This window comes from Brevibacillus sp. HB1.3 (assembly GCF_013186635.1).
GTDB classification, from domain to species: Bacteria; Bacillota; Bacilli; order Brevibacillales; family Brevibacillaceae; genus Brevibacillus; species Brevibacillus brevis_D.
In genome coordinates, this window is sequence record NZ_JABMIT010000003.1 from 517011 (window position 1) to 574681 (window position 57671).

Below are 57671 nucleotides of genomic sequence, written 5' to 3' on the forward strand. Positions count from 1 at the left end.
AAAGACAATGTCCATTTTCAGTTCGACGGAAGCCTTGGGGGTTTCACCGGAGCAAATCGGTACGAACATGGGAACATTGGGCATTCCAGAGTTCGGAACCAAATTCGTACGACAGATGCTGGAGGACACCAAACCGACTACGTTTGCCGAGCTCGTTCAGATTTCTGGACTCTCTCACGGTACGGACGTTTGGTTGAACAACGCGCAGGACTTGATCCGCAACGGTACTTGCAAGCTGCCAGACGTAATTGGGTGTCGTGACGATATCATGGTGTATTTGATCTATAAAGGGCTAGAGCCATCTCGTGCCTTTAAGATCATGGAGTCCGTGCGTAAAGGTAAAGGGGTTCCTGAGGACGATCAGGAAGAAATGCGCAATAACAATGTGCCGGAATGGTATATACAGTCGTGCCAGCGGATCAAGTACATGTTCCCGAAGGCGCATGCGACTGCCTACGTCATGATGGCTGTACGGATTGCCTATTTCAAGGTTCATCGACCACTGGAGTTTTACGCGACATACTTCACTGTGCGTGCAGATGACTTTGACATTCCGCTTATGGTCAAAGGCTCAGCGGCGATCAAGCAAAAGATTGAAGAGATCGAGGGCAAGGGACACGATGCACAGCCAAAAGAAAAGGCATTGCTGACTGTTTTGGAGATGGCGTTGGAAATGATAGAGCGGGGCTTCCGCTTTGTCAATGTTGATTTGTACAAATCGGACGCTACTCGCTTCTTGATCGAAGGTGATTCCCTCATCGCTCCATTCAACGCCCTGCCTGGTTTAGGGACGAACGCAGCGATTAGTATCGTGCAAGCGAGAGAGCAAGGGGAGTTTTTGTCCAAGGAGGACCTCCTATCCCGATCCCGCATCTCCAAGACTATTTTGGAGTTCTTGGACGAGCAAGGTGCGTTGCAAGGATTGCCAGAATCCAACCAGCTATCCTTGTTCTAAGGCGTGCAGTCAAGGCTCACAGTCATCCAAAGGTTGTCAGCGAAGGGCTGTTATGCTATAATTTTTTTGGAAATACTGGTTTTATACGCATGGCTGATCGAGAGTGGGGAAACCCACTCTTTCTTTCTGGCTACACCTCATGGTTCAAATGAGAAGGAGGTACTTGCTTGAGCAAGGTAACAGGCATCGTCACTGAACTCATCACGCCCATTGTTGAAGAAGTGGGCCTGGAGCTAGTTGACATCGAGTACAAAAAGGAAGGCAGCAACTGGTTTCTGCGCGTGTTTATCGACAATGAAACTGGCAACATCGACATTGATGACTGCCGCCTTGTCAGCGAGAAGCTGAGCGAAAAACTTGACGAAGTAGATCCCATCCCTACGGCATACTTTTTAGAAGTATCTTCGCCGGGTGCTGAGCGCCCATTACGCAAGGATAAGGATTTCACGAAAGCTGTCGGCAGAAATGTGCATATCACAACAAAAGAGCCAATAGAAGGTGCAACCACGTTCGAAGGCGAACTGGTATCCTATGAGGATGGCAAGCTGACAGTAAAAGAAGCAAAGAAAACGTATGTAATTTCCCAAGAGCAAATTGACACGGCTAGAATGGCAATTATTTTTTAGTTGTCGCGGTCCGTGTTAGCCCGTGGTTAGTAAAGGAGGAGGCAACGAAAGTCATGAACGGCGATTTTATCGAGGCTTTAGAAGCCATTGAGAGAGAGAAAGGCATCACCAAAGACGTACTGATTGAGGCCATCGAAGCGGCTCTTATCTCTGGATACAAACGTAACTTCAACTCGGCTCAAAATGTACGGGTGGATGTAAATCGTCATTCAGGTATGGTGCGTGTGTTTGCGCGGAAGAGCGTAGTCGAAGAGGTTTTAGATCCGCGCCTAGAGATCTCTCAAGAAGCAGCACAAGAAATCGATCCTAACTTCCGTCTGGAGGACATCGTCGAAATCGAGGTAACGCCTCGTGATTTCGGTCGTATTGCTGCTCAGACAGCGAAGCAAGTGGTTACACAGCGCATTCGCGAAGCGGAGCGCGGTTTGATCTACAGCGAGTTTATTGAGCGTGAAGACGATATCGTAACAGGCGTCGTTCAGCGTATGGACGCTCGCAATTATTACATTGATCTGGGTAAGGCGGAAGCCGTTATGCCGATCACCGAAAAAATGCCATCCGAAGATTTTAAATCACAAGATCGTGTGAAGGCATACATCATCAAAGTAGAGAAAACCACTAAAGGACCGCAAATCGTCGTTTCCCGTACTCACCCGGGGCTTTTGAAGCGTCTCTTCGAATTAGAAGTGCCAGAAATATATGACGGTGTGGTTGAAATCAAATCTGTTGCACGTGAAGCGGGTGATCGCTCGAAGATCGCTGTGCATTCCATCAACGCAGATGTTGATCCAGTAGGGGCTTGTGTCGGTCCAAAGGGCATGCGTGTCCAAACGATCGTTACAGAGCTGAAAGGCGAAAAGATCGACATTGTGCGTTGGTCTGAAGATCCGGCCGAGTATGTAGCCAATGCACTCAGTCCTGCAAAAGTGCTGCATGTAGAGGTTAACGTAGCGGAGAAGGTTACACGAGTGATCGTTCCTGATTATCAATTGTCTCTGGCGATTGGTAAGCGCGGTCAAAACGCACGCCTGGCAGCCAAGCTGACTGGCTGGAAGATCGATATCAAGAGCGAGTCCCAAGCCGACCAAGAAGGCATCGCTTATCCAAAAGAAGTAGAGAGCGATGAAGGGACGGACAACGAATAATCATGAAGCAAAAAAAGATCCCGTTGCGTAAGTGCATCGTTTGCCAAGGAATGTTTCCGAAAAAGGAATTAATCCGCGTTGTCCGGACGCCAGAAGAAGAGATCGTCATTGATCTTACTGGAAGGGCGGCGGGACGCGGTACCTATGTGTGTCGGCAGGAAAGCTGTCTGAAGCCGGATGCGTTCGCATCGGGAAAATGGAAAAAAGTGCTGGAACGTGCCCTCAATATGTCCATCTCCCAAGAAAAGTATGATGCTTTCCGTGAGAAATGGCTGGAGATGGTGGGAAAATGACCCCAAAAGCAGCACAATTACTCGGATTAGCGATGCGTGCGAGAAAGATCGTTACTGGGGAGGAGCTGGTCATTACAGCTGTTCGTAATGGGCAGGCTCGCCTGGTATTGCTCGCATCAGATGCATCAGACAATACCGCCAAGAAAGTAAAGGATAAATGTTCCTATTACGGTGTCTCATGTGTAACCACTGGCGACCGACATTCATTGGGACACGCAATCGGAAAAGATGGGCGCGTTACCGTGGCGGTAACCGATGGGAAATTGGCCGAAAGCATTCAGCGTCTGCTCACCTAACTTAGAAAGGGTGAAGTATATTTGAAGACACGTGTGTATGAGTATGCCAAACAGCACAACATGAGCAGTAAGGAAATCCTCAATTTGCTAAAACGATTGAATATAGAAGTAGCAAATCATATGAGTATCATGGAAGAAGGGACGATCAAAAGGATCGAGGATCACATGGCCAAATTGCGTTCTGGTGCCAAACCGGAAACGCGTAGTACACCTAGTGATGCAAGACCCAAACAAACGGACGATCAACGACGCCCCAACGACTCCAGAGGACAACAGATCAAGCCCCAGCAGCAATCGGGGCAAGTTCAACCGGTTAGAAATGAAAGACCAACCAGCGATCGCGGACCAAAAAACACAAGCACGAATCGTCCAGGAAATAGCAGTGCAAGTGGCAATCCCGATCAGCATAGTCCTCAGCATGGAAAAAATCAGGGGAAGAATCAGGAGAGAAAACCAAACAATATGAGAAGTCAACCTGCAAAGCCGTCTGACCGTAAGCCGCAGAATCAACAACGACCACAAAACCAACAAAACCAACAAAACCAACAGCGTCCTCAAAATCAGCAACGACCACAAAACCAGCAGCGTCCTGCACAGCAGAACCAAACGGAAGGTCGTACAGGGGAAGATTTTGAAGATAAAGTGAACCTACCATCCAACGTTGGTACGGAAAAACGTGAGAAAATCAAAAAAGCCCCTCAAACCCAAAAGACCTTCGAAGATAACAAGAAGAGTCAACCATTCCGCGGTGGAAACAACCGTAACAACCAAAACAACCGCCGTGGAGGAAATAACCACCGTGGTGGAGGACAAAAGCCGCAACGTCCGGTTCTTGAGCCACCTACAAAGATTACATTCACAGAGTCTTTGACGGTAAATGAGCTGGCAGTGAAACTGCGCAAGGAACCAGCTGAAGTCATCAAAAAGCTGTTCGGCTTGGGCATCATGGCGACGATCAACCAGTACCTCGACCGTGAAGCGATCGAACTCATTTGTGCAGACTACAACGTAGAAGTCGAAGAAAAAATCATCATCGATGAAACGAACTTCGAAACGCTGGAAGAAGTAGATGCACCAGAAAGCATGTTGGAGCGCCCGCCAGTTGTTACCATCATGGGTCACGTTGACCACGGGAAAACAACTTTGCTGGATGCGATTCGCTCTACAAACGTAGTAGCGGGAGAAGCAGGCGGAATTACACAGCATATCGGTGCATACCAAGTGGAGATCAAAGGAAAGAAAATTACTTTCCTCGATACACCTGGTCACGCGGCGTTCACAACGATGCGTGCACGCGGTGCGCAAATCACAGATATCACCATTCTGGTTGTTGCAGCAGATGATGGTGTCATGCCACAAACCGTTGAGGCGATCAGCCATGCGAAAGCGGCAAATGTACCAATCATCGTTGCTGTCAACAAGGTTGACAAACCAGAAGCAAATATTGACCGTATCAAGCAAGAGCTGACTGAGTATGAACTGGTTGCCGAAGAGTGGGGTGGCGATACGATCTTCTCCCCATTGTCCGCGAAACAGCGTACAGGTATCGAAGAACTGCTTGAGTACATCTTGCTCGTATCCGAAGTACAAGAACTGAAAGCAAACCCAGACAAGCGCGCTCGCGGTACTGTTGTAGAAGCTGAGCTTGACAAGGGACGTGGTCCAGTTGCAACCATTCTGGTTCAACAAGGTACCCTACGCGTTGGTGACCCAATTGTAGTAGGTTCCGCTTTCGGACGTGTACGTGCAATGGTGAACGACAAAGGACGCCGTCTGAAGGAAGCTGGTCCATCTACACCAGTTGAAATCACTGGTCTGAATGATGTACCACAAGCAGGTGACCAATTCCGTGTATTTGAAGACGAGAAAAAGGCTCGCGCAATCGGGGAAGCACGTGCATCCAAGCAGCGTGAATCCGAGCGTCGTGAGAGCTCCCGCGTTTCTTTGGATGACTTGTTCCAGCACATCCAAGAAGGCGATATTAAAGAGCTGAACCTGATCGTAAAAGGTGACGTACAAGGTTCTGTAGAAGCTCTGCGTGGTTCTTTGGAGAAAATCGATGTCAACGGTACACGTGTCAAAATTATTCATACAGGTGCTGGTGCGATTACGGAGTCCGATGTTACGCTGGCAAATGCATCGAATGCGATCATCATTGGTTTCAACGTACGTCCTGAACCGAATGCACGCAGCATGGCTGAACAAGAGAAGATCGACATTCGCCTGCACCGTGTCATCTATACTGTAATCGAAGAGATCGAGTCTGCTCTCAAAGGGATGCTTGATCCAGTCTTCAAAGAAAATATTATCGGTCAAGCTGAGATTCGTGAAGTGTTCAAAGTATCCAAAGTCGGAAACATTGCAGGTTGCTATGTGACTGAAGGTAAATTGAGCCGCGATGCTGGTGCACGTTTGATCCGTGAAGGCATTGTAATTTATGAAGGTAAGCTCGATACTCTCAAGCGCTTCAAAGATGATGCGAAAGACGTTGCAGCAGGTTATGAGTGCGGTCTGACTTTGGAACGCTTCAATGACCTCAAAATCGGCGACGTAATCGAAGCATTCGTCATGGTTGAAGTGAAACAATAATGATAGCAGGTGTGCAGATTGAACTGTTTCTGCCCGCTAGCCAAAACCTGAAAGAAAAACGAGCCATCGTCAAAAGTCTGATCGGCAAGCTGCGGAGCCGATTTCATGTCTCCGCGGCAGAGGTGGCTTATCTCGAGCAATGGCAGCGTACCGTGTTGGGTATCGCTGCCGTTGCTAATGAGATCTCTTTTTTACAACAAGAAATGCAGGCTGTTATTCGATTCGTGGAAAACCATCCAGAGGTAGAGTTGATTCGCGTGGATACGGAATACTACGACTAAAGAGCAGCTAGCGGAGGTGAAAATCGATGAATAAAACACGAATCAGCCGCGTAGGCGAAGAAATCAAAAAAGAATTGAGCCTCGTATTGCAGCGTGGACTCAAAGATCCTCGTGTCGGTTTCGTAACAGTAACAGATGTAGAGGTAAGTAGTGACCTGCAATTGGCAAAGGTTTTTGTCAGCATTTTTGGCAGTGAGGAAGAGCGTAAAGCTTCTCTTGCAGGTTTGACAAAAGCAAAAGGTTATTTGCGTACAGAAATCGGGAAACGCGTAAAGCTGCGTCACATTCCTGATTTTGTATTCAAGCTGGACGAGTCCATTGACTACGGCAGCAAAATTGAATCAATCCTGCGGGAAATCTCCACAGAGGGAGAGAAACAGGATGAATCCTAATCAAGTAGCAGTACAGGAAGCGGCGCGGTTTATGCAGGAGCACGACCGCTTCCTGGTTCTTTCTCATGTAAGTCCTGACGGAGATGCTACAGGATCTGCTTTGGGAGTCGTGCTCATGCTGGAGCAACTGGGAAAAGAGTATGTGGTTGTAAACGAAGGGGAAACACCGATCAAGTTTAACTTCTTGCCGCGGTTTGACCATCTTTATAACCTGCGCAAGCAACCACTGAACGAGACGTTCGGGGCCGTAATCGCTGTAGACTGCGCGGATGAGTCGCGGATGGGCGATGTACGGTCTTTATTTGCATCTGGAGCTGCTTTGCTGAATATCGATCACCACCCGACCAACGATTATTTTGGTACGGTCAATCTGATTCGTCCGGATGCAGCCGCAACAGCAGAAATTTTGTTTGATGTTGCAGAAGCAGCGGGAGTTTCTTTCAACGAAGAGCTTGCCCTGTGCATCTATACCGGTCTTCTTACGGATACAGGTGGTTTCCGCTATTCCAATACATCACCGCGCGTCATGGAAATCGCTGCTCAATTACTTGGTTACGGTGTGAAGCCAGGAGACGTAGCAGAGCGTTGTCTGGAGGAAATCACTTTTGCCCATGTGAAAGTACTGCGACGTGCTCTCCAAACCTTGCAACTGTCCCATAAAAATTTGGTTGCGTCTATCACTGTTTCAGCCGCAGATTTTGCCGAAGTGGGTGCAGAGCGGGAAGATGCTGGTGGATTGGTGAATTACTGCCGCAACATTGAAGGAGTCGAGGTCGGCGTTTCTTTTGTGGAAGCGGAACCAGGAGTGGTCAAGGTGAGCATGCGCGCTCGCGATCGGGTTGACGTAGCTGTCATTGCGAAGCAGCTCGGTGGCGGTGGACACGCAAAAGCAGCAGGATGCACGATCAAAGGACTACTTTCAGAAGTACAGAAAAAAGTATGGACTGTGCTGGACGATTCAGTAGGAGTGAAATTCGATGAGTAACGTGAACGGCGTGCTGGTTATCGACAAGCCAGCTGGAATGACTTCCCATGATTGTGTAGCACGTATTCGTCGATTGTATGGAACGAAAAAAGTGGGGCATACGGGTACACTTGATCCAGATGTGACAGGTGTACTCCCCATTTGTGTGGGACATGCAACGAGGCTGGTTGAATATTTGCAAGAACTACCTAAGCGCTATGATGTAGTTATGCGCCTAGGCTCTACGACCACAACGGAAGATGCTTCTGGAGAAGTGGTGGAGCAAGCTGGAGTAGATGCAGCATCGATAACGACGGAGCGTATTCAAGCGCTGTTCGAATCCTTTTTGGGAGAAATGGAGCAGGTACCTCCCATGTTCTCTGCGGTAAAGGTAAACGGCAAGCGGCTGTACGACCTGGCTCGCGAAGGCACAGTGATCGAGCGGCAGGCACGGAAAGTGACGCTCTATGAGCTGACACTTCATAAGATTAGCGTGGATGGGGACACTGTCGATGTGGCATTTACGTGCACGTGCTCCAAAGGCACATACATGCGCACCTTATGTGTTGACCTCGGACGCGCTCTGGGTTATCCTGCCCATATGAAGCTGTTGCGGCGAATTAAAAGTGGCCCGTTCCAGGAGCAAGAGGCAATCCCTCTTCAGCAAATCGAGGAACAGGCAGCAAGCGGGGAAGATATTTCCCGTCACTTGGTCTCCATCCCCCAGGCAATCTCATTCTTACCATCGTTTCAGGTCAAGCCAGAACGGATCAAAGCAGTACGTAATGGACTTGCGACTGCACTTCCAGGCGTCACTGCGGAGGAAGGAAGTTTGATTTGCTTGTTTGCGGGGGAAGATTTACTTGGCATTCATCGTGTATGCCGTGGAGACAAAGGACTTTTCGCCAAACCAGAAAAAGTCTTTCCAGCCGAGGTGTAATCTGTGAAAACGATCTACCTAACATACCCGTTTCCGTCTGACCTGCAAGCGAATCCTTGTGCGATTGCACTGGGGTACTTTGATGGTGTACATATTGGGCATCGCCGTGTAATCCAAAAGGCGATTGATACAGCGAAAGCAAACGGATGGCAAAGTACGGTAGTGACCTTTGATCCGCATCCACGAGAAGTATTGGGGCAAAGTGGTTATACCCGCTATTTGACACCACTTGCAGACAAGCTCGAGCAGTTCGAAAAGATGGGCGTAGACACTACATATGTGATGAAGTTCGACATTAGCTTTGCGGCTATTTATCCAGAAGATTTCATCACAGAGTGCCTTCTTCCATTGGAATGCCGCCATATTGTCGTTGGTTTCGACTACACCTTTGGTTATCGCGGGATGGGGACTGCCCATACCTTGCAAGAAATGAGCAAAGGTCGCTATGGGCTCGACATCGTGGGTCCGGTAAATCGCTTGGGTGAAAAAGTGAGCAGTACAATCATTCGTGAATACCTCCATCATGGGGATGTCGAGCAGGTTCGCCATTTGCTAGGCCGCTCCTACAAAGTGCGCGGAACAGTCGTGCATGGTGACAAACGCGGTCGAACCATTGGCTTTCCTACAGCGAACGTCCAAGTGAATCAGCCGTACTTGATCGGAAAGAATGGGGTCTACGGCGTTCGCTTTACCGTGGATGAACAAAGCTACTATGGCGTCATGAACGTTGGGATCAAGCCAACATTCGAACTGGAGAAAAAAGAAAAGTCACTAGAAGTGCACATTTTTGAGTTCTCTAGTGAAATCTATGACAAAGAAGTAGAAGTAGAATTCCTGTTCTACATCCGGGAAGAACAGAAATTTGCTGGAGTCGATGCGCTCATTGCGCAAATAGGACGAGATGTACAAACGGCGAAGCAAAAATTCGCAGAGGGAATCTCGTAAAGGATTCTCTTTGCTTTTCACAAAATGGTATGCTATAATTCAAAACGTTGTACAGATAACCGTAGCTTGGCTGTCCGATTCTCACCGACGGCAGACTCGGCGAACGGTATAAAAAATGAGGAGGTGAGTCATGATGGCATTGACTCAAGAACGTAAAACTCAACTGATTCAAGAGTTCCGTACTCATGAGAACGACACCGGTTCACCGGAAGTGCAAATCGCTATCTTGACCGAAAACATTAACAATCTGAACGGACACTTGCGTACGCACAAGAAAGATCACCACAGCCGTCGTGGTCTCTTGAAAATGGTTGGTCAACGTCGTAACCTGTTGACATACCTGCGTGAAGCAGATGTTCAACGCTATCGTTCGGTTGTAGACCGCCTGGGTCTGCGCCGCTAATCAGCGTCTTGTAAAAAGCGGGTTCTACCCGCTTTTTCTATCGTGTAGGAGGGCTTAGCGTAGCAATGCGCTAAGTCCATCCGAAACGAGTAAAAGGCTTGTGTCCTATCTGGTAGGTTCAATTAGCTTCAAAAGAAGCTTTTTTTATTATCTAGAAAGACTGCCAAAGGTAGCCATTTAATTTTTATCATGGCAGGAAATAATACATATAGGTAGAAAACAAAGTGTGTAAACGCACATTGTTGTGAAGGAGGACTGCTAGCATCATGGAGCAACAATACCGTACATATGACTTCGAACTGGCAGGCCGAAAACTGACCCTGGAATTTGGCAAAATGGCTAAACAGGCGCATGGTTCGGTCTTGGTTCGTTACGGCGATACAGCAATCCTGTCCGCAGTTACAGTCTCGAAGGAACCAAAACCACTTGATTTCTTTCCATTGACTGTCAACTATGAGGAGCGTCTCTACGCGGTTGGGAAAATTCCTGGCGGCTTTATTAAAAGAGAAGGACGTCCAAGCGAAAAGGCAATTTTGGCTAGCCGCTTGATTGACCGCCCAGTCCGCCCTCTTTTTGCAGAAGGATTCCGTAACGATGTACAAATCGTAAATACTGTTCTGTCTGTGGATCAAGACTGCTCACCTGAAATCGCTGCGATGATCGGTACTTCCGCAGCGCTATGCGTCTCGGAGATTCCTTTTGAAGGCCCGATTGCAGGAGTAATCGTAGGACGAATTGACGGCGAGTTCGTCATTAACCCTACAGTAGCTCAAGCAGAGAAAAGCGATATTCACCTGACTGTCGCAGGTACGCATAAAGCGATTAACATGGTGGAAGCAGCTGCGAACCAAGTACCGGAAGCAATCATGCTTGAAGCGATCATGGCTGGTCATGACGTGATTAAGCAATTGGTAGAATTCCAGAACATGATCGTGTCCGAAATTGGCAAGCAAAAGATGGAAGTCATCTTGCATGAGGTTGATCCTGAAATCGATCAAGCTGTACGTGCATATGCGGAAGCTCGCTTGAAAGAAGCTGTTCGCATTGAAGAAAAACAAGCACGCTACGATGCCATTGACGATATCAAGGCAGAAACCAAAGAGCATTTTGCAGCCAAGGATGCTGAGGCATATGCAGAGCAGGAAAAGATGATTAGCGAAGTACTTGGCAATATTGTCAAGGACGAGGTTCGCCGTCTGATTACTGACGAGAAAGTTCGCCCTGATGGACGAGCTCTGAACGAAATCCGTCCGCTGTCTAGTGAGACAACCATTCTTTCCCGTACACATGGCTCTGCTATGTTTACCCGTGGTCAGACGCAAGCACTGAGTGTTTGTACATTGGGCGCGCTGGGAGATGTTCAAATTCTGGATGGACTCGGTCTGGAAGAATCGAAGCGCTTTATGCACCACTACAACTTCCCGCCGTATAGCGTGGGTGAAGCACGTCCGTTGCGTCCTCCGGGTCGTCGTGAAATCGGACACGGTGCGTTGGGTGAGCGTGCAATCGAGCCGATCATTCCATCTGAGGTTGAGTTCCCATACACCATTCGTCTCGTATCAGAAGTAATTGAATCCAACGGTTCTACATCCCAAGCATCGATTTGCGCGAGCGTACTCGCCTTGATGGATGCAGGTGTACCGATCAAAGCGCCGGTAGCAGGTATTGCGATGGGCTTGATCATGAGCAAAGATGAGAAATCTTTCTCGATCCTGACTGATATTCAAGGTATGGAAGATCATTTGGGAGACATGGATTTCAAAGTAGCGGGTACAGAGGCTGGTGTAACAGCTATCCAAATGGACATCAAAATTTCCGGTATCAACCGTGAGATTTTAGAGATGGCCTTGGAACAAGCGCGTGTAGGTCGTTTGCACATTCTGAACCATATGATGAGCACGATTTCCGAACCGCGTAAAGAACTGTCGCCTTATGCACCAAAAATCATGACCATGACGATCAATCCGGAGAAAATTCGCGATGTAATCGGTCCACAAGGTCGTGTCATTAATAAGATTATCGAAGAAACCGGCGTAAAAATCGACATCGAACAAGATGGACGTGTCTTCATCGCATCCATCAACCACGAAGCAAATCTGCGCGCGAAACAAATCATTGAAGATCTGGTTCGTGAAGTAGCTGTTGGTCAGGTGTACCTGGGAACAGTAAAACGCGTAGAGAAGTATGGTGCATTCATCGAGTTGTTCGCAGGTAAAGAGGGCTTGTGCCACATCTCTCAACTGGCTGAAGAGCGTGTAGCCAAAACAGAAGATGTTGTCGCAGTTGGTGATAAAGTACAAGTGAAAGTGACCGAGATCGACGACCAAGGTCGTGTGAATCTCTCTCGCAAAGCAGTTTTGAAAGAACAAGCTGCTGCGGAACAAGCTACTGAAACACCAACAAAAGCAGAATAAAGAAAAACAAAAGGCTTCGTCACTCGAAGAAATTCGTGTACGGAAGCTTTTTTCTTTTCTATGCCAGAATGCTCTCGTTTCGTATGTCTAAGTCGTCCCATCCTCTCATACATTGGACAAGAGAGACTCGTACGATCGATAGAGGAGGGCGACGCCCTAATGACGAATAGGACCAGGAGACTTTTGTTCATATTTATATATGGAGCAGCGCTGATTGTTCTCTTGAATTATCAGCCTATTCATCATTACATTAGCACGATCAAAAATGTCCACGTAGTGACTGGAGATCGAAACGAAAATGAAAAAGCGCGTTTACGAGCGCAGATTGAAAAGTGGAGAGAGGGCAGAGAGGAAGAGCCGATCGATGCCGTTGTTGATCAGACGTGGAAGGCGATTCCCGGCTATAATGGACGTGTAGTCGATGTAGAAGAATCGCTCAATAAAATGCTGGCAGCGGGTGTATCCAGCCCGGATTTGCTCGTATACAAGGAAGTGCCCCCATCGGTTTCGCTTGAGCAATTGGGAGCGCAACCCATCTATCGAGGAAATCCAAATAAACCCGCGATTTCTTTCATGATCAACGTGGCTTGGGGAAATGAGTATCTCGACTCGATGCTCAATACACTCGATAAACATAAGGTAAAGACGACGTTCTTTCTGGATGGCTCTTGGGTAAAACGTTACCCCGAAGAAGCAAAAAAGATCATGGCACGTGGTCATGAGATTGGTAATCATGCGTATTCCCATCCCGATATGAACACACTGGGAACACAGAGGATTCATCAAGAGATCAGTCGTACGCAAGATGTTATTTTTAAAACGCTGGAAGTGAAGCCTACCCTGTTTGCTCCGCCATCTGGTGCTTTTAACCAACGCGTTGTACAAATCGCAGATTCGTCTTTTCAAATGAAGACGATTCTATGGACGGCAGATACAATTGACTGGCAGAAACCATCGCCTGCATATGTGATCAATAAAATAAGCCGGAAAATGGAGAATGGTGTCCTCGTGCTCATGCATCCTACGTCTACCTCCGAGGCTAGTTTAGATCAACTTCTGACCATCGCAAAAAAGAAGGGGCTACAGCCGACGACTGTTTCGGAGGTTATATCGAGTCGTAGACTCCCGTCACCGTAAATACATGTTCATTTATTGTGGAGACAAAGGAAGTTTGCTATAGTTAGACGTGTTTACAAGAAATTCCCCGAGGTTTCGGGTAGAGACAGATGAACAACCGAGGAGGATTTACGTGATACAACGTCATACGTGTGATAACGGTCTTCGAATTGTGACGGAACGGATTCCGTCCGTTCGCTCCGTTGCCTTAGGCATCTGGGTAGGGACTGGTTCGAAATATGAAAACGAGAAAAACAACGGGATTTCCCATTTTCTCGAGCATATGTTTTTTAAAGGCACAAAAACTCGTTCTGCAAAGGAAATTGCGGAAACCTTTGATGAGATTGGCGGGAATGTGAACGCCTTTACTTCGAAGGAATATACCTGCTATTACGCAAGGGTGCTCGACCAACATGCTCCGATCGCTCTCGATGTTCTTTCCGATATGTATTTCAACTCGGTATTTGATGCAGATGAGTTGGAAAAGGAAAAGAACGTCGTCATTGAAGAGATTAGTATGTATGAAGACACGCCAGATGATTTGGTGCATGATTTGATTGCACGCGCTTCGTACAGCACACACCCGCTAGGCTATTCGATTTTAGGTACGGAAGATGTCCTGCGCAGCTTGAAGCGTGACGATTTGCTCGCTTATATTGATCAGCACTATCTGCCAACGAATACGGTGATTACGGTAGCGGGTAATTTTGAAGACAGTTTGATTGAAGATATCCAAAAGCGCTTTCAATCTTTCTCGCGTCCAGGCATTATGCCGACCTTGTCTACCCCAGATTTTGCTGGAAATGTGATCGCACATCATAAGGCAACAGAGCAAGCGCATTTGTGCCTGTCTTTACCTGGGTTTAAGGTAGGACATCCTGAAGTATACTCCTTGATTTTGCTGAACAACGTGCTGGGTGGTAGCATGAGCTCGCGTCTCTTCCAAGAAATTCGAGAAGAACGCGGCTTGGCATACTCTGTTTATTCCTATCACTCGTCCTATAAAGAAGCGGGTACGTTCCACGTGTATACAGGAACGGCACCAGAGCAAGTAGGACAGGTATTTGACATCGTCTCGCGTGTCCTGCGCGATGTCGCTGATCATGGAATTACGGACAAAGAGCTGAACAAAGGTAAAGAGCAGCTGAAAGGCAGCCTGATGCTCAGCTTGGAAAGTACCAATAGCCGTATGAGTCGCCTTGGCAAAAATGAACTCTTGCTGGGCCGTCACCTTAGTCTAGATGAGATCATCGCCAAAATTGACCGTGTTTCCCATGAATCTGTTTTGGCTGTGGCGCAGCAGCTGTTCCGTTCCAAGATGTCTATGGCGATGGTGAGTCCACTCGATGGTTTCCCTGATAATGTGAAGAACGATATTCTGTTGTAGGGAAAAATCCGGCATAGCCCGGATTTTTTTGCGTATATCAACAGTAAATGAAAGGACAAAGGGGGCTTCTCCATGCGCTTAAGCGAGTTAGGTGGGAAGGAGATTATCGGACTGGACAACGGAGAGAAAATGGGGGTTATCAGTGATTCCGATTTAGTCATCCATCCCGAAAACGGTACGATTCAATCCATCATCTTGCCAGGAGGTAGTTTCTTTGGGTTCGGAAAGAAGCGAGAGGACCTTGTGATCCCATGGAGTTCCATCGTGAAAATTGGGCCAGATATGGTCATCATCCAGCTTAAAGCCCCTGAGGCACAAGCTTCTCAAAAGTAGGCGCTACTGTCACCGAAGTAGCAGGAGCGGAATAGGATGGGGGTAGACCGCATGGATTTCCGTCAACTTTTCCAAAAGGAAAACCTTTGCGTTCCGATCATTTAATGCAGTAAAATGTGTGGAAAGGGGAACGCAGCATGCTAACGGGCATACATGTTGCCTTCATCGGCGGAGACGCTCGCCAGTTGGAAGTCATTAAGCGATGCATACAACTGGATGCTAGCGTCACGTTAGTTGGCTTCGACAACCTGGAAAGTAATTTTACAGGGGCAACGAAGAAACCATTAACATGCGATGTGTTGAAAGACGTGGACGCCCTCATCCTACCCATCGTAGGGACCGATGATCAAGGATACGTGGAAAGTATTTTCTGCTCCAAACAACTGCAGTTGCTAGATGAACATGTGGCAAGTCTGCCGAGTCATTGCGTGGTTTACACGGGAATGGCAAAGCCTTATCTGAAAAAACTATTGGCTTCCACACGGCTTCCTCTCGTGGAGCTCTTGGATCGTGATGACGTAGCTATCTATAACTCTATCCCTACTGTAGAGGGAGCGTTAATGATGGCGATTCAGCATACGGATATTACGATTCATGGATCACAGTCAATTGTTTTGGGATTGGGCCGAACAGGTTTGTCCATGGCTCGAGCATTGCATGCGTTGGGGGCCCGCGTAAGAGTTGGGGCAAGACGTCAAGAACACTTGGCACGCATTTATGAGATGGGATTGACTCCCTTCCATATAAGCGAAGTAAGGCAACAGGTTACGAATGCTGATTTCATTTTTAATACCATCCCGCAATTATTACTCACGGCAGAAGTGATTGCTCAAATGCCTCAATCGGCGTTTATTCTTGATCTTGCCTCCAAGCCAGGAGGAACAGATTTTCGTTACGCTGAAAGACGAGGTATCAAAGCTCTTCTTGCTCCCGGATTGCCTGGAATCGTTGCACCTAAAACCGCTGGACAAATTTTGGCCCAAACATTGTCTCGTCTGATTGCGGATCAAAGGAAAGCGCCAGGAGGGGATGCAACATGAGTAAGCTTCAGGGAAAGACCATTGGATTTGGTTTGTCTGGATCGCATTGCACCTTTGAGGAAACGATGCCGCAAATTAAGCGATTTGTGGATGCTGGAGCAAGGGTGGTTCCGATTGTATCGAATACGATTATGACCACGGATACACGCTTCGGTACTTCGCAAAGCTGGCAGCAACAAATCAAGGAACTGACAGGGGAGGAACTTATTTCGACGATTCCTCAGGCTGAGCCGTTGGGACCTTCCAAGTTGTTGGATGTCATGCTGATTGCGCCTTGCACAGGCAGTACGACGAGTCGACTGGCGAATGCCATTACGGATAGTGCCGTACTGATGGCAGCTAAAGCGACGATGCGTAATTTGCGACCCATTGTGATTGCCATATCCACCAATGATGGTCTGGGATTAAATGCAGCCAATATTGCCAAGCTGTTGGCTGCGAAGAACATGTATTTCGTGCCATTCGGGCAGGATGCCCCGGATAAAAAACCGAATTCGCTTGTAGCTCGTATGGATCTCCTATTGGAAACATGCGAAGCAGCTTTGGAAGGTCGACAATTGCAACCCTTGCTCATCGAGAGATTTAACTACTAATAAGACTACAGAAAAACCAATAAACCTGCTTTTTCGCGATTAGGAGGAGAGTAAGAGATGGCAAACCAACTGACTTTCAATGTTGCTGTAGTCGGTGCTACTGGTGCAGTCGGACAGCAGATGATTCAACTATTAGAAAAGCGCAACTTCCCAATCAAACAGCTTAAGCTGCTTGCTTCTGGACGTTCTGCAGGAAAAACAGTCACCTTCAAGGGGCAAGAAATTGTACTGGAAGAGGCGACTCCAGACAGTTTTGCAGGGGTTGATTTTGCCCTGTTTAGTGCTGGTGGATCGGTCAGCAAGGAACTGGCTCATCACGCAGTGCGTCATGGTGCAGTTGTCATAGACAATACCAGCGCATTCCGGATGGACCCAGATGTTCCTCTCGTTGTGCCAGAAGTAAACATGGATGCTGCGCTCGCTCATAATGGAATCATTGCGAATCCGAATTGCTCTACGATTCAGATGGTTGCCGCTCTAAAACCCCTGTATGATCGTTTTGGTATAGACAGAATTATCGTTTCTACTTACCAGGCAGTATCTGGTGCAGGTCAATCTGCGATCAATGAATTGCTCGACCAGAGTCGAGACATTTTGGATGGTAAAGAACCGCAGTGTAACGTACTTCCCGTAGGCAAATTGCCTGTACATCATCAGATTGCGTACAACGCGATTCCGCAGATTGATGTGTTCACCGACAATGGTTTTACTTATGAAGAAATGAAAATGGTTAATGAAACCAAAAAAATCTTCGGTGATGACACTGTACTTGTTTCAGCTACTTGCGTACGTATTCCAGTGGTCTACGGCCACAGCGAGTCGGTATATGTAGAGCTGAAACAGGATTACGATCTGGCAGAAGTAAAGGCCCTGCTGAAAGATGCTCCGGGTATCGCGTTAGTAGATGCGCCGGAGGAACAGCAGTATCCACTCGCTACTGATGCAACAGGCAAACTGGAAGTATTCGTGGGCCGGGTGCGTCGTGATCTCCATCATCCTCGTGGACTGCATATGTGGATCGTTTCTGACAATCTTCTCAAGGGTGCAGCATGGAATACAGTACAAATCGCTGAAGAACTCATAAAAGCAAGAGTATAGGGGAGAGGTTAGTGAAGATTCTCGTCCAGAAGTTCGGTGGTTCTTCCTTGACGACGGAGGATTGCCGGATGCGGGCAATCTACCATATGGAAAAAGCAATTGATGAGGGTTATGCCCTCGTCGTTGTCGTATCGGCGATGGGTCGCAAGGGCGATCCATATGCGACCGATACACTTTTGCAGTTGGTTCGTGCGAATGGGAACCAACTGCCGAGTAGAGAAATGGATATGCTGATGCATACCGGAGAAATCATCTCTGCTACAGTCATGTGCAGCATGCTAAATGCACGGGGAATTAAAGCAACAATTTTGACAGGCGGTCAGGCAAATATAGTGACGAGCGACGACTTTACGAATGCACAAATTATGTCGATCGATCCAGCTCGCATTTTGCAGGACTTGCAGGAAAGTCAAGTTGTGATCGTCCCGGGATTTCAGGGACGTACAGCCGAATGGGAAATTACGACACTGGGACGGGGCGGAAGCGATACGACTGCAACCGCTCTCGGTGTCGCCTTGAAGGCTGAAACGGTGGATATTTTCACCGACGTGGAAGGCATCATGACCGCTGACCCGCGGATCGTTGAGGAAGCGCAGCGGCTCGGTATGGTGACCTACACGGAAATTTGCAACATGGCTCACCTGGGTGCAAAAGTTATTCATCCTAGAGCGGTGGAGATCGCGATGCACGCAAACGTACCGATTCGTGTTCGCTCTACGTTTTCGGACGACCCCGGTACACTTGTTACGACTATGCTGGAGATTGGGAAAATGGGCTACACGGTAAACGACAGAGTCGTTATGGGAATTGCTCATGTACCGAACATTACTCAAATTAAGGTCGCGAACAAAGAAGGGTCTTACGATACACAGCTACAAGTCTTCAAAACGATGGCAACCAATAACATCAGTGTAGATTTCATCAATGTGAATCCAATGGGTGTCGCTTACACGGTCCATGATGAAATGGGAGAAAAAGCTGCTCGTTTGTTAACGGAAATGGGATACGAGCCGCAGCTTTTGCCGCATTGCGCGAAAGTGTCCGTGATTGGTGCAGGGATGACGGGCGTGCCCGGCGTGATGGCGAGAATCGTGGAGGCACTTACACAAGAAGATATTCAAATTCTTCAATCGGCAGACTCTCATACAACCATCTGGGTACTTGTGCATGAAATGGATATGGTGAAGGCGGTTCGTGCACTTCATCAGCAGTTCAACCTGCATCTTCAACATAAGTAAGAGCATATCCTGACTTTAAATACCTACTGATCACGATAAGAGGAGTTGGAGTGGTAGTGGCACGTTTTGGTCGACTGGTTACCGCTATGGTAACGCCTTTTAATGAGCAGCTACAAGTCGATTACGATAAAACAGAGCGACTGATTGACCATTTGATTGCAAATGGAACAACTGGAATCGTATTGAGTGGTACCACTGGTGAATCACCGACTTTATCCCGTACGGAGAAACTCGATCTTTTCCGCCATGTGGTTTCCTACGCAAAAGGAAGATGCCACATCATTGCAGGAACAGGTAGCAATGATACAGCCTCAAGTATTGAGTTCACCCAAGCAGTACAATCGATTGGCGTAGACGCTGTCATGGTCGTTGCTCCTTATTACAGCAAGCCATCGCAGGAAGGGCTTTACGCACACTTCAAGGCATTATCGGAAGCGACTGAGTTGCCCGTGATGCTATATAATGTGCCAGGAAGATCCGTGGTCAATATGACTGCCGAAACGACACTTCGTTTGGCAGAACTGCCTAATGTGGTATGCATCAAGGAAGCCTCCGGGAATTTGTCGCAAATGGCGCAAATTATTGAGCATGCCCCGGAAGGCTTTGAGCTGTACAGTGGTGATGATGGCTTAACCTTGCCGATCTTGTCTATCGGCGGAGTGGGCATTGTCAGTGTGGCAAGTCACGTAGTTGGCCGCCCAATGACAGATATGATGGACGCCTATTTTGCTGGTAACTATACAGAGGCAGCAAGACTCCATCGCAAGCTTTTGCCGATTTTTGAAGGCCTCTTTGCGTACCCGAGCCCTGGACCGACCAAGGTCGCTTTAGAAAAGCTCGGTGTTCAAGTGGGAGGCGTTCGGCTGCCTTTAGTCGAGCTGAACGAACAGGAAAAAGATTTCGTGCATTCTCTGCTTGTTTAACTCCATAGAAGTTCAAGAGCCATTCCTTCCCGGGATGGCTCTTTTTCCTTGTGTTCATGATTTCACTTCGGGTATAATAAGAACAAGTGATTTGGGGCGGTTTTTTTGAGTGGACATGACAACTAAATATAGGAGGTTACACGTTTTGGCAAAGTCGAATCACTCTGTTCTCGTTTTCGCCCTGGGCGGAGTCGGCGAAATTGGGAAGAATATGTACGTGGTACAAAGCGGTGACGACATCGTGGTGATTGATGCCGGATTGAAGTTCCCAGAAGAGGAAATGCTGGGGATTGATATGGTTATTCCGGATATCACCTACTTGGAGGAACATCGCGACAAGGTTCGGGGTATTATTATTACGCATGGACATGAAGACCACATCGGCGGCCTCAGCTATGTGCTGAAGCATTTGAAAGTCCCGGTTTATGCGACAAAACTTACCCTTGGTTTAATTGATGCAAAGTTAAAAGAAGCGGGCATCCTAAACGAAACAAAACGCGTATTGATCAACAGCGACTCGGAAGTCGTTCTCGGAAAGATGAAGGCGACCTTTTTCCGTGTAAACCACAGCATCCCGGATTGTGTAGGGGTATGCTTGGATACGCCGGAAGGTTACATCGTTCATACAGGAGACTTCAAGTTCGATCAAACACCTGTTAACAATCAGGTGGCTGATCTGGCAAAAATGGCGATGATCGGTGATAGAGGCGTTTTGTGCTTGCTCTCTGACAGTACGAATGCAGAACGGCCTGGATTTACGGGATCGGAACGCTCAGTGGGAAAAGCACTCATGGATGTGTTCAGCAAAGCATCTGGACGTATTGTTGTTTCTACGTTTGCATCAAATGTTCACCGCATTCAACAAGTGGTGGACGCTGCAGCACAGTTCAACCGTAAATTGACGGTTGTCGGCCGGAGCATGCAAAATGTTATTAATATCAGCAGAGACTTAGGGTACTTATTGGTCCCAGAGGGCTTGATTGTTGAGATCGATGAAATCAACAAATTGCCTGCTGAACAAGTCGTTATTTTATCAACTGGAAGCCAAGGAGAGCCTATGTCCGCGCTCACTCGGATGGCCCGATCCGCCCATCGGAAAATTGACATCCTTCCAGGGGATACCGTTATTATTGCAGCCACTCCCATTCCAGGGAATGAAAAATACGTGGCTCGTACGATCGATCAATTATCGCGCATTGGTGCAGATGTCATCTATGGCGGCCATGGACCTAACGGAACCGTCCACGTCTCCGGTCATGGTAGCCAAGAGGAATTGCGCCTGATGCTTAACCTAATGAAGCCGAAGTACTTTATTCCCGTTCACGGTGAATATCGCATGCTGAAAACACATGCCTTACTTGCTGACCAGGTTGGCATTCCTGAAGAAAACACGTTCTTGCTGGATAACGGCGATACAGTTGAATTCTCAGGGGGCAAGGCCCGTTACGGTGGAAAAGTCCATGCTGGCAACGTTTTGATTGACGGCTTGGGTGTTGGTGATGTAGGAAACATCGTCCTTAGAGATCGCAAATTACTGTCACAAGATGGCATACTGGTAGTTGTCGTTACACTCAGCAAACAAAATGGCACGATCTTGTCAGGTCCAGACATCATTTCTCGCGGTTTCGTCTACGTGCGTGAATCCGAAGAGCTGCTGGATGAGGCAAATCGCATAGTGACCCAAACACTTGTCAAATGCATGGAAGAAAATGTGAATGAATGGTCTTCACTGAAAAATAACGTAAAAGAGTCATTAGGCCGTTATCTGTACGAGCAAACGCGCAGACGTCCGATGATCTTGCCGATTATCATGGAAGTGTAGGATCACGATAAAAAGCTGGAAATCCTTTGGAAAAAGGGTTTCTGGCTTTTTTTGCCTTTGTGGGCGCATGATTTTTCCTCCCCTTATCCATACTACAGAGGAAAGTGAGGGAGGATCATCCATGTCGAATCAACAATTTAGCGATTTTTTAAATAAGCCGCCGTTTGCAAGCACAGCGGTAACGAGTAAGGAATCCCAGCCACAATCACCAACTGATGATCAGGAGCCTGCAGCCTCGCCGCCATCAGAAGCACCTGGGCAAGAAGATCCGAAGAAAAAACTGCTCGATTCGATTACGCAACTGGGTCAGACAAACGTCCCACAACTCGAAAGCAATATTTATTGTATGACCATCATCGGACAAGTAGAAGGGCATATTCAGTTGCCCCCACAAAATAAGACAACCAAATACGAGCACCTTATTCCTCAATTGGTTGCGGCAGAACAAAACAATAAAATAGAGGGCGTTCTCGTTATTTTGAATACAGTTGGCGGGGACGTGGAAGCGGGCTTGGCAATTGCGGAGATGGTATCGTCCTTGTCCAAACCGGTAGTCACACTTGTACTCGGCGGTGGGCATAGCATTGGTGTGCCAATCGCTGTTTCTGGTTCGTACTCGTTTATTGCAGAAACAGCCACGATGACAATTCACCCGATTCGTTTGACTGGTCTTGTCATTGGTGTGCCCCAAACGTTTGAGTACTTGGACAAAATGCAGGATCGAGTAGTAAGCTTTATTGCCCGTCACTCCAAAGTTTCAGAAGAAAAGTTCCGGGAGCTTATGACACGAACCGGTGAATTGACACGAGACATTGGAACCAATGTGATTGGCGTAGATGCGGTGAAATATGGATTGATTGATGAAGTTGGCGGTCTTGGTAGCGCGCTGAAAAAACTGAACGAACTGATCAAAGCGCAAAAAGGCGAGGAGAGTGTACTCCAATGATCTTATACTCCATCATTCCGATGGAAACGGTTTTTGAGAACATGGAGCAAGTGGAGAAGCAAGAGCTGAAAGAGATAACGGTGGGTCATGCCACGATGCTCATCGAGCAAACCGGACCGTTTGAAGGAAAAATCGTCAGGCTGATTAGTCCAGATCCGCAAGACTACCTGAAGGAGCAATACGCCCCAGGACAAAAAATTCAGTTTCAACCTGAGTGGCTCGCCTAAGAAGTCCTGTATTTCTATGAATTTCCTGTGTTATACTAGAGAAGTACGAACAGCAGCCGAACACGCGACGGCTGCCTTTTTTCCATTAGGTACATAACGAGGAGGAGGCATGCCATTGAGTAGGAGAAAAAAAGAGCGTTCACAAGCGGCATTGGCCTCAGTTGTCAAAATAGAGCTGCTGGGACTTCTCATCATTGTGCTGTCCTTGATCGGGCTATTGGAGAGTGGATGGCTGGGCAAAAATGTACTGGCACTTCTATTTCGGTTTTTTGCGGGCTCATGGGATTTTATCATTCCTGTTCTGCTGATCGGTATGGCCATACATATGATGTTTACGAGAAAGTCACCGAAGCTTACTTACCGCGTCTTAGGGATAGCGCTCATTGGTGTGGCGATTTTGACCTGGGATCACATGATTTTGTACAAACAAATTACCGCAGATGGAAAATTTGCAGAGCAAAGCATTATTAAGGTTACATGGGACAGGATTTGGCTGGATCATGGTCAGAAAGTGTCCACCACCGGGGTAGGTGGAGGAATGATCGGTGCTCTGTTTTTTGCGGTGACAAATGGTCTTGTTGGAACAATTGGTACTGGTCTGGTGATTGTGTTTCTTTTCCTCGTGGGACTGATGTTTCTGTTCAATCTTTCTTATGTAAACATTTTGATGTTTGCCAAGGACAAGCTCGCTTTGTTTTACGGAAAGGCCAAGCATACAGTGAAGGACTCTGTACAGCTTTTGCAGGAAGAGAGCGAGAAGAGAAAGAAAGAAGCAAAGGAAGCCGAAGAGGCTCGCAAGCAAAAGCAATCGGCGGAAGAGAACGAGGCCATTGCTGTAACGGCGTTGAAAGACCAAAAACCTCATTCACAGCCTGCTAATCAGGAGGAAGCAGTCCAGCAACTGAATGCCCCATTAATTCGTGATTTTACGGATCGCATTGCGCTGGAAGAGGATGAAGAACCGAGTAATCCTGGTCATCAAGCGAGAGCTGCACAACCGAAACCAAATCAGGAGATTACGTTTGCACTTGAAGGAGAAGCAGAAATCTTCGGTACAATAGATACCGGAGAAGAAAAGAATACCATACCGTATGAGCTGCCAAGTCTACAAATGCTCGCAAGGCCCAAAGCGAGTGCAACAGGTAAAGACGTCGATCATACCTCAAATGCGGCAAAATTAGTGCAGACACTGAAGAGCTTTGGCGTCAATGCAACTGTTTCCGAGGTACATCGAGGACCGGCTGTTACACGCTACGAAGTTCAGCCTGCTACAGGGGTAAAAGTAAGCAGGATTGTCAGCTTGACGGATGATCTTGCATTGGCATTGGCAGCAAAAGATATCCGCATTGAAGCACCAATCCCAGGGAAATCAGCCATCGGTATCGAGGTTCCGAACTCGGAGGTGGCAGTCGTATCACTACGAGAGGTGTTGGAAGCTCCCGAGTATCAAGATGCAGCAGGGAAGCTTACCGTTGCTCTTGGGCGGGATATTTCCGGAGAGCCGATTGTAGCTGATTTGACCAAAATGCCCCATTTGCTCGTAGCGGGTGCGACTGGAAGCGGTAAATCAGTCTGTATTAACGGATTAATCATGAGTATTTTGTTCAAGGCCAAACCAGAAGAAGTCAAGCTGATGATGGTTGACCCGAAAATGGTGGAACTGAATGTGTACAACGGAATTCCGCATTTGTTGGCTCCAGTTGTCACTGACCCGAGAAGGGCTTCTGTTGCATTGAAAAAAGTCGTGGCAGAGATGGAACGCCGCTATAATTTGTTTGCCAAAACAGGTAGCCGCAATATTGAGATGTACAATGCACAAGTGGAAGGCACCCCACTTCCCTATATCGTCGTCATCGTCGATGAGCTTGCGGACTTGATGATGGTAGCTCCAGGAGAAGTGGAGGATGCGATTTGTCGACTCGCGCAAATGGCTCGTGCTTCCGGAATTCATCTCATTATCGCGACCCAACGTCCTTCCGTAGATGTCATTACGGGTGTGATCAAGGCAAATATCCCATCCCGCATTGCCTTTGGCGTATCTTCCATGGCTGATTCTAGAACGATTCTCGATATGGGAGGAGCAGAAAAGCTTCTCGGTAGAGGGGACATGCTATCACTGCCGATGGGGGCATCCAAGCCGACTCGTGTTCAAGGAGCTTTTGTATCTGACAAGGAAGTAGAAGAGGTCGTTCGTTTTGTAAAAGAACAGCAAGAGGTTCGCTACAATGAAGAGATGATCCCGGGTGACGTGCAGGAGGAGCAACAGCCAGTCGTGGATGATGAACTGTACGATCAAGCCGTCCAAATCGTTTCAGAAGCCCAAACGGCATCGGCATCCTTGTTGCAGCGTCGTCTCCGTGTCGGTTATACGCGGGCGGCACGATTGATTGATATGATGGAAGCCCAAGGAGTAGTCGGTCCTTATGAGGGAAGCAAGCCTCGTGAGGTTCGTCTTCCACGCCCGTCCATAGAAAGTAATATTTCATAAAGAGAGACCTTGCCAACATCTGTACTGGCAGGGTCTTTTTTCCTATTTTAGTAGAAAAATCCCTGTCGAAATTAATCATTTTGCATTATTATTCATAAATATTTGGCTTGCATGATACTCGCCCCTCATGTAAAATTTCTAAGAGATTGACGGAAATTGTTGTTATTAAGTCTCATACGAATCAGAGGTCTGACGTCCTACCTGTTGGGTGGCTTGCGGACAGCAGGAGTGAATGATGATGAGCATCAAAGGGAATGTTCGATCACTGTTTCTCTTGGTAATGGACAAGATCAAGAGTGATATCGAAACCGGACTTCTTCGTCCTGGTGAACGCCTCCCTTCTGAAGCCGAACTGTCCAAACAGCTTGGTGTAAGCAGGGCGACGCTTCGCGAGGCACTCCGACTTCTTGAGGAAGAGAAGATTGTCATACGTAGACACGGTGTAGGTACCTTTATTAATTCAAAGCCTGTTTTTTCAGGCGGGATTGGGGAACTCTTTAGTGTGACGGATGCAATCGAGCGTCAAGGATATACGGCAGGAACCTTGATCCTGAAAACATCCTTTGGCGAATCTGCTGAAGAAGAGAGGAAGCGGCTGGCCTTAAATCCGGGTGAAGGCGTTCTCATAGTAGAGCGAATTCGAACGGCTGACGGTGAGCCTGTGGTTTATTGTGTGGACCGCATTCCTGCACATCTGGTGCCCGGGGGCTATGCGGCAAGTGGAGAGTCTATCTTCAAATGGCTGGAGAGCGTAACAGGGGTAAGGATTGCATACGCAGTAGCTGATATTGAACCCGTGGGCTACAATGAAAAGGTTTCCAATCTGCTGCATTGCGATAAATCTGCTCCCATGCTCTTGCTCAAACAGATTCATTACGACGAAAGTGAAAAGCCAGTGCTATACTCCCATAATTACTTCAGAGCTGACAAAATTCACTTTCATGTCGTACGGAGACGGTTGTAACTGTGGGGGCAACCTCACTCAACAATTTCATCAACTAAAAACAGGGGGTAATCTCAGATGAAGAAAGTTCTATCCGTGCTTTCTGTGGCAACACTCAGCCTGTCGCTCGTTCTCGCTGGCTGCGGAAGCAAACCAGAAGCACAGCCTCAAGGCCAAACTGGTAGCAATGGAGGCGCTCCAGCCGCTAAAGCTATCAAAGTAGGTATGGTTACAGACGTTGGCGGTGTAAACGACAACTCCTTTAACCAGAGTGCTTGGGAAGGGCTGCAAAAACTCCAAACGGAAATGAATCTCCCGAAAGAAAACGTAAACTATCTGCAATCAAAATCAGATGCTGACTATGTACCAAACCTGACTCAATTCGTAAAAGACGGTTGGGACCTGACTTGGGGTATCGGCTTCCTGATGGGTGACCACCTGAAAAAAGTAGCAAATGAAAACAAAGATGCAAAATTGGCGATCATCGACGCTGAAGTGGATGCTCCTAACGTAGCATCTGTACTCTTTAAAGAGCATGAGGGCTCCTTCCTTGCTGGGGTAGTTGCAGCAAAGATGACCAAAACGAAAAAAGTTGGATTCGTGGGTGGCGTTGACATCCCAGTAATCAAACGTTTTGACCTTGGTTTCGAAGCGGGCGTAAAAGCTGTAGATCCAAGCATTCAAGTAGTGAAAGTTTACACGGGTGCTTTTGACAAACCAGACATGGGTAAATCTACTGCTTCTTCCATGTACGGTCAAGGTGTGGACATCATCTTCCACGCTTCCGGCGGTACAGGCGACGGTGTGTTCAACGAAGCAAAAGACCGTAAAGCTAAAGGCGAAAACGTATGGGTAATCGGTGTTGACAAAGACCAATCCCTGACTTTCGGCGATGATGTTACATTGACTTCCATGGTTAAACGTGTTGACGAAGCAGTTATTCGTGTATCGAAAGAGCTTTCTGAGGGTAAATTCAAAGGCGGAGTGCAATGGCTCGGACTGGCTGAAAACGGTGTAGGTCTGGCTGACACTTCTACGAAGAACGTTCCTGAAGACGTACTGAAGCTGGTTGAAGAATACAAGCAAAAAATCGTTAAAGGCGAAATCACAGTTCCTGATAAGTAAAAACTAAGGAAGCTGCAAATGGACAAGGCTGGTTTGAGCTACTGGCCTTGTCCTTTACCTTCACACTAGACCCGAAAAATGGGGTGAGCATGCATGAACTCGGTAAAAAAAGTGGTTGAAATGAGAGGGATCACAAAACGGTTCCCAGGCATTGTTGCGAATGACAGTATTTCACTGTCTGTAGGTAAAGGTGAAATTCATGCGCTGCTCGGAGAGAATGGCGCGGGCAAGTCCACACTCATGAATATCTTGTTTGGTCTATATCAGCCGGATGAAGGCGAAATTCTGATTAACGAGAAAGTTGTACAGATCACAAGTCCAAGGATTGCAAACGAACTTGGTATCGGAATGGTTCACCAACATTTTATGCTCGTAGAAACATTTACAGTCACGGAAAACATTGTGCTAGGAAATGAACCGAAAAACGGGTTGAAGATAGATATTCAAAGCGCTGAGAAAGCGGTAGAAAAACTGTCGAATCAATACGGGCTCAAAGTTGATCCGAGAGCAAAAATTCAGGATATCTCAGTTGGGATGCAGCAGCGTGTAGAGATTTTGAAAACGCTTTATCGCGGTGCCGACATCTTGATTTTTGATGAGCCTACGGCTGTATTGACGCCGCAGGAAATCCATGAACTTATCGAGATCATGCATAACTTGGTAAAAGAAGGTAAGACAATTATCCTGATCACACACAAGCTGAAAGAAATTATGGCTGTATGTGACGCGGTTACGATTATTCGTCGAGGAAAGGTCATTGATTCCGTATTGGTAAAAAATACGAATCCAGACGATTTGGCTGCGAAAATGGTTGGTCGTGAAGTGAACTTCCGCGTCGATAAAACGGAAGCAAAACCAAAAGAAACGATTCTTTCCGTAGAGAAAGTGACTGCAATGGGTAACCGTGGTGTGAATGCGCTGAACAATCTCAGCCTAGAGGTTCGCGCTGGAGAAATCCTCGGAATTGCTGGAGTCGACGGAAATGGCCAAAGTGAACTGATTGAAGTATTAACTGGCTTGCGTAAGGCAACAAGTGGGCGTGTCCTTCTTAATGGCAAAGAAATTACGAATCAAAATCCGCGCAACATCTCAGAATCAGGATTGTCGCACATTCCTGAAGACCGACATAAACGAGGATTGGTTCTTGATTTCACCATGAGTGAAAATATGGTATTGGAAACGTACTTCCATCCAACGTTTTGCAAAAACGGTTTTCTTGATTATGGCGCTATTGACAAGCATGCGGCTAAGCTTATCGAAGAATTCGACGTTCGGACTCCGAGTATTTACACGCCAGCACGAGCGCTTTCGGGAGGAAATCAACAGAAGGCGATTATTGCCCGCGAAGTGGACAAGAACCCGGATCTGCTGATTGCGGCTCAACCTACTCGTGGCTTGGACGTAGGGGCAATCGAATTTATTCATCGCAGGCTAATTGATCAACGCGATCAAGGAAAAGCGGTTCTCTTGCTTTCCTTGGAGCTGGATGAGGTTATCAATGTGTCCGACCGGATTGCGGTTATATATGAGGGAGCTATTGTGGGGATTGTCGATGCAAAATCAACAACGGAGCAAGAGCTCGGCTTGATGATGTCCGGCGGAAAAGTAATGCAAGGAGGGGGAAACGATGAATAAAGTTATTGCGGTCTTCACGAAAGAATCGTTTCTCGTTCCTGCCGTTGCGATCATTCTTGGTCTTTTGACCGGAGCAATCGCAATGCTGGCAGGTGGATTTGATCCAATCGCTGCCTATACGGCTTTGATTAAAAAAGTATTTGGAAACGCGTATAACTTTGGTGAAACGATTCGCCAAATTACCCCTTTGATCTTTACAGGTTTGGCTGTAGCTTTTGCTTTCCGTACCGGTCTTTTTAACATCGGGGCAGAAGGTCAATTTATCGCAGGGATGATTGCTTCTACTGTCGTAGGTGTTTCTTTTGACCTTCCAGCTATCATTCATGCTCCACTTGCTATCCTTGCAGGTGCTTTAGCAGGCGGTTTGTGGGGTGCCATTGCCGGTTATTTGAAAGCAGCACGTGGTGTCAATGAGGTTATTACAAGCATCATGTTGAACTGGGTAGCGCTGTACCTTGCAAACTGGATCATGAATGCTTTCTTTATTCCAGCAGGCAAGCAAACATCTGAAGAGGTAAAGGATTCTGCGATCATTACCATTGGATGGCTCGCTGAAATGTTTGACAATGCTCGTTTGCACTGGGGTACATTGATTGCTGTACTTGCAGCTATTTTCTTCTATATCATCCTTTGGAAAACAAAGTCTGGTTTTGAATTGCGTTCCGTTGGTTTGAACCCGCATGCTTCTGAGTATGCTGGTATGAACGTGAATCGTAATGTTGTAAAGGCCATGTTCATTGGTGGTATGTTTGCAGGAATTGGTGGAGCTACTGAGATTTTGGGCGTTTTCCACTATCAAGCAATTATGACGCAGCATACGGGCTATGGATTCGATGGAATCGCGGTAGCATTGATTGGCGGTAATACTCCGTTCGGGGTTATCCTTGCTGCCATCTTGTTTGGGGTTCTCACATTCGGTGCGAGCGGCATGCAGTTTAGTGCGGGTGTACCGTTTGAGTTAATTCGGGTCGTGATTGCTTCTGTTATTTTCTTCGTTGCTGCACATGGCATCGTGAAAATTTTCGTTAAGCCGATCTTGATGAAGAAAAAGGAAGGTGGAAACTGATGGATTGGGGATTAATTCTTAGCAACCTCGTTCATGATACCATCGTGTTTTCCACTGCCTTGATTTTTGCCGCATTGGGTGGATTGTACTCGGAACGTTCTGGTGTCGTGAACATTGCGCTAGAAGGTATGATGATTATCGGTGCTTTTACTGGTGCCGTAATGACCTATGCTTTCCAAGATTCATTTGGAGCTTGGGCTCCGTGGGTCGGATTTATTGCGGCTGGGATTGCCGGTGCTATTTTTGCCCTACCGCATGCCGTTGCTTCGATTACATTTAAAGCGGACCAGACCGTCAGTGGTGTGGCGCTGAACTTCTTGGCAGCGGGGCTTTCCATCTACCTGACCAAAATTATTTTCAACGGAGCAGGTCAAACAACAACATTGACCTCTGTATTTAACAAATTCAGTATTCCTGGATTGAGTGAAATTCCTTATATCGGACATGCCATTTTTGAGGCGTATCCGACGAGCTATTTGGCTTTCATTGCTGTATTCGTTACTTGGTATGTTATTTTTAAGACACCATTCGGATTGCGCTTGCGTTCCGTTGGTGAGCATCCGCGTGCAGCTGATACAGTCGGGATCAATGTGAAGAGAATGCGCTACACGGCTGTTATGATCAGTGGGATGTTGGCTGCATTGGGTGGAGCTACAATTTCCTTGACGACAACCAGTAACTTCTCCCATAACACGGTTTCTGGACAAGGTTTCATCGCGATTGCGGCCTTGATCTTCGGTAAATGGCATCCAATGGGTGCGATGGGAGCAGCATTGTTCTTTGGTGTCGCTCAAGCGATCAAGTCTTTGGTGCAAATCTTCGGATTGACCAATTACATTCCTACTGAATTTATCTTCATGCTTCCGTACGTATTGACGATTCTCGTGATGGCTGGTCTGGTAGGACGATCCAGTGCTCCAGCTGCTCTCGGCAAACCTTACGATACGGGATCGCGTTAATCATTCGTTGACAAAATTTAGCGTCTAGAACCTGTCACTTTCCCTGTGCGATAATTTTTGAGACTGCTTGCGGTCCGCAAAAACGGTCCTATCCGTTTTAGCAAATTGTCTGTGGGGAGGGAAAAAGATGAACCGCTGTCTGCGTGAGTACAGCAGTTATCTATGGAACAGGATTCTAGGCGCTTTTGTTTTTTGCCTGATGATAGCAGTACCCGGTGGGATGGTTTTTGCAAAAGAGCCAGGACCAGTCATTTCTGTTGTTGTCGATGGAATGGGTGTCCATTCTGATGTATCGCCTATCCATCGAAATGGGCGAATGCTCGTTCCGATCCGGGTAGTGGCCGAGGCAACAGGCTCAGAAGTAAGCTACGAGGCCGCCACTCAAAAAGTATTGCTCAACAAAAAAAGCAAGCATATATCCCTTGCGATTGGCAGCCAGACAACGTATGTAGATGGAAAACGCTTGAAGATGGATGTCTCTCCAGTCATTGTGAATAAGCGGACGCTTGTTCCGATCCGATTTATCTCCGAGGCATTTGGTTATCAAGTCCAATGGGATGAGAATACGGCCGTTGCATACATACAATCCAAACCAGTGGTAGACAAGACAATGAGTGTCAAATACTCCTTGAATCCCTATGTCGTCAAACAGGGGGATACCTTATCAAAAAATGCGGATGATCAATTGATTGGGAAACAATTTCGGTTTCCTTTCCACAAAAATAGTTGGTATGAGCCATATGGGGATAGCTTTGGATCCGATCGAGAGTGGACGGAGACGAATAGCGGCAGTGTCCGAAGTCACGAGGGCATCGACATTATGGCACCGAAAGGAACGCCGATTTACTCGGTATCCGATGGGACGATCAACAAAGTCGGCTGGAATACGTATGGTGGCTGGAGAGTAAACATTACGGATGAGAATGGCCATTATCGGATGTATTACGCTCATTTGCAGGCGTATACACCAGGATTGTACGTTGGGAAAACGATAAAAGCTGGACAGCTGATCGGTTTTGTTGGAGATACAGGCTACGGTGGAACGGGGACAGTGGGAATGTTTGAACCTCACCTACATTTTGGACTCTACCGTAACAGCACGGGGAAGGCCATCGATCCGTATGATTACTTGCGGGTTTGGGAGCAAAACAAAGTGGAAAGTCCCCTTTAAAATTGGGACAAACTACTACGGAGTACCTTCACGAATAAAAGGAGGCCTTTCGTATGTGGACTTGTCCGTACTGTGGGGGAAGCCACGGCTTACCCTTTCACGATGAGCAACTGGATGGCATGCTCTGTCTCTCGTCTGATTGCGGTAGATTTGTTGAAGAGCATAGCACATCGGATGATCCCGGGGACTGGGATGCAATGGATATGTAAGGAAAAGAGTGAACGCCCTTTATAAAAAAAGGCGCCGTTCACTCTTTTTTTATTCATTGGAAGCGCTGTGATTTACGTATTACGGGACTTGCGTGAGCGCATAGGATGAAGCACTGGGGATATATAATGGAAGATTCTGATGCTTGATGCCCTGACAATTGGTTACAATAGAGAAGAATATGAAGTAAGCTGATGGAGAAGGGAGATTGGACTATGACTGCTACTACAAACGAAATTGCATTTCAAAGCTCCCACATCAATGGGATGAACGTACATATCCTTCCAACCAAAAAGTTCAAGACCACGACGATCGTGACGATGATTGAACAGGCGCTATCGGAGGAGCACGTAACAAAAACAGCATTGCTTGCGATGGTCATGAAACGTGCCAGCGCTCGTTTTCCGGAAACGAAGCTATTGCGAGCACATTTGGATTTCCTGTACGGTGCCATTTTTGATGTCGATGTGATGAAAAAGGGCGAGCGACAAATCCTGCAAATTTACATGGAAGTACCGAATGAAAAATATTTGTCCAATGAAGCCTCGCTTTTGGAGCAGGCCATCGAATTCGTAGGAGATATGCTCGTCAGACCATATGTACAAAACAACGCTTTTTCTGAAAAGTACATGGCACAGGAAAAAGAGACGCTTCGTAAACGGATAGAGAGCTTGATCGACGACAAAATGAAGTATGCGAACCAACGCGTGACAGAAGAAATGAGTAAAGGGGAACCGTTCTCTCTTCTCGTCCAAGGTCGTGTGGCGGATTTGCCGAAGATCACTGGTCAGGAGCTGTATCAATATTTTAAAGAAATAACGACGACGAATCCAATCAATATGTTCGTGGTGGGCGATGTCGAGCAGCAGGAAGTGAGCGAGGCTATTTCCAAGCACATTCCCTTGGAACGCTCTCAAGTAGGAGAACTACAGATCGAATCGACCGCGAAGGACGTATCTGCTGAAAGCGAAGTGATCGATCGACTCGATGTCAACCAAGCGAAGCTCAATATCGGCTGCCGTACGCAGATCACTTATAAGGATGAGGACTACCCGACGCTGCTGCTATATAACGGGATTTTAGGCGGTTTTCCTCACTCTAAGTTGTTTGTCAATGTCCGTGAAAAAGAGAGTCTCGCTTACTATGCCGTTTCCAGGCTAGAGAGCCACAAAGGGATTCTCATGATTATGTCCGGGATTGATGTAAACAAATATCAGCGTGCGGTTGAGATTATTAAGCAGCAGCTTGATTTGATGCGACAAGGAACCATATCGGAAGAGGAAATGAGCCAGACGCGTGCGACTTTGTCTAACCAGTTCCGCGAGCTTTTGGACAGCGCCCGCGGCATGATTGAATTTACGTACAACGGTGTGATTAGCGGACGTCCTCGGAAAATCGAAGAGCTTTTGGCGGGGATCAACCAAGCGACCATTGAGGATATCAAGAAGGTAGCAAGCAAGGTGACGATCGATACGATTTATCTGCTACGGGACAAGAAGGGAGAGGCATAAGATGCAGACCACTGATTTTGAACAAGTAAATGAAACGGTATATCATGAAGCTCTCCAAAATGGATTGCAAGTCTATTTGGTTCCCAAACAGGGCTTCAGCAAAACATACGCTGTGTTCACAACGCGCTACGGCTCCATTGATAGCCATTTCCGCACCCGAAGCGGGGAAGAAATCAATGTTCCCGACGGCATTGCGCATTTTCTAGAGCACAAAATGTTTGAGAAAAAAGATCGGGATGTCATGCACGAATTCAGTAAAAATGGGGCGAGCTGCAATGCATTCACGAGCTTCAATCGTACGGCTTATTTGTTCTCATGCACAGATAAGTTAGATGACAATCTAAATCTGCTGCTTGATTATGTGCAGGACCCGTATTTCACAGATGCCAGTGTAGAAAAGGAAAAAGGAATCATTGGCCAGGAAATCACCATGTACGAGGACAATCCGGACTGGAAGGTGTACATGAACCTTCTAAAGGCCATGTACCAGAAGTATCCGATTAACATTGAAATTGCGGGTACGATCGAGACGATCTCTCATATTACAAAAGAAAATTTGTATCAGTGCTATGAAACGTTTTATCATCCTGCCAATATGCTTCTGTTGGTCGTGGGCTCCTTCGAGCCAGAAGCGATCATGAAGCTCATTCGTGAAAATCAGGGAGCAAAGGAGTTTCCTCCTGCGCCACAAATCACGCGCGTTTTTCCAGAAGAGCCATCTGCGCCAGCGGAAGCGAAAGTAGAAGCGTTTCTAACAGTGGGTTTGCCCAAATGCATGATTGGAATCAAGGAAAAGGAAAACGGACTAACCAAGGAGGCCTTGTTAAAACGCGAGTTGACTACTAAACTGGTATTGGACATCGCGTTCGGCACTAGCTCCGCTGTCTATGAGCGTTTGTATGACAGCGAGCTGATTACGGAAAGCTTTGATTTTGACTACAGCAGTGAGCAGGATTATGCGTATACGATCATCGGTGGAGATACACCTGATCCAGAGCGTTTGGTGGAAACGATCAAAGCAGAAATCGAACAGTTGAAGCAAACTGGTATAGCCCAGGAAGATTTTGAGCGTGCGAAGCGTAAAAAAATCGGAAACTTCCTGCGTTCTTTAAACTCCGTGGAGTTTATCGCTAACCAGTTTACCAGCTTCAAATTTAACGGGAACGATCTGTTTTCCGTAGTGCCGACCTTGGAGTCGATCACACGCGAAGATGTGGAAAAACGGTTGAAGGAGCATTTTTTAACCGAGCAGATGGCTGTTTCCATCGTTCGTTCCGCTTCGCCACAGGAGTAATGTATTCATGTTCAAGCAAGAGACGCCATGGGCGTTGATTACGGGAGCTTCCGGAGAGATCGGGCAGGCGATCGGTGCCTACCTGATTGATGCGGGGGTTCCCCTTTATCTGCATTACAATCGAAATAAAGAAAAATTAGAGCCGTTGGTGCAAAAATGCCAGGAGCGGGGCATTCCGTTTAGCATCCTCCAAGCTGATCTGCGGGACCCACAGCAAATTGCGGCGATGTTTGCTCAGATGCAGGCGGCACCACTATTGATCGTAAACAACGCCTCAGTGGACGATGTCGGATTATTTACGGATGTGACTGTCGAGAAATTCGATGAACTCCTTGCCCTCAATGTTCGATCCGTTTTTTTGGTCTGCCAAGCTGCTGTTCCGGCCATGCTACGTGCAAGGTATGGGCGCATCGTCAACATTTCTTCCATATGGGGGCTTACTGGCGGTTCGTGTGAAGTACTGTACTCCATGACCAAAGGAGCAATTAATACGTTCACCAAAGCCTTAGCAAAGGAAATGGCACCAAACGGAATCACGGTAAATGCAGTGGCTCCTGGAGCGATTGCTGGTGGAATGATGGAGCGCTTTGCTCCAGATGAAATGGAAATGATCGCGGAAGAAATACCTGCCAACCGTCTCGGACAACCATATGAGGTAGCCGCAGTCGTGCGTTTCTTGCTTTCGGCGGATTCCAGTTATGTGACAGGGCAAGTGATTAGTCCAAACGGTGGATGGTACACCTAGAAGAAAAGTATGCATGAATAAAATACGAGAAATGATGGAATTCTACCTTTTGTGTGGGCAGCAAATCTGTTCGCAACGTACAAAAGGAGGGAATTTCCCTATGTCGATTCTTGACAATTTCAGCGACTGGAAAGCGTTTCTCGGAGATCGGGTAGAACAAGCGAAACAAGCCGGGATGGAAAGCGAAACGCTTCAAAATGTAGCTTATCAAATCGGTAACTATCTATCTGAGCAAGTAGACCCGAAAAACGATCAGGAGCGTCTGTTGAAACAACTGTGGGACGCAGGTGATCAACAGCAGCAACAAGCTTTGGCAACACTTATGGTAAAGCTTGTTCAGAATCGCAATGACGCGAACGCTGGCAGCTAGCCATTCAAATCCCCTACTTTTGGGGATTTTTCTTTTCGCGATTGTCGAATGAAACGAACGTGATATACTACATAAGAAGAGAATTCTGGTTGGCGGAGAGGATTGCATATGGAAGCGAAGAAAGAATGGTACATGGAGTATGAGATTGCCCGTAACCGTCCCGGTCTCTTAGGGGACGTATCTTCTATTCTGGGGATGTTGAACATCAATATCGTGACGATCAATGGTGTGGATACCATGCGCCGAGGTATGCTGCTTTTGACCGATGATGATGAGAAAATGGAGGTTTTGCGCAACGTTGTGCAAAAAATGGACAACATAACCATAACGAGGTTACGTCCCCCGACAATGCTGGATCGCTTGGCTGTTCGCCACGGTCGCTATATTGAACGGGATAGCGAGGACAAAAAAACGTTTCGCTTTGTTCGTGAAGAGCTGGGCTTGCTGGTCGATTTCATGGCAGAAATCCTGAAGAAGGAAGGTCATCAGCTCATCGGGATTCGTGGAATGCCTCGTGTAGGGAAGACTGAATCAATGATTGCTGCCAGCGTATCCGCCAATAAACGTTGGACATTTATTTCCTCCACTTTGTTGCGCCAGACGGTGCGTAGTTCCTTAGCCATTGATGAAATGTCTACTGATCATGTATATTTGATAGATGGAATTGTCTCAACGCTGCGATCGACAGAAAAGCACTTCACCTTGCTTCGGGAGATTATGAACTTTCCTGCCGCAAAAATCATTGAGCATCCGGATATATTCGTAAGGGAATCAGAGTACCAACTTGATGATTTTCATTACATAATTGAGCTGCGTCATCATCCGGATGAAGAGATTACCTATGAGCTTATCAACAATCGCGGCTTTGATAATTTCGAAATGAATTAAGGAGGGGCAGCTGTGTCTGAGCTAGGTCAAGTCCTGCAAAGGGCCCGCGAAGAAAAAGGAATCACGCTCGACGACATCCAACGTATCACCAAGATACAGCGGCGATATTTGGAAGCCATTGAAAGGGGTCATTTTCACGTACTTCCTGGCCACTTTTACGCGCGTGCATTTATAAAGAGTTATGCGGAAGCTGTCGGTCTAGACCCGAACCACATCCTGACTCACTTTCAGTCCGATTTGCCGGCCCAGCCACCTACAGAGCAAGTAGAGAGACTGCGTCGCAGACGAGTTGCTTCAGCGAACAATCCATTACAAGCGGGGCGATGGGTGACCAAAACCTTGCTCGTATTGTTTATAGCCTTGATTATCGGGGTTATTTATTTCGCTGTCGTCAACAACAACGGAGGTCAGTTTACTCAACCAATGCCGGGGGGAACTGTTAACCCTGGAGCGGAAATTGTCACGCCTGGCAATGGTGGTGGAGCTGCAACATCCCCGATTGCTCAACAACCGAAGCCTCCTTCTATTACCACACCGAACCCTCAAACAGGAACAAACCCACCTGAGACCGTTACGGAAACTCCTCAGGCAACGATCACATTTGAATCGCAGCAAGGATCCATGTATAACTATTCCTTGCAGGGTGGAGAAAAAATTACGGTTTATCTGAAGGTGAAAGAAGAAACGAGCTGGTTTGGTGTATCGGAAGGAAAAGGAAAAAAGTATGTTGAGCAGGGCACGCTCAAGAAAGATCAGGAAAAAACGATTGAGCTTGGGAAATCCGCTTATATTCGTTTGGGCAAACCGACTGTATTGGAATTAAAGGTGAACGGAGTCTTGGTAGACACGTCTAAAATGAAGTCAATGCCGTCCAATATTACGATGAAAGTAAAAGAGGCGGTCACCCAGTAGGCAAGCATATGCTTGCCTTTTGTTCTTTTCTCTTTTTTGACACTTCCTTTAGGCTTATATTATACTGGTTAGGTGTAATATGGGTTGGTGTGACCAATTGGAGGAAAAAAGATGACAGAGAAGGTAGGCACGCGTGAAAAAGTAGCGATTGTTACGCTGGGCTGTGAAAAAAATCTCGTTGATTCGGACATGATGGCCCATCTGATAGATGAAAAAGGTTATGAACTGGTTGATAACCCGGAAGAAGCAACTGTGGTTATCGTCAATACCTGCGGTTTCATCGATGCAGCCAAGGAAGAATCCGTAAATAAGATTCTGGAAATGGGTGAATTGAAGGAATCCGGCAAACTGAAATCGCTTGTGGTGGCAGGCTGTCTCACACAACGTTACAAAGAGGATATCTTGAATGAGATTCCTGAGGTGGATGGCATTGTCGGAACAGGCGATTTTATGTCGATTACAGGTATTATCGAAGAATCTCTAGAGGGCAAGCGACCGATCTTTGTAGGAAATCCCATTTTTACGTACGAAGATGTAGTGAAGCGGAAAGTAAAGCAAGGCACGTACACTGCATATATTAAAATTGCCGAGGGCTGCGACAACGCCTGTACGTTTTGCTCGATTCCTTTGATGCGTGGAGGATTCCGCAGTCGTACAATCGAATCCATCGTGGAAGAAGCTCGTCATTTGGCGGCACAAGGGGTCGTAGAAGTAAGTCTGATCGCACAAGATTCTACGAACTACGGAACAGATATTTACGATGGAAAATTGATGCTTCCTGAACTTTTAAACCGTCTGGCAGAAGTCGAGGGCATCGAGTGGATTCGTCTTCACTATGCATACCCTGGATTTTTCACGGATGAACTGATCCAAACCTTTGCTACCAATCCAAAAGTATGCAAATACGTAGACATGCCTTTGCAGCATTCGGAAGACCATATTCTGAAAAGAATGCGTCGCCCAGGAAGACAGACGGACATTCGTGCGCTGGTAGCAAAAATTCGCGCACAGGTCCCAGATGTTGCACTGCGTACCTCTTTGATCGTAGGGTTCCCTGGGGAAACAGAGGAAGACTTCGAGCGTCTGAGCGAGTTTGTCAAGGATATCCGCTTTGATCGACTGGGTGTGTTTACTTACTCCAACGAGGATGACACTCCAGCATCCCGTCTGCCTGACCACGTAGACGAAGAGGTTAAGGAAAAACGTGCGAACATGCTGATGGAAATTCAGCGTGAAGTAGCAGGAGATCGCAATGGACGCTTTGTTGGTCAAGTTTTGGATGTTTTGATTGAACGTTACGAAGGACGTAACGATATTTATGTAGGTCGAACACAGTATGACGCTCCGGAAATCGATGGTGAAGTATTCGTCACTGGTTTTAAAGGCGAATTGGGCACCATTGTAAAAGTAAAAATAACACACTCCTATGAATACGATTTAGCCGGGGAGGTAGTCTAGGTGAATCTCGCCAACCGCATCACCCTCGCCAGGATTTTTCTGGTGCCGGTAGTTATGTTTTTTCTGCTGGTGCGTTACAACATCGGGACATTTTCGATTGGTAGCCTGACGATGACGTATAATGAGCTGATTGCGGCTTTGGTGTTTATCCTAGCAGCCAGTACGGACGGACTCGACGGTTATATTGCACGGAAGAAAAAAATCGTGACAAACTTGGGGAAGTTTCTGGATCCGCTTGCTGATAAGCTGCTGGTTTCTGCCGCACTCATTTCGCTGGTAGAGATGCAGCGTTTGGAAGCGTGGATTGCGATTGTCATTATCAGCCGGGAGTTTGCGGTAACGGGTTTACGACTAGTTGCTGCGGCAGAAGGACAGGTAATTGCTGCGAGTGCATTGGGCAAACTGAAAACATGGGTGCAGATCGTAGCGATTACGGCTGTCATGATTCGCAACTTCCCATTTGGGTTCTTCGGCATTCCGTTCGACGAATTAGCTACATGGGCGATGGTGATCATCACGATTTACTCCGGGTACGACTACTTTGCGAAAAATCGTAACGTGATCCAATACTCGTAATGCGGGTATTGGTCTCTTTTTTCACAAGACTCTTCTCTTGAGCGTTTGCAAGTGATAAACTGTTAGTTTAGAGGCTTTTCTACTCTCAAAGAGAATGGATGAGGAAGATGAGAGCGGAGATTATCGCGGTAGGTACCGAACTTTTGCTAGGCCAGATCGCTAATACCAACGCACAGTTTCTTTCTCAGAAGCTGGCGGAAATTGGCGTGGGAGTTTACTTTCATACGGTTGTGGGTGACAACACGGAGCGATTGCTACAAGTGATTCGATTGGCATCAGGACGATCTGATCTCGTCATTTTCACGGGTGGGCTAGGGCCGACTCAAGATGATTTGACGAAAGAAACCGTGGCGGGGCATGTAGGCATTGGATTGGAAACGAATTCAGAGGCCATGGAGAGAATTGAAAAATTCTTTTCGCAACGTGGGATTGTCATGACGGAGAACAATCGTAAGCAGGCGCTGGTGCTTTCTGGCAGCCATGTATTCTCCAACGATTTCGGGATGGCGCCGGGGATGGCGATCCGTCATGACAGTAGTACGTTCGTGCTGTTGCCTGGACCACCAAGTGAGATGTATCCAATGGTAGAGAATTACGTGATGCCTTACTTGACCGATTTGCTTCCCGATAAACAAGTGTTTCATTCTCATGTACTCAGGTTCTACGGAATAGGCGAATCCGCTTTGGAGGAAAAACTGCTTGATCTGATCGAAAAGCAGGACAATCCAACGATCGCTCCATACGCCAAAGAATTCGAAGTAACGCTGCGAATTACGGCAAGAGCTGCTACAGTCGAAGAAGGGGAAACCTTGATTTTGCCTGTAGAAAAAGAAATTCTCAGCCGTGTTGGTCAGTACATGTACGGGATGGGCGAGAACTCGTCACTGCATGATGTGCTGGTTTCTGAGTTAAAAAAGAGAAATGAGACAATTGCTTGTGCAGAAAGCTGTACAGGTGGAGCGATTGCCTCGTTGATTACCTCTGTGCCAGGAAGCTCACAAGTGTTTCGTGGTGGGGTAGTCTGCTACACCAATGAAGTGAAAAATCAGCTGCTCGAAGTACCTGACTCCATTTTGCAAACGGATGGGGCGGTCAGTGAGAAAACAGCTCAATTGCTGGCTGAACATGTACGAGAAAAGCTGGGAGCTACTTACGGGATTTCTGTTACGGGAGTGGCTGGACCCGATCCTTCCGAGGGCAAGCCTGTTGGCCTTGTTTACGTGGGGATCGCGGCAGAAGGAATACCCACAGTTGTAAAAGAGCTACGCCTCGCCGGAAGAAGGCATGCAATCGTTGGGCGTGCCGCTAAATACGCGTTGTTTTATGCGTTGCAAATGCAAAAAGAAAGGTGATTTTTTTTATGACGATTTTTTCCGATTTTCCTTTACATAAATCTATTCTGCAAGCGATTCACGATATGGGCTTCGAGGAGCCATCACCGATTCAGGCAGCTTGCATTCCAAAAGTACTGGATGGCGGAGACCTGATTGGTCAAGCACAAACAGGTACTGGTAAGACTGCTGCCTTCGGGATTCCACTTGTAGAAAAGATTACGCCTGCCAATCGTGTACAAGCGATCGTGCTGACCCCAACTCGTGAGTTGGCTATTCAGGTAGCAGGAGAGCTCTTGCGTATCTCCAAATACAACAAGGTTCGTACGCTGCCAATCTATGGCGGACAATCAATCGGACATCAAATTCGTGCACTCCGCCAAGGTGTACAAATCGTTGTAGGTACCCCTGGCCGTGTCATGGACCACTTGCGTCGCAAAACATTGAAGCTGGATCACGTACATACACTCGTTTTGGATGAAGCGGATGAAATGCTGGACATGGGCTTCATCGAAGATATCGAAACGATCATCACACATATGCCGGAAGAGCGTCAAACCTTGCTATTCTCTGCGACGATGCCGCCAGAAATCAAGCGCTTGGCTACCCGTTACATGAAACAGCCGCAAACGATCGCGGTGAGCCGTGAAGAAGTAACGGCGCCATTGATCGAACAGGTATACTACAAAGTGTTTGACCGTAACAAAGTAGAGAGCCTCTGCCGTATTCTGGACAGTGAGGATGTAGAGTTGGGAATCATTTTCTGCCGTACCAAGCGTGGTGTAGATGAGTTGTCCGAAGTGCTGCAATCCCGCGGATACCTTGCGGACGGCTTGCATGGCGACTTATCACAGGCACAACGCGACAAGGTCATGAATGCATTCCGTGAGGGCTCGATTGAATTCCTGATTGCGACAGACGTAGCAGCACGCGGTATCGACGTAGGAAACGTCTCTCACGTAATCAACTACGATATTCCACAAGACTCTGAGAGCTACGTACACCGTATTGGTCGTACTGGTCGCGCAGGTCGCAAAGGAATTGCGATGACGTTGGTTACGCCTCGTGAAGTAAGACAAATGATGTTTATCCAAAAGCAGACAAAAGCACAAGTGCTCTCTCGTAATGTTCCTTCCCTGGAGGAAGTGGCTGAGCGTAAACAAGAGCAGTTGCGTGAACAGTTGACTAGCCTTTTGGAAAGCGATGCTATCGCGGATATGTATCAAAAAGTAGCGGATGCTCTCGTAGGTCAATACCCGGCTGAAAAAGTAGCAGCTGCTGCCTTGCACCTGGCATTCCACACCGAAGCAGGACAAGGGCAGGAAGCAGAAGCGTACAACTTTGGTGAGACGGGTGCCGCAAAAGGCATGGTTCGTTTCTTCCTGAACGTAGGCCGCAATGCGAACATGAAGCCACAGGACCTGGTACGAGAGATCTCTGAATCTGTGGGTATCCCAGGAAAATCAGTAGGTCGCATCGACATTTTCGAGAACTTCACGTTTGTTGAGGTTCCAGAAGAGGTAGCGGCATTCGTTTATGAGTCACTGCGTCAAACGCGCATCAACGGAAAACGAATCAATCTGGAGCCTGCAAAGCCTCGCGGAGCGAAGCGTTCCTAATTTGCGAGTATTCCAAAGCAGCCATTTCACTGGGAATAACCAGGAAATGGCTGCTTTTTTGTGATGCGAATATTTGTTCGTAAAAAATACTTGGCAAACACTTCTGTCTCGAGGTATGATGAAGACAAGCAAAACAGAAGCGAAAAATTGAAAGGGTGTGTACCATTTGTCAGATCGTCGCGCAGCTTTGGAGAGTGCATTGCGTCAAATAGAAAAGCAATTCGGAAAAGGTTCCATTATGAAGTTGGGGGAAGTATCCAACGTTCAGATTTCTACTGTATCGAGCGGAGCGCTTGCTCTTGATATCGCACTTGGTGTGGGCGGATTCCCACGTGGACGGATTATTGAGATTTACGGACCAGAGTCTTCTGGTAAAACAACCGTAGCACTTCATGCAATCGCAGAAGTGCAAAGACAAGGCGGACAGGCTGCGTTTATCGATGCTGAGCATGCCTTGGATCCGGTTTACGCTGCAAAGCTGGGTGTGAACATCGACGAATTGCTGTTGTCCCAACCAGATACGGGTGAGCAAGCTTTGGAGATCGCGGAAGCACTGGTGCGTTCTGGTGCAGTAGACATTATCGTAGTTGACTCCGTTGCGGCACTCGTGCCAAAAGCAGAGATCGAGGGCGAGATGGGAGATTCCCACGTAGGTTTGCAAGCACGCTTGATGTCCCAAGCACTCCGCAAGCTGTCTGGTGCCATCAATAAGTCCAAGACGATTGCGATCTTCATCAACCAGCTTCGCGAAAAAGTGGGAGTTATGTTCGGTAACCCGGAAACAACGCCAGGTGGACGCGCTTTGAAGTTCTACGCGAGTGTTCGTTTGGATGTTCGTAAAGCGGAATCTATCAAAGTCGGTAACGACATTCTGGGTAGCAAGACGAAGATCAAAGTTGTCAAAAACAAAGTGGCTCCACCATTTAAGGTTGCTGAAGTGGACATCATGTACGGTGAAGGTATTTCCAGAGAAGGTAGCATTCTCGACATCGGTTCTGAGATTGATGTCGTGCAAAAGAGTGGTGCTTGGTATTCCTTCAACGAAGAGCGTCTCGGCCAAGGTAGAGAAAATTCGAAGGTCTTCCTGAAGGAAAATCCGCATATTGCCTCTCAGATTGAAACAAAAGTGCGTGAATACTTCAGTCTGAACCCTGGCTCTGTTCCAGAAATTGAGCCAGAAAATGACCCAGAGCAAGATGAAGAGCCTACATTTGATCTGGAGTAATGAAGAGTGGAAGAGCAGCCTGTCGATGAGACAGGCTGTTATTTTAGCTTTGCGAAGGAGTGACTCATCATGAAGAGCGGCCTGATCACTGCCGTTCATCGAGATATCAAACAAAAGCAACGCTACCATATCGATGTAGAAGGCGAGTATGCCATTACTGTACATGAAGACATACTGGTAAAGTACAACCTGTTTAAGGGAACAGAATTAGACGAAGCTTTTTGCCGAGAAGTCCTGATAGCAGAAGAAAAGCATAAAGCGTATTTAGGAGCTTTGCGATACCTCGGCATACGCCCACGGACAAGCAGTCAGCTGCATTCATATTTGGTAGAGAAGGGATTTTCTACGCAGATTGCCGAAGAGATATGTCAGCGCTGCAAGGAACACGGCTACATCGATGATGAAGCATTTGCGAAGCAATGGGTAGACGAGCGATTGCGTTTGAAGCCGAGAAGCCCGTATATGCTGCGTATGGAGCTTACCCAGCGCGGAGTGGACAGAGCGATTGTAGAGGACGCAGTAGGTGGCGTGTCTAGGCAGGCTGAACTAGATGCTGCTCGCGCATTGATAGAGAAGAAGGTGCGACGCATAGAAGGTGCACCGAACCCCGATGAAGAACGCAAGCTGCTGTCCATGCTGATGCGCAAGGGATTCTCCCATGCGATCATTCAACAAATGCGTGAAGAATTGCGTCGTAGAAGCGATAGTTAGGGTCAACTCTATTTGCATGATCTTGACAATTCTTGTTCACAAATAATAAAATAGGTTTGTATTTACTTGGTGTATCATAACATTTTGTGATTTGCTCACTCGATGCCTATGAAACAACTGAAAAACCGTGCGAAAGCAGTACGGATTCAGCGGACCGAGTAAAATCGGTCTTGTTTTATAGCCGAATGTTCAAATGTGAGAGCACTCCATGAAAAACAAATGCTTGGAAAGCGGGGAGATGTCTTACAATAAGGAGGTGAAACGAAAAGCCTATGGATCCTATAATTACTGTTGTCATTGTGCTCGTTGCCCTGCTGATCGGCTTGGGTGCTGGCTACTTCACTCGTAAATCGATTGCCGAAGCGAAGATCTCCAGTGCAGAAGAAGCTGCACGACAGATCGTGGAGGAAGCCAAACGGGACGCCGAAGCCGTTAAGAAGGAGAAGGTGCTGGAGGCAAAGGATGAAGTGTTCAAGCTTCGATCCGAAGCGGAAACCGAATTGCGTGAGAGACGCAATGAGATCCAGCGCCAGGAACGACGAATTCTACAAAAAGAAGAATCGTTGGACCGTAAGATGGAACAGTTGGAGCGCAAAGAAGAAGAATTGTCTGAGCGTGACCGTGCCATCGCAGAACTGCAAAGCAAGGTAGAGCACTTATATAAAGAACAAGTATCAGAGCTAGAACGAATCTCCGGCTTGACGCAGGATGAGGCGAAGACGATTATTCTCACTGATGTGGAGAATACCGTCCGTCACGAAATGGCTGTGATGATCAAGGAGATTGAGACTCAGGCCAAAGAAGAAGCGGACAAGCGTGCTCGTGAGATCATTACGACCTCCATTCAACGTTGTGCAGCGGACCACGTAGCAGAAACAACCGTTTCTGTGGTTACACTGCCAAATGATGAGATGAAGGGACGTATTATCGGACGCGAAGGACGTAACATTCGTGCCCTGGAAACGTTGACTGGTATCGATCTGATTATTGACGATACTCCAGAAGCAGTCATCCTGTCTGGCTTCGACCCGATTCGTCGGGAGATCGCCAAGACAGCGTTGGATAAACTGGTCGCAGACGGTCGCATTCACCCAGCTCGCATCGAGGAAATGGTGGAAAAAGCGCGTCGCGAAGTAGACGAGCGAATCCGTGAATACGGTGAGCAAGCAACGTTCGAAACAGGCGTTCACGGCTTGCATCCAGATCTGATCAAGATTCTCGGACGCTTGCGTTATCGTACAAGCTACGGTCAAAACGTACTGAAGCACTCTATGGAAGTGGCACATCTCGCCGGTTTAATGGCGGCGGAATTGAAAGAAGATGTGAAGCTGGCCAAACGTGCAGGTTTGCTGCATGATATCGGAAAAGCGATTGACCATGAAGTAGAAGGTTCACACGTTGAAATCGGTGTAGAACTGGCTAAGAAGTACAATGAGCATCACGTTGTAGTGAACAGTATTGCGTCTCATCACGGTGATACCGAACCAACTTCCGTCATTGCTATGCTCGTGGGAGCTGCTGACGCTCTGTCTGCCGCACGCCCAGGTGCACGCCGTGAGACATTGGAAACATATATCAGACGTTTGGAGAAACTGGAAGAAATCTCTGAGTCGTTCGATGGCGTAGAAAAGTCTTATGCGATTCAAGCAGGACGCGAAATTCGCGTGATGGTTCAACCTGATAAGATTGACGATGCGGAAGCTACCCGTCTGGCACGGGATATCACGAAACGAATTGAAAATGAACTTGACTACCCAGGTCATATTAAAGTAACGGTTATCCGTGAAACACGGGCAGTTGAGTATGCAAAGTAAAGTGGCTGCGTGCCACTTTACTTTTTTTGTCGCACACCAAATGCGTGACGAAGTCAAGTTTTCTAATGAGCTGAGGAATTGTGTATACTAGCAATGAGGTGATTTGGTAATGAAGTTGTTATTCATTGGAGATATTATGGGCTCGCCTGGCAGAGAGATCGTGAAAACATATCTGCCGTTACTGAAACGAAAATACAACCCTACCTTTATCGTAGCGAATGGAGAGAATGCTGCGCATGGTCGCGGCATCACAGAGAAAATTACCAAGGAGCTTTTCGAGTGGGGGGTTCACGCGATTACGCTCGGGAATCATACGTGGGATCAAAGAGAAATTTTCGATTTTATTGATGATGAGCCGCGGATGATTAGACCCGCGAACTTCCCAGAAGGGGCACCTGGAAAAGGGATTACATATATCAAACAACCTGAAGGGGAACTAGCCGTCATTAATTTGATGGGGCGTACGTTCTTGCCACCGCTGGACTGCCCGTTCCAAATGGCTGACAAGCTAGTAGAACAAGCTCGGAAGCGCACGAAGCTCATTTTTGTAGACTTTCATGCCGAAGCCACATCGGAGAAGCAAGCAATGTCATGGTACCTCGATGGAAAGGTGACGGCGGTCGTGGGGACACATACCCATGTGCAAACCGCTGATGAACGTATTTTGCCTCAAGGAACCGGTTTTTTGTGTGATGTAGGAATGTGTGGCCCAAGTAACGGCATTTTGGGGATGGAACGCGAAGCTGTTATTAAAAAGTTTTTGACGCAGCTCCCTGTTCGATTCGAGGTAGCACCAGATCCTGCGCAGTTGAATGCGGTGTTGATTACCCTAGATAAAACGAATGGACATGCGAAAAAAATGGAACGAATCAGAATTGACTCTGACCATCCGTTTATGGAATAATGGGAATAAGATTAGAATTTTTTGAATCTTTCATGCAAGTTAGCAGGAATTTTTAGGGGTTATGCGAATATCATTCTAATGATGACAGGATTCCTATCAGACGGGAGGTTCAAAAAGGATGGAAGTATTAAAAGTTTCAGCAAAGTCTAACCCCAATTCCGTTGCTGGTGCCCTTGCCGGAGTTCTACGTGAACGAGGTGCGGCTGAGATCCAAGCCATTGGCGCTGGGGCGCTTAATCAAGCTGTGAAAGCAGTAGCAATCGCACGAGGGTTCGTAGCGCCGAGTGGAGTTGACCTCATTTGTATTCCAGCCTTTACCGACATCGTGATTGATGGAGAAGAGCGAACTGCAATCAAATTAATCGTAGAACCCAGATGATACAACTGCAAATGCTTCACCTGCCTGTTTGTTCGAAGAATGAACAGGTTTTTTCGTTTGTCCAGAAGTATGAACTTCGACGTTATCGAAGAGAAGGAGCGTTTCCATATGAAAATCTTTGATGCGCATAGCGATGTATTAGGCAAGCTGTGGCAGAATCCCGATCTGGACTTTTATAAAGAAGACAAGCTCCTGCAAGCTGGTTTTACCGCTCTTGAAACAGGGAATGTAGATATACAAGTGCTTGCCTGCTTCGTCCCTCCTCAGGTGCCGTTTGGACGACGTTTTCATACGGTACTAGAAATGATCGATATTTTTTATCAAAAGGTGGCGAGTGAACAATTCCGTCCCATTTTCAAAAAGGCAGATTTGGCTGAATGCGTATTAAAGGGACAGAAAGGGGCTATTCTGTTTGTAGAAGGCGCGCATGCATTAGAAGAGAGCCTCGTTCAGCTACGTACGTGGTTCCGGCTTGGTGTACGAGGAATGACACTGACCTGGAATCATGGCAATGCCCTAGCAAGTGGAAACGGAGAGCCGAATCCAGGTGGACTTACTTCATTTGGACGAGAAGTCATAGAAGAAATGAATCGGCTGGGGATGATCATTGATGTTTCGCATCTGGCCGATCCAGGATTCTGGGATGTACTAGAATGCTCGAATGCACCAGTGATCGCTTCGCACTCGAACACGAGAAGCTTATGCCATCACTCTCGCAATTTGACGGACGAGCAAATTCGAGCGTTAATCGCCAAAGATGGAGCGATCGGCTTGACGTTTGTGGACTTCTTTACCGTATCGGAGAAGCGCACCGTTTGGATCGATGACTTGCTGCGCCACTTGGATCACATCTGCGCATTGGGTGGTGTAGACCACGTAGGTTTTGGTTCCGATTTCGATGGGATTACCGAGACGTTTGGGGACATGGCATCCGCGGCAGATTATTCCCAGTTACTAGAAGCTTTGTTAAAACGTTATAAAGAGGCGGAAGTATTGAAATTTGTGCAAGGAAATTGGTTGCGTGTTTTCGGAAACGTGCTACAATAAAGCATGAGGATATTAATGTACCAAGTTCAACATTAAAATTCAGGTCAAAAGTAAGTTGAGTAAAAGCACTTGCAATTTGACATGGACAGGACTACAATTGTTACTGTCTATGCACAGAAATGTCACATCTTATCAGTCTTTTCAAGGTGTGATAGCAGCTTTTCTCACAGTCACTGAAAGGGTGGAATCTGAATGATTAGTCAACTTTCCTGGAAAGTTGGAGGACAGCAAGGGGAGGGCATCGAGAGTACTGGTGAGATTTTCTCGATGGCGATGAACCGGATGGGGTACCATCTGTATAGCTACCGTCACTTCTCTTCCCGTATTAAGGGTGGACACACGAACAATAAAATTCGCGTGAGCACAACGCCTATGCGTGCGATCTCTGACGATCTGGACATTCTCGTAGCGTTTGACCAAGAAACGATCGATTTCAATGCGCATGAGCTCCGTGAAGGCGGTATCATTATCGCGGATGCGAAATTTAATCCAAAGTTGCCGGACGGCTTGAAGCCAGTTCGCTTCTTCACTGTACCACTGACTGAAATCGCTGATGAGCTGGGAACTTCCTTGATGAAAAACATGGTGTCGATTGGTGCTTCCAGTGCCATCCTCGGCATTGCAGTGGAAAGCTTCCGTCCCATCGTTGAAGATATGTTCCTCCGCAAGGGCGAAAAAGTGGTTGAAAAGAACATGGATGCCATTCGCCGCGGTTTTGATTTTGTAAATGAATTGACTGGTGGTCAACTGCCTGAGTTCCAAATGGAAAAGGCTGATCCACAAAAACAACTGTTCCTCATCGGTAACGATGCGATCGCTCTGGGTGCTGTAGCTGCAGGCTGCCGTTTCATGCCAGCTTACCCGATCACACCTGCTTCCGAAGTAATGGAATACTTGATTAAAAAGCTGCCTAAATTGGGCGGTACGGTTATCCAAACAGAAGACGAGATTGCTGCTATTACGATGGCAATCGGTGCTAACTTCGCGGGTGCTCGTTCCTTGACTGCTTCTGCAGGTCCTGGTCTGTCCCTGATGATGGAAGCAATTGGTCTGGCGGGTATCACGGAACAACCAGTTGTAATCGTGAACACGCAGCGTGGTGGCCCATCTACTGGTATGCCTACCAAAATCGAGCAGTCCGATGTGAATGCTATGATCTATGGTACACATGGTGATATTCCAAAAGTAGTTATCGCGCCAAGCACAGTAGAAGAGTGCTTCTACGATGCAGTTGAAGCGTTTAACATTGCGGAAGAATACCAACTGCCTGTTATCCTGATGACAGACTTGACGCTGTCCTTGGGTAAACAAACCGTTGTTCCATTTGACTACAGCAAAGTAGAAATCCGTCGCGGAAAACTGCTTGCTGGACAAGAATTGCCAGAAAAAGAGCAAAACGACCTGTTCAAACGTTATGAAGTAACAGAAGACGGCGTTTCTCCTCGTGTTATTCCTGGTCAAAAATACGGTCTGCACCACGTAACTGGTGTTGAGCATGATCAAACTGGTCGTCCATCTGAGAATGCTGCAAACCGTATTCAACAAATGGATAAACGTATGCGCAAAATGGAAGGCGTTCTGAAAAACTTCAAAGGCGCTGTAACAGCAGATGCTCCTCACGCTGATGCGGATGTTCTGGTTGTGGGTATCAACTCTACAATTGGTACGATTCAAGAAGCAAAAGGCCGTCTGGAACAAGAGGGAATGAAAGTAAACCATGCACAAATCCGTTTGCTGCATCCGTTCCCAACTGAAGAAATCAAAGCACTCGTAGATAAAGCGAAGAAAGTTGTTGTTGTTGAGCACAACGCTCAAGCGCAAGTAACAAGCTTGCTCAAACAACACGTTGGAAACGCTGAAAAAATCGAATCCGTGCTTAAATATGACGGTAACCCATTCCTGCCGAAGGAAATCTATGCTGAAGTGAAGGAGCTGGTAAAACATGGCGACTATGAAAGAGTTTCGAAATAACGTTAAGCCAAACTGGTGCCCAGGCTGTGGAGACTTCTCCATCCAAGCGGCTATTCAACGCGCCGCAGCAAACGTAGGCCTGGAACCTGAAAATCTGGCGGTTGTTTCCGGTATCGGTTGCTCTGGTCGTATTTCCGGCTACATCAACTGCTATGGTTTCCACGGTATTCATGGACGTTCCCTGCCAATCGCACAAGGTGTGAAAATGGCAAACCGCGAGCTGACAGTTATCGCAGCTGGTGGTGACGGTGATGGTTTCGCGATCGGTATGGGTCATACTGTACACGCTATCCGTCGTAACATGAACGTTACGTACATCGTAATGGATAACCAAATCTACGGTCTGACAAAAGGTCAAACCTCTCCGCGTTCCGCGACTGGTTTCGTGACCAAGTCTACACCGGCAGGTTCCATCGAGTCCTCCATTTCCCCAGTTGAACTGGCGCTGTCTGTAGGTGCGACTTTTGTTGCTCAATCCTTCTCCAGCGATCTGAAGGGCTTGACTGAACTGATCGAAAAAGGTATCCAACACGAAGGCTTCTCCTTGATCAACGTATTCAGCCCTTGTGTAACCTACAACAAGGTAAATACGTACGACTGGTTCAAAGAGAACATCGTACCAGTAGACACGATCGAAGGATACGATCCACATGACCGTATCAAAGCAATGTCTACCTCTATGCAACACAAAGGCCTGATTACAGGTCTGATCTACCAAAACACTGAGCAAAAACCTTACGAAGCTCTCGTAAATGGCTTCAAAGAAGAAGGTTTGGTTAACCAAGACATCCGTTTGTCTGAAGAAGACTTCGAAAAATTGGTTAAAGAATTTGCTTAAGTTTGATAGAGTGAAAAACCTCTCCTTAACGGGAGAGGTTTTTTTATTACACGCGATCGCGCCACTGCCTGTACACGAGCATGACAAGGAAAAAGACGACCAGTTGACCAAAGAGTGGATACAGGTAACGGAGAAGTGAGCTAAACCCGATAAAACTGATCAAATAGCAAATCAGCAAAATCCCGAGTAAAATTGTCGGACCTCGAAGGGGGATAACTTGTCTAATCTGTTGGGCTAGACCAAATACGTTTGCCACAAGAGTCGAGAAAATTTCGGCATATACCAATAGGGAAAACAAAAAGGGAATCGTGGGTCCCAAGCCTTGCAGCACAGCGATCATGGGCATTTCCGCGTGATGGATTCCCGGCATTTTTACAGATAGGGAAGCGTAAGCGAGCAAGAGCAGAAGGCCTATTCCCAACCCTCCTATGATTCCCCCTAGGAAAAGAGGTTTCTCGCTGGGACTCTGTCTGCCCATCGGAATCAAAACCGCTTGTGTTAGTGTGACATTTAAGGCAACATAATAAAAGGGAGAACTAAGCCACGCCCAAGGCCGTAACGATTCAACGACGACACTCGTATCTAACCATGGCTTCGTATAAAAAAAGACAAGTACAGTAAAACCAATGAGCATCGGAACAAAAATGCTGTTCACGTGATGGATGGCGAATAGCCCTTTTTTCGTCACGAAAAAAATCAAGATCATGCTAAACCAAATACCGATTTGGGGAGATAATCGAAACGACTCCCAAAAAATCGCACCGGTAGCAGCGAGCATGACGGAGGTAGTGCCTAGCAATACGGTTAGAAGCAAGGTATTAAATACAGTGCCAAATGGATGCCCAAATAAATAGGTGCTGACTTCTTGATAGGAATCGGCCTGAATCCGATAGGCAATCAGCATGACGCGGATACCTGCCCAAATAAACAGCATCGTCGCCAGAATGATGCCAACTAAGCCTTGTGTTCCATATTGAACAAAGAACTCTACAATTTCTTTGCCTGAGGCAAAACCAGCTCCTACGACTGTCCCAATATACGTAAAAGCGATCTGCCATGCGGCTCTCCATGTTCCTTGCATCTCAGACCTCCTGTCCCACCTTATTCCATCCTATGAGAGGGAGTGAACCGAATATGCGCGTTACTGTGTTAGGCTATCAATCTCCTTATCCTGGCCCAGGGGGTGCTACTCCGGGTTACCTGATTGAGACAGACCGTGTCAAAATTCTTCTAGACTGCGGCAGCGGTGTTCTTGCGCAGTTAGGCAAGCATTTACCCATTTTTGAGCTGGACGCCATGCTCTTATCTCACTATCATCATGATCATGTAGCGGATGTAGGAGTGATGCAGTACGGTTTGATGGTTCATCAGTTATTTGGCCAAAGACCTGCTGACAAGCCGCTTCCGATCTACGCTCCTGCGCTGCCTGTGGCCAATGCCGAGACATTGGTGTATCGAAAGGCGACCACATTTACCCCCATCACCGAAGAAACGTCTGTTACGATTGGGGACGTTGCAATCACTTTTTTACGTACAGACCACGGTGACGGAGATCCTTGCTACGCCATGCGTTTGGAAGCCAACGGACGCGTCCTTGTATACGGAGCGGACAGTGGACCAGCTACAGCTTGGGAGGGCTTTGCAAGTCAAGCGGATTTGTTTATTTGCGAGGGGACCTATCTGGATTACAATGTACCAGCGAAGCCAAATGGACATCTGTCTGTTCGCCAAGCGGCGGAATTGGCGCAATCCCTATCCTGCCGTTCTTTATTGGTCACACATTTATTTTACGGCTATGAGGAGTCCCAAGTAATTGCGGAGGCCAATGCCTTTGTCGCAGGTCCAGTTTATGCGGCGCGCATTGGTCTGCAAATCGATTTATAACGTTGTTTGTGTACATAGAGAGGAGAGCTGACTGTGTTTCCAAATGTATTAGAAGTCGCACGCAAATTAATCCGTGAACGGGTACAAGTAGGGGAAACGGTTGTAGACGCTACAATGGGGAATGGAAATGACACCTTATTTCTTGCGCAATTGGTGCAAGAAGAGGGGAAGGTAATCGCCTTCGATATCCAGCCACAGGCGATCGAGAAAACGCGCGAGAGACTTGAGAGAGAAGGTCTGGCGAACAGGGTAGAAATGAAGCTCGCCAGTCATGAGGAAATTGACAAGCTGGAGATTTGTGCCGCGGCCATCATGTTTAATTTGGGCTATTTGCCGGGTGGAGACAAGGAAATTACAACTCAAGCGAGCAGTACCATTCAGGCGATTCAATCAGGATTGAGGGTGCTCAGACCAGGTGGAATCATGACAGTCATGATTTATTGGGGGCATCCGGCGGGAGAGACGGAAAAAGAGGCAGTGGAAGCATTTTGCCAAGAGCTAAGTCAATTGGATTATTTGGTTTTAAAATACCAATATATCAATCAGCAAAACCAAGCCCCATTTTTACTGGCCATCGAGCGCAGGGGACAATAAAAAAACGAAACGCGATCCTTTCCCGGGCAAGCGCAGCATCCGACATCATTCCTATGAGCAAGCAATGATTTTGTCAGGTTGCGAAAGAGGTGTACAAAAATAGGCACGCTCTTGGCCTTTCTGGCACATACCCTATGTAGAGCAATGTGGCAAGGGGGATCTGCGTGGACAGAATCGGAATAATGTTGGATTGGGCCCTTATGGAGAAAGGAATTCAAGGCATCAAGACATATGAGCGTCTGCCTTATTATGTCGAAATCGGTAAAGAGCTTGGATTGGAGCCCGTTTTTTTTCATCCGCGGCATGTGAAGCCAGGAGATGAAAGAGTCAAAGGATATTTCTGGAACGGAAACCGACTCGTTTCACAACTGGTTTCAGTCCCGAGAGTCATCCACAATCGTGTTTTGACAGGGGATGCAAAAGCGCGGAATGTGATTCGAAGATTGAGCCAAAAGAAAACGGTGTTCAATGGCTTGGTTGTACGAGATAAGCGGAAAGTACACCAGATGCTCTGGAAAAACGAACAAATTCGCAGCTATCTGCCGCATACAGTGCCTTATTCCATGGAGCAGTTGCGTCAGTTTTTAAATAAGTACCAGGTGGTGTACGTCAAGCCTTCGATTGGATCAGTCGGAATTGGGGTAGCACGTATTGAACGGCATGGAGGCAATTATCACTTCATTGCATCGAAAAAACGGCAGATCTTATCTCATTCGCAGATATTCTCAACGGTGCGACGTTGGGTTGGTAACAAAAGATTTTTGATCCAGCGAGGAATTCCTTTGGCCCGCTATGGAGGCAAAACGTTTGATATTCGTGTTTCGGTGCAGAAAAACAAAGAGAAACAGTGGACTGTGAGCGGGATGGTTGCCAAGGTCGCCAATACGAAAAACAAGCTGAGTAATCTCTCTCGAGGAGGGACAGCAGTACCGTTTTCGGAAGCTTTGCTACCCATCTTTCCTGAGGTGAAACAACAACAAGCTGTCATTGAAAGAGTTGGCATAGCGGCGGTGGAAATTGCGGAGCAGTACGGTCGGCATTTTTCATCATTAGCAGACTTAGGGATGGATATGGGAATTGACGAGCGAGGTAATCCGTATTTGATCGAAGTCAATGTGCGTGACCAACGCTATTCTTTTTTCAAAGCAGGGGAGAAGGAGATGTTTAAACAAACGTACCGTCATCCACTGGAATATGCGCAGGCATTGCTCACGGAAAAAAAGAAACGGAAACATCTACTCCTAGCACCGAGCCAATGGCTCTAAAGAAGATAGGCAGAAGAATGTGAAAAAGACGGTGGCATTTATTGCCCCGTCTTTTCATATGCCTTGACCTACGATTCTGCCGGCTGTTGTTGGTCAGCCAAAGGAAAGGGCAGATTGCGAAAGTGACGATATACCAAAGCCAAAATCGATTTTCGAGTCAAGATTCCTTGGAAATAGTGCTCCTCGTCTTCAATACAGACGAAAGGGTGATTAATGGACACTTCTAATGCTTTCAAAAATTCATCGGTGTCACGCAATCGAGGGACCTTCGCATCCATCACATCATCTACAATATGTTCGGACATACGCTCAGTCTCGAAGCGCTCCAAACCAAGAGTCTTATTCATGATCATATTCGTGCTGATTAACCCATGCAAACGATACTGATGATCCAGTACAGGAACGGCTGAATAGCCGGACTTGATTAGGACTAGCAGGGCGTGCTCAAGCGAATTACCTAGCTGCACATGTGCGACCTTTGTGGACGCGATTATGAGATCTTTGATCGGAATATGTAACAAAGGGATCTCTTGATTCATTCAGATCCACCACCTTTTCTTTCTGTCGTCTATAGCAGTAAGAACTGCATGTGGTCCCCTTCTATGATACCGTAAGAGAGGTACAAACGGTAGGGCTACATTTAGAAAACTTGGCGTCGCCAAGGCTTTGTCGGGGCTAAAGACGAAAAAAGCCTGGCAGTTACGCCAGGCAAGTAATCGAGGTGTGGAACAATCGTCCCTAGCTCTAGTATGCGAGCTCAAATTGTTTTTTACATTAGGAGTTTAGAGGAAACCAGTTCCTCCCTTACGCTTTATACGTTTGATTTTTGAAAATAGGCTTGGCTTCCACCCGTTTTTTGCGATTGAACCAAAAGGACATCGTCGTCAACTCGTAAAGGAAAATGCAAAGGGGCGGTGTAATCACGAACATGCCGAGAACCATTGACGGCGTCGACCAGCCTAGTCGATGAATGACGTAGCTCTGCATCAAGAACAAGATCAACGGATGAACCAAATAGATGGCCATATTTTGTTTGGCCAATCGGGAAAGCCACGGACCGAGTTTAGGCAGTTTGCCGAAATAGCTGGATGCAGGGTAAAAGCTGACGATTACACAGAGTGTGTACAACAAGTAAAGCGGCTCGAAAATGTTCATACTCTCGTAATAGCTTTTGGAGCCGGAAAGATAGCTGTAAGCCATCCAAACGCCTGCACTTGCCATCACAACTATAGAAGGTATTTGAAGACGGTTCACCCATGTCCGCCATTTATTCACATTCATTCCTGCATAAGCGCCGAGTGCAAAAGTAAATACGTACATGAAAACATAATGCTGTCCGTAAACATACGTGTGCTTCACGACGGACAGGAATGGGTTTGCAGCCCAATCAATGTCCCATAACGGCGTAATGAACAAATAGTGGTAGAGAAGGTACATACCAGCTTGTCCAATAAATAGGGCGATGATCCAACGGAAATTCAAGTACCGTTCCATCCACGGTTTAATCAGGCAAAACAACAAGCACAATTGCAAGTAAAGCGGAATGTAGTACAGGTGGTAGAAAGAGCTACCCGTAAACAGACTATCGAAAAACGGTCCTACCAGCACGGCTGGGTCAAAGGTTTGATGTTTAAAGTAGGTGAAGATGGCCGTCCAAATTACGTAAGGTAATATAACAGCGCGCCAGCGTTTTTTCCAGAAAGCACGCCAATCCAATTGTCGATTTTGATACCAGTAAAACAGTAGCATTCCAGTTGCAAATATAAACAAAGAGC

The 57671-nt window shown here is 47.1% G+C and carries 56 protein-coding genes (2 of these 56 cut by a window edge); 53 read left to right on the plus strand and 3 right to left on the minus strand.

Going from position 1 to position 57671, the window contains the following annotated elements:
• From HPY31_RS10180 to HPY31_RS10425, 50 genes are all read left to right on the plus strand, one after another.
• A protein-coding gene (locus HPY31_RS10180) for a PolC-type DNA polymerase III (protein WP_172140536.1) crosses the window boundary here: on the plus strand, positions 1–955 show its 3' end. It extends 3350 nt beyond the left edge of the window; the window shows 955 of its 4305 coding nt (coding positions 3351–4305); its start codon lies off the left edge, out of view; its stop codon occupies positions 953–955.
• Positions 956–1122: 167 nt separating this feature from the next.
• Positions 1123–1581, plus strand: coding sequence for a ribosome maturation factor RimP (gene rimP / locus HPY31_RS10185; protein ID WP_015891716.1), 459 nt, complete (start codon positions 1123–1125; stop codon positions 1579–1581).
• Between the two features lie 53 nt (positions 1582–1634).
• Positions 1635–2726, plus strand: a complete 1092-nt coding sequence (gene nusA, locus HPY31_RS10190) for a transcription termination factor NusA (RefSeq protein ID WP_016743349.1) — start codon at positions 1635–1637, stop codon at positions 2724–2726.
• 2 nt (positions 2727–2728) lie between these two features.
• Positions 2729–3019, plus strand: coding sequence for an RNase P modulator RnpM (gene rnpM, locus HPY31_RS10195; RefSeq protein ID WP_015891714.1), 291 nt, complete (start codon positions 2729–2731; stop codon positions 3017–3019).
• Positions 3016–3315 (plus strand): YlxQ family RNA-binding protein, encoded by a 300-nt coding sequence (locus HPY31_RS10200; RefSeq protein WP_016743350.1) that lies wholly within the window; start codon positions 3016–3018, stop codon positions 3313–3315. The genes rnpM and HPY31_RS10200 overlap by 4 nt, the downstream gene beginning before the upstream one ends.
• 21 nt (positions 3316–3336) lie before the next feature.
• Complete coding sequence (gene infB, locus HPY31_RS10205; RefSeq protein WP_172140538.1) at positions 3337–5904, plus strand: translation initiation factor IF-2; 2568 nt, start codon at positions 3337–3339, stop codon at positions 5902–5904.
• Positions 5904–6185, plus strand: a complete 282-nt coding sequence (locus HPY31_RS10210) for a DUF503 domain-containing protein (protein WP_016743352.1) — start codon at positions 5904–5906, stop codon at positions 6183–6185. Before infB ends, HPY31_RS10210 begins: the two co-directional genes overlap by 1 nt.
• Before the next feature lie 26 nt (positions 6186–6211).
• Entirely contained in the window at positions 6212–6577 is a 366-nt protein-coding gene (gene rbfA / locus HPY31_RS10215; RefSeq protein ID WP_007719226.1) for a 30S ribosome-binding factor RbfA, read from the plus strand.
• Positions 6567–7562: a DHH family phosphoesterase gene (locus tag HPY31_RS10220; RefSeq protein ID WP_172140540.1), complete on the plus strand. Its 996-nt coding sequence runs from the start codon at positions 6567–6569 to the stop codon at positions 7560–7562. The genes rbfA and HPY31_RS10220 overlap by 11 nt, the downstream gene beginning before the upstream one ends.
• Complete coding sequence (gene truB, locus HPY31_RS10225; protein ID WP_087346763.1) at positions 7555–8481, plus strand: tRNA pseudouridine(55) synthase TruB; 927 nt, start codon at positions 7555–7557, stop codon at positions 8479–8481. The genes HPY31_RS10220 and truB overlap by 8 nt, the downstream gene beginning before the upstream one ends.
• Before the next feature lie 3 nt (positions 8482–8484).
• Positions 8485–9426: a bifunctional riboflavin kinase/FAD synthetase gene (locus HPY31_RS10230; RefSeq protein ID WP_016743355.1), complete on the plus strand. Its 942-nt coding sequence runs from the start codon at positions 8485–8487 to the stop codon at positions 9424–9426.
• A 133-nt stretch (positions 9427–9559) separates the two neighbouring features.
• Positions 9560–9829, plus strand: a complete 270-nt coding sequence (gene rpsO, locus HPY31_RS10235; protein WP_015891708.1) for a 30S ribosomal protein S15 — start codon at positions 9560–9562, stop codon at positions 9827–9829.
• Between the two features lie 266 nt (positions 9830–10095).
• Entirely contained in the window at positions 10096–12243 is a 2148-nt protein-coding gene (gene pnp, locus HPY31_RS10240) for a polyribonucleotide nucleotidyltransferase (protein ID WP_172140542.1), read from the plus strand.
• Between the two features lie 159 nt (positions 12244–12402).
• Entirely contained in the window at positions 12403–13380 is a 978-nt protein-coding gene (locus HPY31_RS10245) for a polysaccharide deacetylase family protein (protein WP_172140544.1), read from the plus strand.
• 112 nt (positions 13381–13492) lie between these two features.
• Positions 13493–14746, plus strand: coding sequence for a M16 family metallopeptidase (locus HPY31_RS10250; protein ID WP_172140546.1), 1254 nt, complete (start codon positions 13493–13495; stop codon positions 14744–14746).
• 72 nt (positions 14747–14818) lie between these two features.
• A complete protein-coding gene (locus HPY31_RS10255) occupies positions 14819–15079 on the plus strand; it encodes a YlmC/YmxH family sporulation protein (RefSeq protein ID WP_015891703.1) in 261 nt (86 codons plus the stop codon).
• 137 nt (positions 15080–15216) lie between these two features.
• Positions 15217–16119 (plus strand): dipicolinate synthase subunit DpsA, encoded by a 903-nt coding sequence (gene dpsA, locus HPY31_RS10260; RefSeq protein ID WP_015891702.1) that lies wholly within the window; start codon positions 15217–15219, stop codon positions 16117–16119.
• Positions 16116–16712 carry a dipicolinate synthase subunit B gene (locus HPY31_RS10265; RefSeq protein WP_007719213.1) on the plus strand — a complete coding sequence of 199 codons (597 nt, stop codon included), beginning with the start codon at positions 16116–16118 and terminating at the stop codon, positions 16710–16712. Before dpsA ends, HPY31_RS10265 begins: the two co-directional genes overlap by 4 nt.
• A gap of 57 nt (positions 16713–16769) precedes the next feature.
• On the plus strand, positions 16770–17810 hold the full coding sequence (locus HPY31_RS10270; protein ID WP_015891701.1) for an aspartate-semialdehyde dehydrogenase: 1041 nt from the start codon (positions 16770–16772) through the stop codon (positions 17808–17810).
• A gap of 11 nt (positions 17811–17821) precedes the next feature.
• The gene (gene dapG, locus HPY31_RS10275) at positions 17822–19048 is read left to right on the plus strand and encodes an aspartate kinase (protein WP_172140548.1); all 1227 of its coding nucleotides are present in this window, start codon (positions 17822–17824) and stop codon (positions 19046–19048) included.
• A 56-nt stretch (positions 19049–19104) separates the two neighbouring features.
• The gene (gene dapA / locus HPY31_RS10280; protein WP_142496647.1) at positions 19105–19971 is read left to right on the plus strand and encodes a 4-hydroxy-tetrahydrodipicolinate synthase; all 867 of its coding nucleotides are present in this window, start codon (positions 19105–19107) and stop codon (positions 19969–19971) included.
• A 115-nt stretch (positions 19972–20086) separates the two neighbouring features.
• Entirely contained in the window at positions 20087–21793 is a 1707-nt protein-coding gene (locus HPY31_RS10285; RefSeq protein ID WP_216638238.1) for a ribonuclease J, read from the plus strand.
• A gap of 121 nt (positions 21794–21914) precedes the next feature.
• On the plus strand, positions 21915–22739 hold the full coding sequence (locus HPY31_RS10290; protein ID WP_172140550.1) for a ClpP family protease: 825 nt from the start codon (positions 21915–21917) through the stop codon (positions 22737–22739).
• Entirely contained in the window at positions 22736–22966 is a 231-nt protein-coding gene (locus tag HPY31_RS10295; RefSeq protein WP_016743364.1) for a YlzJ-like family protein, read from the plus strand. The genes HPY31_RS10290 and HPY31_RS10295 overlap by 4 nt, the downstream gene beginning before the upstream one ends.
• A gap of 109 nt (positions 22967–23075) precedes the next feature.
• Positions 23076–25454: an FtsK/SpoIIIE family DNA translocase gene (locus HPY31_RS10300; protein WP_172140552.1), complete on the plus strand. Its 2379-nt coding sequence runs from the start codon at positions 23076–23078 to the stop codon at positions 25452–25454.
• Positions 25455–25692: 238 nt separating this feature from the next.
• Positions 25693–26418: a GntR family transcriptional regulator gene (locus HPY31_RS10305; RefSeq protein WP_172140669.1), complete on the plus strand. Its 726-nt coding sequence runs from the start codon at positions 25693–25695 to the stop codon at positions 26416–26418.
• 57 nt (positions 26419–26475) lie between these two features.
• Positions 26476–27522 (plus strand): BMP family lipoprotein, encoded by a 1047-nt coding sequence (locus HPY31_RS10310; protein WP_172140554.1) that lies wholly within the window; start codon positions 26476–26478, stop codon positions 27520–27522.
• 93 nt (positions 27523–27615) lie between these two features.
• A complete protein-coding gene (locus tag HPY31_RS10315; RefSeq protein ID WP_172140556.1) occupies positions 27616–29157 on the plus strand; it encodes an ABC transporter ATP-binding protein in 1542 nt (513 codons plus the stop codon).
• Positions 29150–30223: an ABC transporter permease gene (locus tag HPY31_RS10320; protein WP_172140558.1), complete on the plus strand. Its 1074-nt coding sequence runs from the start codon at positions 29150–29152 to the stop codon at positions 30221–30223. Before HPY31_RS10315 ends, HPY31_RS10320 begins: the two co-directional genes overlap by 8 nt.
• Positions 30223–31182 carry an ABC transporter permease gene (locus tag HPY31_RS10325; RefSeq protein ID WP_172140560.1) on the plus strand — a complete coding sequence of 320 codons (960 nt, stop codon included), beginning with the start codon at positions 30223–30225 and terminating at the stop codon, positions 31180–31182. The genes HPY31_RS10320 and HPY31_RS10325 overlap by 1 nt, the downstream gene beginning before the upstream one ends.
• Before the next feature lie 127 nt (positions 31183–31309).
• Positions 31310–32353: a stalk domain-containing protein gene (locus HPY31_RS10330; RefSeq protein WP_172140562.1), complete on the plus strand. Its 1044-nt coding sequence runs from the start codon at positions 31310–31312 to the stop codon at positions 32351–32353.
• Between the two features lie 53 nt (positions 32354–32406).
• Positions 32407–32562 carry a hypothetical protein gene (locus HPY31_RS10335; RefSeq protein ID WP_016743372.1) on the plus strand — a complete coding sequence of 52 codons (156 nt, stop codon included), beginning with the start codon at positions 32407–32409 and terminating at the stop codon, positions 32560–32562.
• Between the two features lie 213 nt (positions 32563–32775).
• Positions 32776–34071, plus strand: a complete 1296-nt coding sequence (gene yfmF, locus HPY31_RS10340; protein WP_172140564.1) for an EF-P 5-aminopentanol modification-associated protein YfmF — start codon at positions 32776–32778, stop codon at positions 34069–34071.
• 1 nt (position 34072) lies between these two features.
• Positions 34073–35365, plus strand: coding sequence for an EF-P 5-aminopentanol modification-associated protein YfmH (gene yfmH / locus HPY31_RS10345; RefSeq protein WP_172140566.1), 1293 nt, complete (start codon positions 34073–34075; stop codon positions 35363–35365).
• A 7-nt stretch (positions 35366–35372) separates the two neighbouring features.
• Positions 35373–36110 carry an elongation factor P 5-aminopentanone reductase gene (gene ymfI / locus HPY31_RS10350; RefSeq protein WP_172140568.1) on the plus strand — a complete coding sequence of 246 codons (738 nt, stop codon included), beginning with the start codon at positions 35373–35375 and terminating at the stop codon, positions 36108–36110.
• A 100-nt stretch (positions 36111–36210) separates the two neighbouring features.
• On the plus strand, positions 36211–36480 hold the full coding sequence (locus HPY31_RS10355) for a DUF3243 domain-containing protein (RefSeq protein WP_016743376.1): 270 nt from the start codon (positions 36211–36213) through the stop codon (positions 36478–36480).
• 108 nt (positions 36481–36588) lie between these two features.
• Positions 36589–37368, plus strand: coding sequence for a YmfK family protein (locus HPY31_RS10360; protein WP_016743377.1), 780 nt, complete (start codon positions 36589–36591; stop codon positions 37366–37368).
• Between the two features lie 12 nt (positions 37369–37380).
• The gene (locus HPY31_RS10365; protein WP_172140570.1) at positions 37381–38280 is read left to right on the plus strand and encodes a helix-turn-helix domain-containing protein; all 900 of its coding nucleotides are present in this window, start codon (positions 37381–37383) and stop codon (positions 38278–38280) included.
• 111 nt (positions 38281–38391) lie between these two features.
• Entirely contained in the window at positions 38392–39738 is a 1347-nt protein-coding gene (gene rimO, locus HPY31_RS10370; RefSeq protein ID WP_172140572.1) for a 30S ribosomal protein S12 methylthiotransferase RimO, read from the plus strand.
• Positions 39739–40314, plus strand: a complete 576-nt coding sequence (gene pgsA, locus HPY31_RS10375; RefSeq protein ID WP_015891681.1) for a CDP-diacylglycerol--glycerol-3-phosphate 3-phosphatidyltransferase — start codon at positions 39739–39741, stop codon at positions 40312–40314. It abuts the gene before it with no gap.
• A 107-nt stretch (positions 40315–40421) separates the two neighbouring features.
• On the plus strand, positions 40422–41666 hold the full coding sequence (locus tag HPY31_RS10380; RefSeq protein WP_172140574.1) for a competence/damage-inducible protein A: 1245 nt from the start codon (positions 40422–40424) through the stop codon (positions 41664–41666).
• A gap of 8 nt (positions 41667–41674) precedes the next feature.
• Positions 41675–43264 (plus strand): DEAD/DEAH box helicase, encoded by a 1590-nt coding sequence (locus HPY31_RS10385; RefSeq protein WP_172140576.1) that lies wholly within the window; start codon positions 41675–41677, stop codon positions 43262–43264.
• 166 nt (positions 43265–43430) lie between these two features.
• Positions 43431–44489 (plus strand): recombinase RecA, encoded by a 1059-nt coding sequence (recA, locus tag HPY31_RS10390; protein ID WP_016743382.1) that lies wholly within the window; start codon positions 43431–43433, stop codon positions 44487–44489.
• 69 nt (positions 44490–44558) lie between these two features.
• A complete protein-coding gene (locus HPY31_RS10395) occupies positions 44559–45200 on the plus strand; it encodes a RecX family transcriptional regulator (protein WP_172140578.1) in 642 nt (213 codons plus the stop codon).
• Between the two features lie 272 nt (positions 45201–45472).
• On the plus strand, positions 45473–47014 hold the full coding sequence (gene rny / locus HPY31_RS10400; RefSeq protein WP_007719154.1) for a ribonuclease Y: 1542 nt from the start codon (positions 45473–45475) through the stop codon (positions 47012–47014).
• A 109-nt stretch (positions 47015–47123) separates the two neighbouring features.
• The gene (locus tag HPY31_RS10405) at positions 47124–47918 is read left to right on the plus strand and encodes a TIGR00282 family metallophosphoesterase (RefSeq protein WP_172140580.1); all 795 of its coding nucleotides are present in this window, start codon (positions 47124–47126) and stop codon (positions 47916–47918) included.
• A 118-nt stretch (positions 47919–48036) separates the two neighbouring features.
• Positions 48037–48297: a stage V sporulation protein SpoVS gene (spoVS, locus tag HPY31_RS10410; RefSeq protein ID WP_003385776.1), complete on the plus strand. Its 261-nt coding sequence runs from the start codon at positions 48037–48039 to the stop codon at positions 48295–48297.
• A gap of 108 nt (positions 48298–48405) precedes the next feature.
• Complete coding sequence (locus HPY31_RS10415; RefSeq protein ID WP_172140582.1) at positions 48406–49344, plus strand: dipeptidase; 939 nt, start codon at positions 48406–48408, stop codon at positions 49342–49344.
• 192 nt (positions 49345–49536) lie between these two features.
• Entirely contained in the window at positions 49537–51315 is a 1779-nt protein-coding gene (locus HPY31_RS10420; protein ID WP_172140584.1) for a 2-oxoacid:acceptor oxidoreductase subunit alpha, read from the plus strand.
• On the plus strand, positions 51287–52153 hold the full coding sequence (locus tag HPY31_RS10425) for a 2-oxoacid:ferredoxin oxidoreductase subunit beta (RefSeq protein ID WP_172140586.1): 867 nt from the start codon (positions 51287–51289) through the stop codon (positions 52151–52153). Before HPY31_RS10420 ends, HPY31_RS10425 begins: the two co-directional genes overlap by 29 nt.
• Positions 52154–52199: 46 nt before the next feature.
• Here HPY31_RS10425 and HPY31_RS10430 read toward each other — a convergent pair whose 3' ends face one another.
• Positions 52200–53234 (minus strand): YkvI family membrane protein, encoded by a 1035-nt coding sequence (locus HPY31_RS10430; protein WP_172140588.1) that lies wholly within the window; start codon positions 53232–53234, stop codon positions 52200–52202.
• Positions 53235–53287: 53 nt separating this feature from the next.
• Between HPY31_RS10430 and HPY31_RS10435 the strand changes: the two genes are divergently transcribed.
• From HPY31_RS10435 to HPY31_RS10445, 3 genes are all read left to right on the plus strand, one after another.
• Positions 53288–54037, plus strand: a complete 750-nt coding sequence (locus tag HPY31_RS10435; RefSeq protein WP_172140590.1) for an MBL fold metallo-hydrolase — start codon at positions 53288–53290, stop codon at positions 54035–54037.
• Positions 54038–54070: 33 nt separating this feature from the next.
• Positions 54071–54631, plus strand: coding sequence for a tRNA 5-(aminomethyl)-2-thiouridylate-methyltransferase MnmM (mnmM, locus tag HPY31_RS10440; RefSeq protein ID WP_172140592.1), 561 nt, complete (start codon positions 54071–54073; stop codon positions 54629–54631).
• A 164-nt stretch (positions 54632–54795) separates the two neighbouring features.
• The gene (locus HPY31_RS10445; protein ID WP_172140594.1) at positions 54796–55896 is read left to right on the plus strand and encodes a YheC/YheD family endospore coat-associated protein; all 1101 of its coding nucleotides are present in this window, start codon (positions 54796–54798) and stop codon (positions 55894–55896) included.
• A 68-nt stretch (positions 55897–55964) separates the two neighbouring features.
• Here the strand turns inward: HPY31_RS10445 and cbpB are convergent, their stop codons facing one another.
• Both cbpB and HPY31_RS10455 read right to left on the minus strand, forming a co-directional pair.
• A complete protein-coding gene (gene cbpB / locus HPY31_RS10450; RefSeq protein ID WP_015891668.1) occupies positions 55965–56435 on the minus strand; it encodes a cyclic-di-AMP-binding protein CbpB in 471 nt (156 codons plus the stop codon).
• A 265-nt stretch (positions 56436–56700) separates the two neighbouring features.
• On the minus strand, positions 56701–57671 hold the 3' portion of the coding sequence (locus HPY31_RS10455) for an acyltransferase (protein WP_172140596.1). The gene runs 169 nt beyond the window's last position; only the last 971 of its 1140 coding nucleotides appear in the window; the start codon falls outside the window, past its right edge; its stop codon occupies positions 56701–56703.

Bases quoted from the DNA above. Each gene is read 5' to 3' on its own strand.
- HPY31_RS10300 (WP_172140552.1), top strand. From the start codon at position 23,076: ATGCCATTGAGTAGGAGAAAAAAAGAGCGTTCACAAGCGGCATTGGCC.
- dpsA (WP_015891702.1), top strand. From the start codon at position 15,217: ATGCTAACGGGCATACATGTTGCCTTCATCGGCGGAGACGCTCGCCAG.
- HPY31_RS10305 (WP_172140669.1), top strand. From the start codon at position 25,693: ATGAGCATCAAAGGGAATGTTCGATCACTGTTTCTCTTGGTAATGGAC.
- HPY31_RS10435 (WP_172140590.1), top strand. From the start codon at position 53,288: ATGCGCGTTACTGTGTTAGGCTATCAATCTCCTTATCCTGGCCCAGGG.
- rbfA (WP_007719226.1), top strand. From the start codon at position 6,212: ATGAATAAAACACGAATCAGCCGCGTAGGCGAAGAAATCAAAAAAGAA.
- cbpB (WP_015891668.1), bottom strand. From the start codon at position 56,435: ATGAATCAAGAGATCCCTTTGTTACATATTCCGATCAAAGATCTCATA.
- yfmH (WP_172140566.1), top strand. From the start codon at position 34,073: ATGCAGACCACTGATTTTGAACAAGTAAATGAAACGGTATATCATGAA.
- rnpM (WP_015891714.1), top strand. From the start codon at position 2,729: ATGAAGCAAAAAAAGATCCCGTTGCGTAAGTGCATCGTTTGCCAAGGA.
- HPY31_RS10265 (WP_007719213.1), top strand. From the start codon at position 16,116: ATGAGTAAGCTTCAGGGAAAGACCATTGGATTTGGTTTGTCTGGATCG.
- HPY31_RS10245 (WP_172140544.1), top strand. From the start codon at position 12,403: ATGACGAATAGGACCAGGAGACTTTTGTTCATATTTATATATGGAGCA.
- rny (WP_007719154.1), top strand. From the start codon at position 45,473: ATGGATCCTATAATTACTGTTGTCATTGTGCTCGTTGCCCTGCTGATC.
- rimO (WP_172140572.1), top strand. From the start codon at position 38,392: ATGACAGAGAAGGTAGGCACGCGTGAAAAAGTAGCGATTGTTACGCTG.
- HPY31_RS10270 (WP_015891701.1), top strand. From the start codon at position 16,770: ATGGCAAACCAACTGACTTTCAATGTTGCTGTAGTCGGTGCTACTGGT.
- ymfI (WP_172140568.1), top strand. From the start codon at position 35,373: ATGTTCAAGCAAGAGACGCCATGGGCGTTGATTACGGGAGCTTCCGGA.
- HPY31_RS10220 (WP_172140540.1), top strand. From the start codon at position 6,567: ATGAATCCTAATCAAGTAGCAGTACAGGAAGCGGCGCGGTTTATGCAG.
- HPY31_RS10330 (WP_172140562.1), top strand. From the start codon at position 31,310: ATGAACCGCTGTCTGCGTGAGTACAGCAGTTATCTATGGAACAGGATT.
- yfmF (WP_172140564.1), top strand. From the start codon at position 32,776: ATGACTGCTACTACAAACGAAATTGCATTTCAAAGCTCCCACATCAAT.
- HPY31_RS10320 (WP_172140558.1), top strand. From the start codon at position 29,150: ATGAATAAAGTTATTGCGGTCTTCACGAAAGAATCGTTTCTCGTTCCT.
- HPY31_RS10395 (WP_172140578.1), top strand. From the start codon at position 44,559: ATGAAGAGCGGCCTGATCACTGCCGTTCATCGAGATATCAAACAAAAG.
- HPY31_RS10290 (WP_172140550.1), top strand. From the start codon at position 21,915: ATGTCGAATCAACAATTTAGCGATTTTTTAAATAAGCCGCCGTTTGCA.
- HPY31_RS10425 (WP_172140586.1), top strand. From the start codon at position 51,287: ATGGCGACTATGAAAGAGTTTCGAAATAACGTTAAGCCAAACTGGTGC.
- HPY31_RS10335 (WP_016743372.1), top strand. From the start codon at position 32,407: ATGTGGACTTGTCCGTACTGTGGGGGAAGCCACGGCTTACCCTTTCAC.
- HPY31_RS10380 (WP_172140574.1), top strand. From the start codon at position 40,422: ATGAGAGCGGAGATTATCGCGGTAGGTACCGAACTTTTGCTAGGCCAG.
- HPY31_RS10385 (WP_172140576.1), top strand. From the start codon at position 41,675: ATGACGATTTTTTCCGATTTTCCTTTACATAAATCTATTCTGCAAGCG.
- HPY31_RS10415 (WP_172140582.1), top strand. From the start codon at position 48,406: ATGAAAATCTTTGATGCGCATAGCGATGTATTAGGCAAGCTGTGGCAG.
- HPY31_RS10355 (WP_016743376.1), top strand. From the start codon at position 36,211: ATGTCGATTCTTGACAATTTCAGCGACTGGAAAGCGTTTCTCGGAGAT.
- HPY31_RS10295 (WP_016743364.1), top strand. From the start codon at position 22,736: ATGATCTTATACTCCATCATTCCGATGGAAACGGTTTTTGAGAACATG.
- HPY31_RS10210 (WP_016743352.1), top strand. From the start codon at position 5,904: ATGATAGCAGGTGTGCAGATTGAACTGTTTCTGCCCGCTAGCCAAAAC.
- HPY31_RS10360 (WP_016743377.1), top strand. From the start codon at position 36,589: ATGGAAGCGAAGAAAGAATGGTACATGGAGTATGAGATTGCCCGTAAC.
- HPY31_RS10315 (WP_172140556.1), top strand. From the start codon at position 27,616: ATGAACTCGGTAAAAAAAGTGGTTGAAATGAGAGGGATCACAAAACGG.
- nusA (WP_016743349.1), top strand. From the start codon at position 1,635: ATGAACGGCGATTTTATCGAGGCTTTAGAAGCCATTGAGAGAGAGAAA.
- spoVS (WP_003385776.1), top strand. From the start codon at position 48,037: ATGGAAGTATTAAAAGTTTCAGCAAAGTCTAACCCCAATTCCGTTGCT.
- pnp (WP_172140542.1), top strand. From the start codon at position 10,096: ATGGAGCAACAATACCGTACATATGACTTCGAACTGGCAGGCCGAAAA.
- HPY31_RS10420 (WP_172140584.1), top strand. From the start codon at position 49,537: ATGATTAGTCAACTTTCCTGGAAAGTTGGAGGACAGCAAGGGGAGGGC.
- HPY31_RS10325 (WP_172140560.1), top strand. From the start codon at position 30,223: ATGGATTGGGGATTAATTCTTAGCAACCTCGTTCATGATACCATCGTG.
- HPY31_RS10405 (WP_172140580.1), top strand. From the start codon at position 47,124: ATGAAGTTGTTATTCATTGGAGATATTATGGGCTCGCCTGGCAGAGAG.
- HPY31_RS10255 (WP_015891703.1), top strand. From the start codon at position 14,819: ATGCGCTTAAGCGAGTTAGGTGGGAAGGAGATTATCGGACTGGACAAC.
- truB (WP_087346763.1), top strand. From the start codon at position 7,555: ATGAGTAACGTGAACGGCGTGCTGGTTATCGACAAGCCAGCTGGAATG.
- HPY31_RS10310 (WP_172140554.1), top strand. From the start codon at position 26,476: ATGAAGAAAGTTCTATCCGTGCTTTCTGTGGCAACACTCAGCCTGTCG.
- HPY31_RS10285 (WP_216638238.1), top strand. From the start codon at position 20,087: ATGACAACTAAATATAGGAGGTTACACGTTTTGGCAAAGTCGAATCAC.
- rpsO (WP_015891708.1), top strand. From the start codon at position 9,560: ATGGCATTGACTCAAGAACGTAAAACTCAACTGATTCAAGAGTTCCGT.
- HPY31_RS10200 (WP_016743350.1), top strand. From the start codon at position 3,016: ATGACCCCAAAAGCAGCACAATTACTCGGATTAGCGATGCGTGCGAGA.
- HPY31_RS10430 (WP_172140588.1), bottom strand. From the start codon at position 53,234: ATGCAAGGAACATGGAGAGCCGCATGGCAGATCGCTTTTACGTATATT.